The sequence below is a fragment of the Gilliamella sp. HK2 genome (assembly GCF_001690265.1).
Taxonomy (GTDB): Bacteria; Pseudomonadota; Gammaproteobacteria; order Enterobacterales; family Orbaceae; genus Gilliamella; species Gilliamella apicola_C.
This window is the reverse complement of sequence record NZ_LZGV01000080.1, coordinates 1-57,671: the sequence shown is the minus strand read 5'-3', so window position 1 is coordinate 57,671 and position 57,671 is coordinate 1. Positions and strand designations below refer to the sequence as shown.

Here is a 57,671-nt window from a genome sequence, read left to right as displayed (position 1 = left end):
TATTTACACCCTAAAGCAACCATAGGACCTGTACCAAATCCAAAGCTTTCAGCACCTAAAATAGCAGCTTTAACAATATCAGCACCTGTTTTTAAGCCACCGTCAACTTGCAGGCGTATTTTGTGACGTAACCCATTGGCAACTAATGATTGTTGTGTTTCAACCAATCCAAGTTCCCAAGGGGAACCGGCGTATTTTACCGAGGTCAATGGGCTAGCCCCTGTGCCACCGTCATAACCTGAAATAGTAATTAAATCGGCATAGGCTTTAGCAACGCCTGTTGCGATGGTACCAACACCGGGTTCGGATACGAGTTTAACCGAAATCATAGCGTGTGGATTGATCTGTTTTAAATCAAAGATTAGTTGTGCCAAATCTTCAATCGAGTAAATATCGTGATGTGGTGGCGGTGAAATTAATGTCACACCGGGTACAGAAAAGCGTAATTTTGCAATATATGGTGTGACTTTATCACCAGGTAATTGACCGCCTTCCCCCGGTTTTGCGCCTTGTGCTACCTTTATCTGGATAACATCAGCACTCATTAAGTAACTTGGTGTTACGCCAAAACGACCTGATGCAACTTGTTTTATACGTGAAACTTTTATGGTGTTGTAACGTGCAGGATCTTCACCCCCTTCCCCTGAATTGGAAAATCCGCCTAGTGTATTCATCGCTGTGGCAAGGGATTCGTGCGCTTCTGGACTGAGTGCTCCAATGGACATGGCTGCTGAATCAAAGCGTTTAAATAATGATTCTTCGGGTTCGACTTGCTCAAGCGGTATGGTTGCATTTTCAGGTGGATTGAGTTTTAATAAATCGCGCAATGTGGTAATAGGGCGATGATTAACTATATCAGCATAACGTTTGTAATCTTCATAATTACCATTATTGACTGCTTTTTGTAGTGACTGCACAACATCAGGATTATAGGCATGATATTCACCACCGTGGACAAATTTAAGTAACCCACCTTGTTCTAAGGGTTTTCTTCTTAACCATGCGCTTTTTGATAAGTTAAATTGGTCTTGGGAAAAATCATCAAAATTAGCGCCACTAATACGGCATGTGACACCTTGAAAACAAAGTTCAACGACTTCTTCATGTAATCCAACGACTTCAAACAGTTTTGAGCAACGATAAGATGCGACTGTTGAAATGCCCATTTTGGACATAATTTTATATAAACCTTTATTAATCCCATTGCGGTAATTAACTATCGCTTCACGATGAGATTTGTTTATCGTACCATTATCCACCATTTGGGATAAGGTTTCATAGGCTAAATAAGGGTAAATTGCTGTTGCACCAAAACCAAGAAGTACGGCAAAGTGGTGCGGATCACGACAACTTGCCGTTTCAACAATAATATTGGCATCGCAGCGTAAATTCTTTTCAACTAAGCGTTGTTGAACAGCCCCAACTGCCATAGGTGCTGGAATGGGTAGACGGTCGGGAGCAATATTTTTATCTGATAAAATCAGTAATACGGTGCCATTGCGAACTTTTGTTTCAGCATCACCACATAATTGTTCAATAGCATCACGCAAGCTACCATCAATTTCATAAGTGATATCTAATGTTTCTGATTTGTAGTAACGTGATTCTAGCGCTGTTAATTGTTGTAGATCCGAATAGACTAAAACAGGATATTTAAAAGCAACTCGATGCGCTTGGCCTTCTGCTTCGGCAAATACATTCATTTCACGACCAATACTGGTTGAAAGTGACATAACGTGTGCTTCACGCAGGGGATCGATAGGTGGGTTAGTAACCTGCGCAAATTTTTGGCGGAAATAATCATAAATTGATCGAGGCTTATTTGATAATACCGCAAAAGGTGTATCATCGCCCATTGAGCCAGTAGCTTCTTGCCCATTTTCGCCAAGTACTCGGATGCATTGATCGAGTTCTTCAGCACTATAACCAAACTGTTTTTGGTAGGTTGCTAGTAATGTATCATCATAATCGCGCGAACCGATGCTATCATCGGGTAAGCTTTCAAATGGGATTAATTGCTTAACATTTTTTGTCATCCATTCTTTATAAGGATGACGTTTTTGTAAATCATTATCGGTTTCAGCAGATTGTAAAATGCGGCCTTCTTCCGTATCGATAACTAACAATTCACCTGGACCAACACGTCCTTTAGTAACTACTTCGTCGGGCTGATAATCCCAAATACCAATTTCAGAGGCACAGGTGATAAGTTTGTCTGTGGTAATAACATAACGTGCAGGGCGTAATCCATTACGATCTAAGTTACATGCCGCATAACGGCCATCAGACATAACAATGCCAGCAGGCCCATCCCAAGGTTCCATATGCATTGAGTTGAAGTCAAAAAAGGCACGTAGATCTTCATTCATGTCTGGATTGTTTTGCCATGCAGGGGGAACAAGTAGGCGCATAGCTCGCACTATATCCATTCCTCCAACTAAAAATAGTTCTAGCATGTTATCTAATGAACTTGAGTCAGAACCAGTGACATTCACAAATGGGGCTGCATCTTGTAAATCAGGGATAAGTGGCGTTTTAAATTTATATGATCGTGCTTTTGCCCATTGGCGATTGCCCTCAATAGTATTAATTTCGCCATTATGTGCCAGATGTCTAAAAGGTTGAGCTAATGGCCAACGTGGAACGGTATTGGTTGAAAAACGTTGGTGGAATAAACAAATCGCGGTTTCCATACGAATATCGGCCAAATCTAAATAGAATCGAGGCAAATCTTTAGGCATACATAAGCCTTTATAAATATTGACCTGATTTGAGAAACTACAAACATAAAATGTATCGTCTTGTACGCGTTTTTCAATGCGGCGGCGAACCATATACAAACGGCGCTCTAAATCAATCTTTGTCCAACCAGCTGGTGCATTAACAAAAACTTGTTCAATTCTTGGTAGCGATGCAAGTGCGATTTCACCCAGAACACTTTTATCAATCGGCACTTCACGCCAACCTAAAATAGATAAGGTTTCTTCGGCTAATTCTTCTTCGACTATCTCACGGCTAGCTTGCGCCTCGGCTTCATCTTGGCTTAAAAACAACATGCCTACTGCATAATTCGTCGCTAAACGCCAACCGGCATCCTCGGCGACTAGACGAAAAAATCGGTCAGGTTTTTGTAATAAAAGACCACATCCATCACCGGTTTTACCATCCGATAATATCGCGCCACGGTGTTGCATACGAGCAAGCCCGTGAATTGCAGTACGCACCACTTTATGACTTGGTTGCCCCTCAATGTGAGCAATTAACCCAAATCCGCAGTTATCTTTTTCATGATGCTGGTTATATAACATATCATTGCCTCTAATTCATCGTTTTTATAATTTGAGAAGGTATAGGCATTAATCCCATATTAGGTATGAAGTTAATTAAAAAAACGTTTTCGGTCAAATAAATATTACTTATAAGTTAATCTTCTCATAACTTATATTTGAGTTATTAATTAAGCTAATAATGACATATACCACTATGATTTTTTAAGTGTTTATAAATTTAAATTGTTTTTTTTAAAATAGCGTATATAAATTAGCTATAAGTTTTTTTTCTTTTATGTTAAAAACTTTCAGAAAAGTATCTGTTTAAGTATAAAATTTAACTCAAGCTAACGACTATAAGTGATGGCGGTATCTTGCTATAATTTGTTATCTTTTATTTTTAATCTATCAATAATGCAAACTAAAATTACAATTGTTGGGGCGGGCGCTGCTGGGCTTTTTTGTGCTGGCCTATTGGGGCAAAAAGGGTATGATGTTACCGTAATTGATAATGGTAAAAAGCTCGGGCGTAAAATTTTAATGTCTGGTGGTGGTAAATGTAATTTTACTAATTTATCTGTTGAGCCATCCCATTATATTTCTCATAATCCACATTTTTGCAAATCTGCTTTAAAGCGCTTTACCCAGTGGGATTTTATACAATTAGTCAACCAATATGGTATTAGTTATCATGAAAAAGCTCATGGCCAATTATTTTGTGATAATTCAGCGCAAGATATCGTTGATCTGCTAGTAAAAGAGTGCCAAAAGGGGCATGTTAATTTTGTGATGCGAACCCAAGTTGAAGATATTGATAGTAATGGGCAAGGGTTTCAATTATATACTTCTGGTGGCATTATGGATAGTGAAAATCTTATTATTGCTACAGGCGGTTTATCTATGCCCGCACTCGGTATGACATCAATAGGCTATAAAATTGCTGAAAAATTTGCTATTCCTGTTGTACCAGTAAAAGCTGGATTAGTGCCTTTTACGTTGCATAAGCCTTTACTGGATGTGCTTGCAAATTTGTCTGGTATTGCAATTCCAGTTGAAGTTTCTAATCAAAGAATGAGCTTTAAAGAGAATCTATTATTTACGCATCGAGGGCTTTCTGGACCAGCTATTTTACAATTGTCGAGTTATTGGCAAGCTGGTGAATCAATCACTATCAATTTATTACCTGAATTAGTATTTGAATCATCGTTTAAACTATTATTAGAACAAAACCGCAATCAGACTATAAAAAACTGCTTGGCGTCGCTTTTACCCAAAAGGCTCATTGAAGCATTAATACAATTAAATTTAATGGACGATTTAACGGTGAAACAGCTTACCCCTAGACAACAGCAGCAACTTTATTACAACCTAACACACTGGAAAATTACTCCAAATGGAACAGAAGGTTATCGTACTGCCGAAGTCACACTGGGCGGTATAAGCACTGATGCGTTATCCTCCAAAACTATGGCGGTTAAAACACTTCCTAACCTCTATTTTATTGGTGAGGTGGTTGATGTTTCGGGGTGGCTCGGAGGTTATAATTTCCAATGGGCATGGAGTAGTGCATTTGCATGTGCTCAGGCGTTTAATTGATCGTTTTTGATGCTTAAAATTAAGCATCAATTACCCCCATCTGAATATGATACTTTTTGACTTTATATTGTAATGTTGTGCGTGAAATATTTAAGTTTTTTGCCGCCGTTATAATTTTGCCATTAGCTTGATTCAATGCGTCAATAATCAGTTGCCGTTCAAAGTTTTCAACTTGTTCGGTTAAGTTACCTCCATTAGGAGATGTTTGAACAACTGTTTCATTGTGCTTATTTGTATTATCATCTTCAGACTGCGGGTTATTAAGTTCAAATAACTCTTCATCAAGGGTAATATGCTGTAATTCACCAGGTTCGTTTTGAAGTACCATACTTCTGACAATGGCATTTTCAAGCATACGCACATTACCAGGCCAATGTGCTGACATTAATTGTTGTAGTGCTTGTTTACTGATACCACTAATGACTATATTTACATCGTTTTTATGTTTATCAATAAAATAACGAGCTAAAACGGGAATATCTTCTGTTCTGTCTCGCAAAGCAGGAAGTTTAATTAAACCAACGTTTAATCGATAAAATAAATCGCCTCTTATTTTTCCCGTTTTTAGCAACTCTGTCGGTGATTCATTCATGGCGGCAACGATACGAACATCTGAATGTTGTTCTTTACTACCACCTAATGGCCAATAGGTTTTCTCTTGTAGAAATCGCAATAGCTTACTTTGCATATCAAAAGGCATTGCATTAAGTTCATCAAGAAACAGTGTGCCTCCGTTAGCTAGCGCTAAATAACCCTGACGGTTTTCGGCCCCCGTAAACGCACCTTTGACTGTGCCAAATAAAGTGCTTTCAATCAGGGTAGTTGGTAACGCACCACAATTAAGTGAGATGAAAGCTTTGTCACGGCGTTGACTTGTCTGGTGTATTAAGCGAGCAAACAGTTCTTTACCTGTTCCTGTTTCACCTACAATTAGTACAGGAACATCATTGCGTCCTAAAATATTGGTTTGGTCAATCACTTTCTGCATTTTTTCCGAAACAAAAACAATATCGGGTAAAGGCTGTTCTTTATTGTGGTATAACTTACTATGTAATTTAAAAACTTGATCTTGCAAATGTCTAACCGTTGATAAGTTTCGGCCTATCTCAATGGCACCAATGATTTCTTCTTTATTATTATAAAGCGGAACAGTTGTATGCAAATAATCAACCAACTTACCAACATGGTTATAATAAGTTTGGTAGTTATCTTGGTATTCTTTACCAAGTTGCAAAGCTTGCAACATAGTACTATCTTCTTTTTTTAAGTTGGGGTAAACCTCAAGCATGGGGTTACCAATAGCTTGCTCTTTAGGGTAGCCATCGAGTTCTGCACTTTCCTGATTGTAATAAATATAATTGCCATTTTTATCAATAATAGCTATCGGTTGATGGATTAAATCAAAAAAATGTTTAAATATTTCCAATGCTTGTAATAACTCAGGATCAATGGTCATGATATTAGTACCTTTTTATGTTTGGATTATTTACTAAATTTTGCTTCGTTTAATTTAAATGCTTTTCGGCCATCATCAAAAAATGACAAATTTTTGTCATAAAAACATATTTTGTACTAAATGACTAATTTTAATTTTGGGGCTAAACTTATTAACTAATTGATTATATTTGATTCTAATTTTGGCATGCTGATTGCATTACCAGTGAGAAGTCTGTTACATATTTCTATATACTAAATTAACTGGAGGTCATATGTCTGACTCAATTATGTCAAATTATAACAAATTACGTACCAATCTTGTAACAAAAGATCGCCGCTTTAGTGCTCAAAATGGCAAATTATGTTTTGATGGGGTTAATTTAGAAGAATTAGCCAAAAAATATCCAACTCCTTTTTATGTGTTTTCTGAGAAAGAAATTGATCGCAATGTTCAAGAAATAAAAGATGCATTTAAGGCTCATCCAAATACAAAAATCTTCTATGCCTCAAAAACCTGCTCAGTTATGGGGGTGCTTAAGGCGATTAAAGATGCAGGTATTTATGCCGAAGCAAACTCGATGTTTGAAGTGCGTAAATGCTTAGAAATAGGCTTTAGTGGTAGCCAAATTGTGTTCAACGGTGTGGTTAAAAAACCAGTTGATTTGGAATTTGCAATCCAAAACGATCTTTATATTATCAATGTTGATAGTTTATATGAGCTTGATATTATTGATGAAATTTCAAGGCGTTTGAAGAAAGTTGCAAATGTTTGCGTGCGTGTTGAGCCAAATGTGCCGTCAGCAACCCATGCAGAATTGGTTACAGCTTATCATGCCAAATCAGGTATTGATTTAGAACAAGCAGAAGAAACTTGCCGACGCATTCTCGAAATGCCATATGTTCATTTACGTGGTTTGCATATGCATGTTGGGGATCAAGTACCCGAAGTAGAACCTTTTGCAAAAGCAACGAAAGTATTAGTTGATGAATCTCGCCGTTTAGAAGAAGTACTTGGTATTAAATTTGATTTAATCAACGTTGGAGGCGGTATTCCTGTTCCATATAAGTATGACGAAGAAAATGGCAATCCATTGCAAGATAATATGTATGCAGGGATTACTGCTCAAGACTTTGCTGACGCGGTAATTAGTGAAGTACACAAATGGCGTACTGATGTTGTAATCTGTATTGAACCAGGTCGTAAAGTAACTGGTTCTGCCGGCGTGCTTGTCACCGAGGTTGCTTGTGAAAAACGTAAAACTAACTACGATTTAGACGGTAACATTGAAGAGCATGTTGAGTGGAAATTTGTTGATGCTGGTTATAGCGTTTTATCTGATAGTCAACATTTTGATTGGTTCTTCTATGTTTATAATGCGTCAAGAATCAATGAAGAACACGACGAATATATTAAATTAGCTGGTCCTTTATGTGATGGTGGCGACTACTTCCATGTCGGTGTTAAAGGTGAAGAATTTTTAATGCCAAAAGATACGCAAATTGGCGATATTGTTGCTTTCTTGGATGCAGGTGCTTATACCATTGAAAGCCAAACAGTCTATAACAATCGCCCTCGTACATCTGTTGTTATGATAGATAAAGAAGGTAAAGACAGATTGATTCGCCGTGAAGATACTTACGAAGATATGGTTGGATACGACGTGTATTAATCATGAACTATCTGGAGCATTTATTGCTCCAGATATTACAATGTGAGGTTATTATGAGTGATTCTAAAGATTCAAGTTTACTTGGTATTAAAGACATTGTGTTTATGAATGTTATTGCGATACTCAGTTTACGTCAAATTCCAAATGTTGCTCCCTATGGGGCGTCAGCAATGGTGCTTTGGTTACTTGCTGCATTTTGTTTGTTTTTTCCATTAGCGATGGTTTGTGGTGAACTTTCTACTGGTTGGCCAAAAGATGGTGGGATATTTGTTTGGGTAAAAGAAGCATTTGGTAAACGAGTTGGCTGGATAGTAGTTGTTTGTTTCTTGTTTTCTTGTGTGCTTTTCTTCCCATTAATGTTGCAATTTGGCTTTACGGCAATTGGCTATATGTTTAGTGCTGAGTTGGCCCAAAATCAGGTGTTTATTGGGGTGGGATCCATGGTGGTATTTTGGATCTTAACATTAATGAATATTAAAGGCATGAAGTGGACTAAAATCATTAACAGTGTTAGTGCATGGTTAGGTGTGTTTATTCCTGCCGGTATTATTGTGTTATTAGCGATTGTATGGTTAATGACTGGTCACTCTATGGCAACGGATTATAGTCATGTTAGTGATTGGGTTCCGGATTTAAGCAGTTGGGATACTATTGTTTTCTTATCAAGCATGATGTTTGCGTTTGCTGGTTTTGAAGTGGCTCCAATGATTGCTGGCCGTACTCGTAACCCACAACGTGACTTCCCTAAAGCGATGGTTGTTTCAGCTATTGTGATTGTGGGTATTTATATGATTGGTACTTGGGCAATTAATACTTTATTGCCAGCAAAAGATACTGATATTGTTGCAGGTGTAATGCAAGCGATGGAAGTATCGGCAAAAGCGTTACATATGCCTTGGTTATTACCAGTAATGGCAATTTGTTTATTCTTTGGTGCGTTAGGTCAAATTAACTCATGGTTAGTTGGTCCTATCTATATGTTACAAGAAGCATCAAAAGAAGATAATTTGCTTGGTGAACGTATCGGTCGTTTACACCCGGTATATCAAACACCAGCTTTTGCTTTAATTGTTCAAGCGATTATTGTAACAGTACTTTGTTTTTCAACTTTCGTTTCACCAAGTATTGCAGCTGCATATTGGATGTTAACTGCGTTAACAACAATTTGTTACTTTATTCCTTATTTAGTGATGTTTATTGCGTACTATCGTTTGCGTATTGCTCAACCAGATGTGCCACGTAGCTTTAAGATTCCGGGTAAAGTTTTACCAGTTGTTTTACCAGCTTTAGGATTCTTATCTACACTATTTGCGGTGATCTTGGTGTTTATTCCACCAGCACAAATTGATATGGGTGGATATGCTGAGTACATCGCTAAAATTGTTGGTGGTGCAGTGCTTGCCATTGTGTTAGCTGAATGGATCTATCATCGAGCTCAAAAACGTAATCGTTTGCAACAAGTTAAAGATATAGAGGAGTAATATTATGTACAAACCTATATTAGAAATTGATTTACGTAAATTAAGAGACAATGCTCGTGTTGAAAAAGAGCTACTTGCTAAACACGGCATTGAAGTAATGGCGGTTAATAAAGTTTTTGATGGTTGTGTTGAAACTGCTAAAGCCGTGCTTGATGGCGGTATTGATGTGATTGCCGAGTCAAGAACTTACAATTTGAAGAAGCTTAAAGATGCTTTAAATTGTAAAACTTGTTTATTGCGTAGTCCTTGTTTAAGTGAGATTAGTGATGTTGTGAAATATGCTGATATTAGCTTAAACAGCGAAAAACAAGTGATTAAGGCACTTTCTGATGAGGCGGTAAAACAGCAAAAAGTCCATCAAGTATTATTAATGGTTGATATGGGTGATTTGCGAGAAGGTATTTGGTTTGAACATGTGGATGATATTATCGATACTGTCAAACTCATTCTATCGTTACCGGGTGTTGAGCTTTATGGGCTTGGTACTAATTTTAACTGTTATGGTACTGTTTTACCAACGGTTAAAAATGGTGTGGATTTTTTACACATAGCACGTAAAGTAGAGCAATCTTGTCATATTAAGATAAAATATTTATCAGCTGGTAATTGTACTAGTTACCACCTGTTGGATAAAGGTATTTGGCCAGAAGGGCTGAATCATTTGAGAATTGGCGGTTTGCATGAGTTCGGTATTGAATATGTGGATATGAAATACCTTGATGAATTTCATCATTCCAACAAACCTGTCGATAAAGCGTGCAGTAATTTATATAAGTTTTACGCGCAAATTATTGAGCTCAATAGTAAGCCGACAGTTCCTGTTGGTGAGTTAGGTGTAGATGCTTTTTTAAACAGCAAAACCTTTGTTGACCATGGTACACGTAAACGAGCCTTGCTGGCTTTTGGTCGTCAAGATGTGCCGGCAGAAAGCTGTGTACCTATCAATGATAATATTACTGTATTGGGTCAAACCAGTGATCATACTATTGTTGATATTGAAGATGTTTCTGAAACATTACGTGTTGGCGATATGATTGGGTTTGAGCTTGATTATACAGCGCTACTTATGGCTTGCCAAACTAATGGTGTAGAAAAACGGTTTGTTTATTAATGTATCAGCTGCTGGGCAATCAGCAGCTATTATTGATTACTAGGCGGTTTACATGGCAACATCAGAAGCTCAAGAAAGCCCTTATCCTAGCACCTTAAAGAAGAACTTGAAAAATCGTCATTTATTGATGATTTCATTAGGTGGTTCGATTGGTACTGGGTTGTTTATTGGTATTGCAGCACCACTTAGCACGGTTGGACCATTGGGGACGATCATTGCTTATTTTCTTGCCGGTAGCATTATGCTATCAACTATGCTGTGCCTAGGTGAGCTTTCTTGTGCATTCCCACATGCAGGTTCTTTTCAGCATTATGCATTAATGTTTATTCCTCATCCTATTTGGAGTTATACCATTGGCTGGTTATACTGGTTAAGTTGGGTGCTATCTATGGCTGCTGATTTAACGGCTGCCGCTATGATTGCCCATCAAGCCTTTCCTGCTTTTCCTATTTACCTTTTTAGTTTGTTAATTCTTATTGTCATTACCTCGGTACATTTAACCTCAGTTCAAGCATTTGGAGAAAGTGAGTATTGGTTTTCAACGATTAAAGTGTTAGCAATAATTGCTTTTATTTGTGTAGGAATTTATTTACTTCGTCAGCAATATAGTCAAACACATGTGTTACCAACATTTAAAACCGAAAGAGGGTGGTTTCCTAATGGTTTTTTCGCCATATTTATTTGCATGACTATTGTTACTTATTCATTCCAAGGGATCGAATTGATCGGTAATGCCGCCGGCGAAGCACAATCTCCGCAATCTGTGTTGCCCAAAATAATTACTGGTGTTGCTTTTCGTATTATTCTGTTTTATATCTTGGCTATTGCTGTTTTAGCGCTTGTTTATCCATATGGAACGGTTCATTCTGAAATTAGTCCATTTGTATGGGTATTTAACCAAGCAGGGATTAAATTTGCTTCTTATATGATGCTTTTTGTCATTTTTTGTGCAGCAATATCGGCCGCAAATTCAGCTATTTATGCTAGTTCAAGAATGTTATGGTCTATGGCGCAAGATAACTTAGCACCAAAATACTTTTCAGTAGTTAATCAACGAGGTGTGCCCACAAAAGGTATATTATTTATTGCTATTATTGCGTTAGTTTCGCTATTTTCGAAATATATTGCTGCTGAAAAATTATATCTTTATTTAGTCGCAGGAACAGGGCAGGTTGGTTGTTTTGCGTGGATTATCATTGCTTGGTGTCAGTATCGATTCCGTAAAGGGGTCAATTGTGGTAAATACTCAAAAGACATGATCAAGTTTAAATCACCACTGTTTCCTTGGCTTGCTTTTATCTCTATTATTATGAATATTGTTATTATTGTTGGTGTTTGGTTTGGTGAGTCAGGTCATTTTATTTTATTATCTGAAATAATTTTAATTGCAATCATTCTAATTTCTTATTTTTTCTATAAAAAAAGAAATATTACAATAAGCCATAATTGATTATATATTGCAAAGCTATGTAATCACTAGCACAAAATTTATTATTGTTAGTGATTACAGGCTATTGGTGTTTAGTGAAAATTAAGCCATTTTATGTAAGCGACTTATTAGCAGATGAATATTGATTGCGTAAATCCTATTTTTGCATCGTAATATTGTTATTATGCATGCTATTGAGAAATTTAAAATAAATGTTCATTTTAAAAAAGCAGATATACCTGTAAAAACGACCTGTGCAGCAATAGCTGATATGAGTAATCCCGTTAGCTTTGATAATATCGCAATTCCAGTATTTTTTAATACTTTTGCAATGCTTTTAGCGCACAATAACATAATATAAATACCCATTGAGGCAACAAGCAACGAAATTGCACCAATCAAATTCGGAACAACGCCAATTGAGCTAGTGCCCATCACAATGATAGTACCAATAGATGCCGGACCCATACATAGTGGAATGGCTAGTGGAACAACACTGATATCATCATCGCTATTGATTTTGTTTTTTTCTGGCGAATCGTTCATTAGTGATACCGCAGTGATAAACAGTAATGCCCCCGAGCCAATTCGAAATGCATCAAGGGTAAATCCAAAAACGCTAAACATGGTATTGCCAAAAAAGAACAGTACAATACCGATAATAAATACTGCACATGAAGTTTTTAGTGCTATTTTTCTCCTAAGCTGTTCATCATATTGCTTTGTACCACTTAGAAATGCGCTCAAAACGGCAGGTGGTGTCATTAATGCAAACAATTTTACTGTTGTTGAGAGAATCGCAAAAATATAATCAACCATTGCACTACCTTTTACTTTATTTAAAAAATTGCTTTAATTTTGCCAACTAGTTATTGTTGGATTGAAATTATTTTTATCATATATAAAAACGGTCACCACAAAGGTGACCATCTTAATCCGATATTTTTATTGATAATCAACAAAAATTAGTTAAGGCGCTCTTTAATACGAGCTGCTTTACCACGAAGTTCGCGTAAGTAGTAAAGTTTAGCTTGACGCACTTGACCACGACGTTTCACAGTAATTGAATCAACAATTGGTGAGTGAGTTTGGAATACTCGTTCAACACCTTCGCCATTCGAAATTTTACGTACCGTAAATGCTGAGTGTAAACCGCGATTACGAATTCCAATGACAACACCTTCGTAAGCTTGAAGACGTTTTTTATTACCTTCAACAACCCATACTTTTACTTCAACCGTGTCACCAGGGCGAAACGACGGGATGTCTTTCTTCATTTGTTCTTGTTCTAATTGCTGAATAATTGCATTTTTCATAATATTATCTCTTACTAGTTATACTGAAATATTAATTGCCTTGTTTATCACTGTATTCTCGTTGGAATTCAGTGAGTAAACATTGCTCTTCATCAGTCAGAGCTAGATTTGCAAGAAGATCTTTTCTTCTTAACCAAGTTCGTCCTAGTGATTGTTTTAACCGCCAGCGACGAATCGCTTCATGGTGACCAGACATTAACACGTCAGGCACCGCCATTCCATCTAACACCTCAGGTCGAGTATAGTGTGGGCAGTCAAGTAAACCGTTAGCAAAAGAGTCTTCTTCTGCCGATGATTGGTGATTTAGCACGCCAGGTATAAATCTTGCTAATGCATCAATCATAGTCATCGCAGGTAATTCACCACCACTTAACACGTAATCCCCAATTGACCATTCTTCATCAATTTCAGTTTGGATAACACGTTCATCTATACCTTCATATCGCCCACAAATCAAAATTAATTTTTGGCTTTGGGACAATTCGCAAACACCTTGTTGGTTTAATTTGCGCCCTTGTGGGGAAAGATAAATTACTTTTGTATCGTTACCAGCAACAGCCTTTGCCGCATGAATTGCATCCTTAAGTGGTTGCACCATCATTAACATGCCAGGACCACCGCCATAAGGTCTGTCATCAACAGTCTTATGCTTATCATACGCAAAATCGCGCGGGTTCCAATATTCTACTGTTAACAGCCCGTTTTTAACGGCTCGACCAGTTACACCATAACAGGTAATAGCTTGAAACATTTCGGGAAAAAGGCTAATTACGCCAATCCACATAGTCTTACCTTACCAATTAAAAAGCAGGATCCCAATCGACCACAATCATTTTTGTTACTAAATCAACTTGTTTTATAAATTGATCATCAACAAAAGGAATTAAACGTTCTGTTGTACCAAATGCATCTTTTAGATTTGCTTTTACCACCAACACATCATTAGAGCCAGTTTCCATTAAATCAGTAACCTGACCTAAATCGTAACCGTTGACTGTTTTCACTCGACAGCCAATGAGATCTTTCCAATAAAAATCACCATTATTAAGCGCTGGTAATTTTTCTGCATCAACAAACACTTCAATATTAGTTAATGCATTAGCTTGATCACGATCATCAATACCTTTGAGTTTCACAATCATATCATGATTATGTGGTTTGAAGCTTTCTACAATGACTTCTTGCCATTGTCCAGCTCGCTGGATATACCAAGGAGTGTAATCAAAAATGCTATCTGGCAATTCTGTAAACGAAAAAATTCTGAGCCATCCGCGAATGCCGTAGCTTGAACCAAGTTTACCAACAACAATAAGATTCTCAGTATTCATCATTACAGTGACTATTAATTACTAAATTAAGCAGCTTTTTGTGCTTGTTTAATCAGTGCATTCACACGATCAGAAACAGTTGCACCTAAACCAACCCAATGATTTACGCGATCAAGATCTAAACGTAATTCTTCTGCTTTACCTTGTGCAATTGGATTAAAAAAGCCAACGCGCTCAATAAAACGACCATCACGTGGGTTACGGCTATCAGTGACAACTACTTGATAAAAAGGGCGCTTTTTAGAGCCACCACGAGCTAAACGAATAGTTACCATAACATCCTCTTAAATTAAAAAAATAATCTTTTTTCTGTCCAACATGGACAAAATCAAAGCCCCAGAATTATACCCTTTCTAGCAAAAAGTGCAATGACTCTTTATTGACGGTGGGTGGGGGAATATGCAAGACTAAAGCAAAATGAGAAAAGAGTAGATAAAATAATACTAATTACCATTCATTTACATTAAGCCAAAATTAGTAATTATTACAAAAAAGTATACTTTTTTTAGGGGCTATTTACACGCATTTATCATCTGTCGCCACTATTTTTTATGAAATAAAGCGCGTTTTAAAACATCAAAAAAACCAAGTGAACGAACCATCTTCTGCCCGTCAACATAACCACGGATCGCTCTTAGCACTTTTTTAGGCTCTTTAGATGCAAAGGTAAAAGTACCATTTTTCTTCGTTTCAACTGAATAGCGTGGTATCCATTTTCCACCAAATAGCACAGATGCGACGACATAATCAACCTCATTCCAAGGGATTTGGATATATTTACGTGGGTCATGTTGATGATAGAATTCAAAAGCTTTGTCACCAACTATTATATTGCCATATTCGGTAAATCCAGTAAAAGAAGTGGCTTTAATCGTTAAGTCTATTTTAGTATTTAAGGACTGAACCATTTTTGGATATCCATTTTTCGCACACTAATAAGGCCATCCTTTTTACCACTTAAGGTGATAAAAAGGATATTTAATAAAAAATATAATTTTATTCTAACGGTTTATATTTTTCTTGAATATTTTAGCAAATTTATATACTTATAAAAGGCCAATGACATGACCAATAATACCCACTATAAATAAGCCCATAATGATGATAATTGGCGATATTTTTTTACGTAATAACCACATACAAAAGAAAGTCAACAGTAAAGGAACTAATCCCGGTATCAACTGATCTAAGTTATTTTGTAAGGTAGTTACCTTTTCTTGGGTAAGTGATAACCCATTTTGCATTTGCATCAATGCTTTTTGAATACCTTCTGCACCAGCAGGTAATGAATTCCAGTCAATGAATGCACCGTTATCTAATTTTACTTTTGCAACAACTGGTTGGAATTTTATTGATACCCATCTTTGCACCAAAGCAGCTACAACCAACATTCCTAAAATAGAGGCTCCTTTAGTTATTTTGGGTAGTAAACCACCTGATAAATTATCAATAATTTTTGAACCAGTATGGTAACCAAATTCTTGAGTATACCACATAAAACAGCAACGAATAATATTCCAGAGTAAAAAGAATAAAATTGGTCCCATAATATTGCCGCTAAGCGCGAGTGATGCGCCAAGTCCTCCAAGCATCATTCTCAATGTAAACCAGAATACGGGATCTCCCACACCAGCAAGTGGCCCCATCATACCGACTTTTACACCTTGAATGGTAACGTCATCAATAGCCGCTCCATTTGCTCGTTCTTCTTCAAATGCAAGAGTTACTCCAAGTATTGGTGATGCTAAATAAGGGTGTGTATTAAAAAATTCTAAGTGGCGTTTAAGGGCTGCTGATCGCTCTTCTTTAGTCGTATATAATTTTTTAATCGCAGGAATCATTGAATAACCCCAACCGCCATTTTGCATCCGTTCGTAATTCCAAGAACCTTGGAGAAAAGTTGAACGCCAAGCAACGGCTAAACGATCTTTCTTACTTAATTGAATTCTATTTGTCATATTTTTCTCCGGTGCCTAGTAATCATTTAAAATATCATCGAGTGGATCACCTTTACTGCCACCATTTGATGAATTGCCACGTTCCGAAAGACTGAGGTAAATTAGTGCTAATGCCACGCCTAAAGCGCCAATTGCAATTAATGTCAATTGCGATATAGCCGCAATCACAAAACCAATAATAAAAAATGGCCATACTTCACGGTTTGCCATCATATTAATTACCATTGCATAACCCACAGCAACCACCATGCCACCCCCAATAGACATTCCTATTTCTAACCATTTAGGCATTGCAGCTAAAGCGCATTTAACCGTTTCAGCAGGAATAAATAGTAAAGCTGCTGAAGGAATAGCTATACGTAAGCCCTGCAGGCAAATACCGAAAATTTGTAATAATTCAATTTTTCTAATATTGGCATTTTCAGCAGCAGCGTCCATCATATGAACTAACGGAACAGCAATAGTTCGCACGATAATGGTTAAGAATAAACCCGCTACTGCAAGAGGAATAGCAACGGCTATAGCAGTAGATACACCTGCGACACCTTGCCCGCCTAATACTAAAATAATCGATGAAGCAACAGCTGCCAATGCTGCATCAGGTGCTACCGCTGCCCCGATATTGGCCCAACCCAAAGCAATCATCTGTAATGAGCCTCCTAGCACAATACCAGCCTCTAAATTCCCTGTGACAAGACCAATCAAAGAGCAAGCCACTAACGGTTGATGAAATTGAAACTGATCTAAAATGCCTTCCATACCAGCTAAAAAGGCAATAACTATCACTAAAATGATAGCAACAATGGATAATGTCATAATATAACCTCTTAAATAAACTAATTCTTTTGCTGAGCTAATTCTTCTTTCGCTTTTTGCAATAATTCGTCCATATTACTGTTAGAATCATTGGGGACTTTGCGAACATCAAATTTCACGTTTTTAGCTTTTAATTTTTCAAATGTATCAACATCGTCAGCATTCATTGACAATACTTTATTAACCATGACTTTGCCTACCGAATGTGCCATTGAACCGATATTAAGAGTATCAATATCAACACCGCCGTCTATGGTTCGAAGTACATCTTGTGGATTTTCAAATAAAAGTAATGCTTTGGTATTACCAAAACGCGGATCGTGTGCTACTTCGATAATCTTTTTAATTGGCACAACATTTGCCTTAACGCCAGGCGGTGCAGCTTCTTGAATAAGTTTTTTTCTTAATTCATCTTTTGCAACGGAATCAGAGACAACAATAATACGGTTAGGATTGGTTGATTTTGTCCATGCTGTTGCAACTTGCCCATGTAATAGGCGCGAATCAACCCGAGCTAAAACGATTTTCATTTTACCCTCACCAATTACTGTTCCTTTAGGAATCGTATTTGCTGTTTTCGCATTGGTAGCGGTTTGCTCTTGTATTTTGACAGTTGTTCGAACGCCTTCTTTACTTGGTTCAATAATTGCGGTAGCGATTTCTTTGGCTGTTTCCATTGAAAAACGGGAAGAATAGGCTTCAATTAACATTGGTAAGTTTAAACCCGCCACAATAGCCCAATTATCATGTTCTCCACATAAATTGTTAGCTTGATTAAATGGTGTTCCACCCCATAAATCCACTAAAAACAGCACTTCACTTTGATTATCAAATGTTGCTATTGCTTCAAGCATCCTTTCTTTTAAACTTTCAGGACTATCACTTGGATGCAAGGTAACGGCTTTAACATTATCTTGCTCGCCAAATATCATCGATCCTGATTGTAAAATACCTTCTGCAAACTCACCATGAGTTGCTAGGAGAATTCCAACCATAGCTTTTCCTCCAAATTTTATATTAATGACATAATATAAAAGTCTATATAATGAAAATATTGGGTTAGTTTACACCACAAAATAAGTTAAGACATATGTGCTCATCACATTTTGAGAGAAAACTTAAATTTTTTATTGCTCATCAATGCAAGGTTTGGTTGTTTGTAGGGCTTGGCGAATAAAACCATGGGCTTGGGTTAGTTTTTTCTTCGCCTGCTCTGCATTTAACCCAGAAAGAATCATCAAAATAGCGGTTTTACAATGCCTGTTACTTTTAGCCAATGCGGTAATTGCTTCTTCACGGCAGCAATTGGTTGCTTGGGTAACAATAGATATTTGTCGTTCAATAAGTTTGGCATTAGTTGCCTCAACATCAACCATTAAGTTTCCATAAACTTTACCTTGTTTTATCATGCTTGCTGTTGTTAACATGTTGAGTACTAATTTTTGTGCAGTGCCAGCTTTCATTCTTGATGAGCCAGTAATCACTTCAGCACCGACAATTGGGGTAATGGCGATATTAGCTAATTTAATCATTGGGGATTTTGGGTTACAACATAAACTAATCACTGTTGAGCCGATTGATTTAGCATATTGCATACCGCCTATAACATAAGGTGTGCGCCCACTAGCGGCAATGCCGACTAAAATGTCATTTGAATTAAAATTAATTTTTTTAAGATCATTAGTTGCCAACTCAGGGTTATCTTCAGCATTTTCAACTGCCTTAAGAATAGCCGGCTGACCACCAGCTATTAATCCAATGACTTGTTCTGGCGATGTGCCGTATGTCGGTGGGCATTCACTTGCATCTAAAATGCCTAATCGCCCTGAAGTGCCAGCACCGATATAAATTAATCGACCTTGATTTAAAAAAGCTTGACTAATTGCATCAACAGCTAAGCTAATATTGGCGAGTTCTTTTTCAACTGCTAGTGCTACTTGCTTATCTTCATTATTGATAATTTTAAGTATTTCAAGCGTTGAACAGCTATCAATATTTTCACTGTTTGGATTGCGACTTTCGGTTACCATTCCTAAAAGATTAATTTGTTGCATACTTTCTTAACCTTAACCATAACAAAAATATTACGATAGCAAATAAGCTACCAAAGCCAACACCTATAGCAATAACGGACAAATTCAGCGCAACTGCTAATGTATAACCCCCTAACATGACCATCATCGAGGTATACTCAATTAAATTCTGCACAGAAATTACACTGCCAGCTCCCACTAATCCTTTACCTATTTTCTGAATAAAAGCGTTTAATGGTACTAAAAACAGGCCGCCTAGCGCGCCAATGGCAATAAGCAAAATATAAGATGAAATTATATTACTTTGTAATGTAAAAGCGATTACAGCAATTCCCATCATGATACCCGCAGGGATGCAACGTAACGTGTTGTTAATTGATATAAATGTACTTGCTAATCCTGCACCAATAACAATGCCGATAGCAACAATCGCATTGAGATTTGTTGGTGTTGCATTGTCATGAATATTTAAAACAGCAGGAACCCAACTAATCAACAAAAACCGTAAAGTAACACCCGCTCCCCAAAACAGACTAGTGCCTAATAATGTCAATGAAAGAAGTTTATTCGTAAAGATGATTTTAACTGTGTTAGCAAAATCCTTTACCATACTATTGGGTTTCCATGAAGTATTTTGTCGTGCGACAGGTAATTTAGGAATAAAAAAGTTAGCAATAACCGCAAGCCCATATAGTAGTACGCAAATAAGTAAAGATGCGCTTACATTAAGATCGGCAATATGTCCACCAGCTAGTGAACCTAGTAAAATGGCGGCAATGGTTGATGCTTCAATTAACCCATTTGCTTTAATCAAATTATCGCCCGAGGTAAGCTCGCCTAAAATTCCATATTTAGCTGGAGAGTATGCGGCAGCACCAATACCAACTAAAAAATAGCCGACAAAGGGGCTGATGTTTAAGCAAATACAAGCGGTACCGAGTAATTTTATGCTATTTGAAATCATCATGGCCTTGCCTTTTGGCATGCTGTCAGCAAATTGCCCAACAAACGGCGAAAGGATGATAAACGGTACCACAAAACTAATTTGTAATACCGATTGGCTCCATTCTGGGTAGTGCAACTTTTTAATAAAAGCAAGAATAGCAAAAAAAATTGCATTATCAGCAAATGCTGAAAAAAATTGTGCCAGCATGGTAGCAACCATGCCTTTATTTAATAGTGAATGTTGTTTCATGTAACACCCTTTAGCTTATTCTTCAGCCATCTTTCGTAAGGCAATAAAATCAATTTTACCTGTACCTAGTAGGGGTAACTCTTTAACCACACGAATATCACGAGGAATAGCTAATGCTGGTATACCAAGTTCTTGAGCTGCTTGATTAAGTAGCTCTCGATCTAATTTTGTCGAGGTAGTAAATAGAACTATCGCTTCACCTTTGGCAACATCTGCTTTCACTGTCGCACCGTGCATTGCATCAGGGTCAATTTTTTTTGCTAAAGTCTCAACACTTTCTAGTGAAACCATTTCGCCCGCAATTTTGGCAAACCGTTTTAAGCGTCCTTTAATTTTGATAAACCCATCATTATCGATAGCAACAATATCACCAGTATCATACCAACCTTTTTTAGACTCCCCATGTTCATCGACTGCAATTGGCTCTTCAAGTACTCCAGGGTTTTCAACTCGTAAATAGCCTTTCATCACATTAGGGCCTTTAACTTGCAATTTACCGCCATCACTAATGCCTGGAACGTGAATTAATCTTGAGCTCATACCCGGCAATAAGCGCCCGACGGTACCTGTTTTAAATGCCATTGGTACATTCAGCGATACAACTGGTGCGCATTCAGTAACGCCATAGCCCTCTAAAATACGGATTCCATATTTATCTTTCCACTGTTCTCGTACTGCGTCTGATAATTTTTCTGCTCCAGCAACAACATAACGTAAACGCATAAAATCATATGGGTGAGCGTAACGAGCATAGTTTGCTAAGAACGTTGGTGTGCCAAATAAAACGGTACAGTTCTGGTCATAAATAATTTCAGGCACCATACGATAATGTAATGGATTTGGATATAAAAATGTACGGCTACCAGAAAACAACGGTAGAAATAACCCAGCAGTAATACCAAAAGCATGGAATAGAGGTAGTGCAGACATAAAACGATCAGCAGGCGTTGGATCAATAACTGTTCGGATTTGTTCAACATTAGCAAGCAAGCTAGCATGGCTATGAACAACACCTTTAGGATTACCTTCTGATCCAGATGTAAACAATACTAGGGCTTCATCATCACTAGTTTGAGAATGTTTAACTAAGCGTGGGATATAGTGATGAACTAAAACATAAAGTTTGTCTTTAAGGGTTAAAGTTTGGCGTAAATCTTCAAGGAAGCACCATTTAACACCTTTTATTTCATCAAGGAGATAATCAAGTTTTCCTTTGCGAATAAATTTGCGTGAAGTAATGATAGTTTTGATTTCGGCCGCAGTAATTGCACAAATTAACCCTTTGGTGCCAGCGGTATAATTGAGCATTGCTGGAATTCGATTTTTAACCGATAAGCCAAAAATTGTTGCAACAGTAATAGTTGCGTTAGGTAATAAAACGCCAACACGTTCTTTTTTCTGGGTAATTTTAGTAATAATGCAGCTAATACCTATGATTTGTTTTAACAAATTACGATAAGATGCTTCGTGAGTTGTGGGGTCTTGCACCATACGTGATTTAATACCATAACGAACTTGAGCCTCAAGTAGCGCTTCAAATAACGTTAATTTTGGGCGACTTGCCATACGGGCATTCATCATGATTTGATGAAGTTTCTCTCCTGCAATATAACGTTTTTCGCTAGCCTTCGGTGCATCAGGCATAGCAATAGAAGTTGGTTCAAGTACATGAATAGTTATTTTAGGAAATAAACGGCGCTTAAATAGCCCTTTTAAACGGCTGGTTAGTGTAAATTCAGCTCCTTCAATCCAGATGGGCACTATCGTTGCTTGAGAACGGGCTGCAACAAAAGCAGCACCATCATAAATTTTCATTAATGACCCAGTGACAGTAATTCTTCCTTCGGGAAAGATAACTATCGGGCGACCTTTTTCAACTTGGCGTACTAATCGCTTGATTGCCATTGGGCTAAGCGGATCCATTGGCACAAAATCAACGTAACGCTTTGCATAGCGGACTAACCAGTGATTTATATAACCTGCATAAATAGCAAAGACGGGTCTTATTGGTAAAAACACACCAATTAAAATACCATCAAGAAAAGATACATGGTTAGGTGTAATAAGAAGCTTGTTTTGTTTTAAATTGTCAAGATTACCGTGAATTTTGACGTGGAATAAAGTCTTTAAGAAAAATTTTAATATTTTAAATAACATCGTATTTCTCTATTAGCGTGCCAAATTGCACTGTGTAATAATAGTTAAAATACATAAAATATACAAGAGATGTAATTATTCTTATTTTTTATTATATAAATCATTTTGTTAGAAAGTAATTGGAATGATTGACTTGAAAGTTAGATACTAATCATAGAATAAATCTGGGAAAACCAGTAAGGAATAAATATGCTGATTTTAACGGCTAAAGATATTGAAAAATTTTATACCATGAAAGATGCTGTAGCTGCTGATAAACAAGCCTTAAAAATCTACACTGAAGGAAATAGTGATGTACCACTGCGAATCAATTTTGATATGCAAAAAGGTCAATGTTTATTTATGCCGGCTCATATTAAGGATCAAGATATTGTAGGAATTAAGATTGTCTCGGTATTTCCTGATAATTCAAAGCTAGGCAAACCATCAGTACCTGCTCAAGTGTTAATACTAGATCCAAAAACTGGTGAGGTTTGTGCCTTGTTAGACGGTACTTTTGTTACTCAGCTTCGAACAGGTGCTGTTCAAGGTGCGGCAACGGATTTGTTGGCTCGTAAAGATGCTCGTCGTGCAGTATTGATCGGTACAGGAGGCCAAGCGATATCTCAATTAGAAGCAATGTTAACGGTTCGCCCGCTTACAGATGTGGCTATTTTTGATATTGATATACAAAAAGCTAAGCGGTTTACTGGTGAGGTAAAATGTCGTTTTTCTCATTATTCTACTCATTTTTATTTTTCACAGGATTTGGATGAAGACATTAGCCAAGCTGATATTATTACTTCTGTTACTACATCAAAAGTGGTGACATTTAATGGTGATAAAGTAAAGTCTGGTACGCATATAAATGGTGTCGGTGCTTATACTCCACAAATGCATGAAATCCCTCAAAGTATTGTTGAAAAGGCCGATATTCGTGTGCTTGATACTAAAGAGGGGGTATTTGCAGAGGCTGGCGATATTATTGACCCAATTAAACAAAATCTGGTATCAGAAGATGATTTTTTAGAGTTGGGGGATTTAGTCATCGATTCGACACAATGCCGACAAAATGAGGAGCAAATTACGCTATTTAAAACGGTTGGAACGGCTGTGCTAGATGTGTATATTGGTTATGATATCTACCTCAAAGCAAAAGAAAAAGGAATAGGTCTGGATTTATAGTAATTGATTTTTTGGCTGGAATGCGATTTTTTATCAAAAAGTTTTTTAGGTAGATGCGTGTTTAAGTATAAAACTAGCTTTTTAGCTCTTCTTTTTGTGAACGCCCAAGTAATGTCATGGCTGCTTGTTTTGGATCTTTATGCTGATAAAGGACTTGGTAAATTTGTTCAGTAATTGGCATATCTATATGATATTTTTGGGCTAGTAACCAGACTTCTTTTGTGTTTTTGCATCCTTCAACAACTTGGGCAATGGCATTTTGAGCTTCTTCAATAGACTTATTTTGTCCTAATAATATGCCAAAACGACGATTACGAGATTGATTATCTGTACAGGTTAAAACCAGATCCCCAAGTCCAGCCATTCCCATAAAGGTTGCAGGATCTGCGCCTAATGCTGCACCTAATCGCATCATTTCAGCAAGCCCACGCGTAATTAATGCAGTTCTTGCATTAGCACCGAAACCAAGTCCATCTGATAATCCAGCGCCAATGGCAATCACATTTTTTATCGCCCCCCCAAGCTGTACACCAACAAAATCTTTGCTGCTATAAACGCGGAAGCTTTTACTGCAATGGAATAATGTTTGCAATTGATTTAAAAAATGTTCATCTGTTGATGCAACCGTTACCGCAGTTGGTAATCCAGATGCGACCTCTTTAGCAAATGTTGGCCCTGAAATCACGGCTAATGGAACTTTATCGCCCAAAATTTCTTTTGCTACATCTTGTAGTAATCGGCCTGTATCTACTTCCAACCCTTTTGTTGCCCAGACAATTTTAGTATCTTGGCGTAAAAATGGTTTAATTTGAGTCAGAATACTTGCAAAAGCGTGGCTAGGTACCACAATAAGTAAAATTGGAGCGGCTGAAACCGCTATTTTTAAATCACTTTCGATTTGTAACAGATCAGGAAATGGGATATCTGGTAAAAATTGTCTATTTTGTCTTTCATGCTGCAAAATGGTCATTTTATCTGGGTTATGACCCCATAATAAAGTTGAATGCCCATTTCGTGCCAGTAAAATAGCTAAAGAGGTTCCATAAGAGCCTGAGCCAATTACTGTTATTGCAGCAGTTTTTTTCATAATAACTCAATAAACTTATTGTTAATTGTCTGAAACACAATAATTATTGCAATGTTTCAGTTGGTTCAGCTTGTTGTTGAAGATAATTAATGAATAATGCCTCAAAATTTACTGGCTCTAAATTTACTTGAGGAAACGTGCCTTTATTAACTAAGCTTGACACAACTTCTCGAGCATAAGGGAACAAAATATTTGGGCAATAAGCACCAACACAATGTTGAATTTGACCTTCGTCGAATCCAATAAGTGAAAAAATACCAGCTTGAGTCACTTCACAAATATACACCACTTCGTCTTGTTGCTTTACCGTCACAGTAACGCGTAACGCAATTTCGTACACATTTTCACTTAAAACTTGTGACGATGAATTTAATTCTATATTTAAGTCTGGTTGCCACTGTTTTGTAAAAATTTCAGGAACATTATTGGTTTCAAATGAAACATCTTTAGTATAAATACGTTGAATTGCAAACTGTGTTTCGGGTTGTTGCGTATTGTTTTGTTCTGTCATGATAAAACCTTATTTTTAAATTATATTATTTTCTAACGAGTGGTAAATTTTCGCCATTCCATCCGGCAATACCGTCTTTTAATGTAAAGACATTTAAGAAACCTTGTTTGACAAGTATTTCACCTATACCTGTTGATGATAAACCATTTTCATCAACCAAAATAACAATGCTTTCTTTAAATTTTTCAATTATTTTTGCACTCGCATTTTTAATATCTATAGGTAAAATATTGTGAGATTCAGTGATATGCCCTTTTTTAAAGCTATCGGCAGAGCGAATATCAATGATAACAGCATTTTGCTTATTAATCATATGGATTGCTTGAGCATTATTAATAATTTTAACCTTAGATAGTTTACTTTTAATGGTTAGCACAATAATTGCAATAAACAGAACAATCCAACCTAAAGAAAGTAAAAGATGATTTTTTACAAAAGGTAGTATTTCGAGTGTTATAAAGTCCATATTTGTATGATTACCTAGTCATTTCAATATAAGGTGAGATTATAACGATATTATGCACTGAAATACAGCACCAATAAGAAAATCTTGCTATTTTATAAATTATATTTATTTAATTTTAAGGAATTGACTAATGAAATTGAAATGACTTATCTTTTTGGCGTGTGTCTTATTTTCCATTATTCCTCAGGTATTTGCTGATGATTATTATGAATCTAATAAATTTGATACTCAAACTATTGAAGCAGAATCTTTATTAGCTAATTATTATTTAGAAAATGGTAATTATCATCAAGCTTATGCTGAATATGCTAAATTGATGAAAATAGATCTTAGTTTTACAAAAAGATTTTACATACAGAATACTCTTGCTTGGTTAATAATAAATGGATATGGCACTAAGCAAGATGTATTTAAGGCAATTGATCTTTATTATGATTCTTATCGTGATTTTAATCGATTTAATCATGATTTGATGATTAGTGAGGTAAATGCAGTACAATATATGAATCAGCAAGAAAAATTGTGGAATTTAATGTTTGTTGATATTGTTTCAAATAGTCATTATGTTTCAGCAAAGCAAAAGTCAGACTTATTTGCCATTTTATTTCCTAATAATCCACATGCATTAACTCAATTTAATAAACAAATTTCTGAGTTAAAGAGAACAAAACTTCGTAACGTAAAAATCAAACATTCAGAATATTTCCCACACTATTACTATGATCCTGATTTGACTTGTCGTGATTTTTTGCGTGAATTTGATGCAGATGCGCCTGATTTCTTCAAATATAATGATTGTATACAAAATGATGAAGGGCAAGGAAAACCTCTTGAAGTTATTTATAAAATTGAAGGTAAATATGCAAAACAAGCACATCAGTATTTAGCTAACATCATGGGAATAGATGAACTTAAATTAATTTGCTGTTATTTGGGCACGGATGTTTATCCTTCTACATCTTTTGTAAATCCTAAAGATCATATGCTGTATAACGTGGTATTTAGTTCAGAAGAAACGATTAAGTACGACTGGAATAAAATAACTTTTTATTTGAGCGTTGAAGCACTGCGAGAAGATATATAGGATATAAAAATTGATTTTAATTTTTTATACGACCATTTTTGTGCATTATTTTGGTGCTAATTGCATTGTTTTGATGCAACTGTAATATTTATGTTACTATAGCTACTTATAAAGCCACTAAAAATAGAGTTAAAAAATTGGCATTAAATTTGCATTCACTATAGCAACTTGGTAAGAATACCTTAAAAACTGAATAATTATTATTTGTCCTCAATGGAGAAGATACATGTCTACACAAAAAGTTTTATCACTAATTAAACAAAATGATGTTAAATTTGTTGATTTACGTTTTACCGATACTAAAGGTAAAGAACAACACGTTACTATTCCTGTTAGCCAAATTGACGCTGATTTCTTTGAAGATGGTAAAATGTTTGATGGCTCATCAATTGCTGGTTGGAAAGGGATTAATGAATCAGACATGGTATTAATGCCTGATGCTTCAACAGCCGTTATCGATCCTTTTTTCGAAGATGTGACATTAAATCTCCGTTGTGATGTTTTAGAACCAGCGACGCTACAAGGCTATGATCGCGATCCACGTTCAATCGCTAAACGTGCGGAAGATTATCTAAAATCATCAGGTATTGCCGATACTGTTATTTTTGGGCCTGAACCAGAATTTTTCTTATTTGATGATATTCGTTTTGGCTCGCCAATGTCAGGAAGTTTTGTGCATATTGATGATATTGAAGCGGCGTGGAACTCAGGTACTAAATATGATGAAGGTAATAAAGGGCATCGTCCAGGTGTTAAAGGCGGTTATTTTCCACTTCCACCGGTTGATTCATCACAAGATATCCGCTCTGAGATGTGCTTAATTATGGAGCAACTTGGCTTAGTGGTTGAAGCTCACCATCATGAAGTTGCAACAGCAGGTCAAAACGAAATTGCTTGTCGTTTTAACACGTTAACTAAAAAAGCTGATGAAGTACAAATCTATAAATATGTAGTACAAAATGTGGCACACGCTTATGGTAAAACCGCGACATTTATGCCAAAACCGATGTTTGGTGATAATGGATCTGGTATGCACTGTCATCAATCGTTAGCAAAAGATGGAGTCAATTTATTTGCTGGGGATAAGTATGCAGGTCTTTCGGAAATGGCATTATTTTATATTGGCGGTATTATCAAACATGCTAAAGCGATTAATGCATTTACAAATCCCGCAACCAATTCTTATAAACGCCTAGTTCCTGGCTATGAAGCGCCAGTTATGCTTGCTTATTCTGCACGTAACCGTTCCGCATCAATTCGTATTCCTGTTGTTACCAGTCCTAAAGCGCGTCGTATTGAAGTTCGCTTCCCAGATCCAGCAGGTAATCCATACTTATCTTTTGCTGCGCAGTTAATGGCTGGTTTAGATGGCATTATCAATAAAATTCATCCTGGTGATGCAATGGACAAAAATTTATACGATTTACCGCCAGAAGAATCTAAATTAATTCCTCAAGTAGCAGGTTCGCTTGAAGAAGCACTTAATGCATTAGATGCGGATCGTGAATTTTTAACACGAGGGAATGTATTTACTAATGATACTATTGATGCATACATTGATTTAAAACGTCAAGATGTTGATCGTGTACGTATGACTCCTCATCCAGTTGAGTTTGAAATGTATTATAGTTTATAAGGTATTTTAAACGTTAAGCCATCGTACTTACGGTGGCTTCTAATCAGGACGGGAACCCAACGATGATATTTGATAGTGAATCTGACGCTAATCTTGTTCTTGATTCGATGATTACAAGTATTTTATTACTCGATACAAAACTCAATATTCTCTATGCCAATACGGCTGCACAGCAATTATTAGCTCAAAGTTCTAAAAAAATATTAGGAAGCCACCTGACCGATTTAATTGGTTATTTCTCTTTAGATATTGATTTAATGCTAAGTGCATTAGCTCAAAATCAAGGTTTTACAGACAACGAAGTCAATTTAGTGATTAATAATGAATTACATATTTTATCATTGACAGCTCAACTATTAGGTGGCACTCGAATTTTAATTGAAATGGCTCCGTTAAATAACCACAAACGCCTTAGCCAAGAACAATTGCAACAAGCCCAACAGAGTGCTGCTCGTGAATTAGTTCGTGGCCTTGCTCATGAAATCAAAAATCCACTAGGCGGACTTCGAGGTGCTGCTCAATTATTATCACGAGAGCTACCCAAAAATGAATTGCAAGATTATACAAAAGTTATTATTGAACAAGCTGATAGATTAAAAAAGCTTGTAGATAGATTATTAGGCCCACAACAACGATTGCAACAAAAAGAACAAAATATCCATCAAGCAATAGAACGTATTTATGCTTTACTCTGTTTGGAAAAACCGATCAATATTGAAATTCTGCGTGATTATGATCCAAGCTTACCTGATTTAATTCATGATTCGGAACAGATCGAGCAGGTGATTTTGAATATTGTTCGTAATGCTTTACAAGCTATTGGTTCTAAAGTTGGCAAAATTATCATTAGGACACGAACAGCTTTTCAGGTTACCTTACATGGTCAGCGCTATCGGCTTTGTGCTCGTATTGATATTGAAGATAACGGACCAGGAGTTCCTATTCATATCCAAGATACCTTATTTTATCCTATGGTGAGCGGCTATGAAGGTGGGACAGGCATTGGTCTTTCTATTGCGCATAATATTGTTGATCAACATCATGGTAAAATTGAATTTAATAGTTGGCCGGGGCATACAGAATTTTCTATCTATTTGCCAATTAGGCAGTGAGGTAAATTAAAATGAATGTTTGGATTGTCGACGATGATAGTTCTATTCGCTGGGTATTAGAAAAAGCATTAACGAATGCACATTTTAACTGTGTTAGCTTTGCCAGTGGCCAAGAAGTTATTGAGGCATTAGATACACATGAGCAAAAACCTGCTGTATTAATCTCCGACATTAAAATGCCGGGGCTTGATGGTTTAACATTGCTCCATCATGTAAAAGAGCAAATGCCAAATTTACCTGTTATTATTATGACAGCACATTCTGATCTTGATGCTGCAGTTAATGCTTATCAAAAAGGTGCTTATGATTATATCCCAAAACCTTTTGATGTGGACGAAGCGATTCAACTTGTTGAGCGGGCTATTTTACAAACTCAGAGCAACAAAAACAGTAATAATACGCCTGCGAAAGCATCAGCAGGTATTATTGGTGAAGCCCCTTCCATGCAAGAAGTGTTTCGCATTATTGGGCGATTATCTAAATCATCGATTAGTGTGTTAATTAATGGTGAATCAGGAACAGGTAAAGAGTTGGTTGCTAAGGCATTACATACTCATAGTCCCCGTTCTCAATCACCTTTTATTGCGTTAAATATGGCAGCAATCCCTAAAGATTTGATTGAAGCTGAGCTTTTTGGCCATGAAAAAGGGGCATTTACAGGGGCAACTCAAATTAGACATGGGCGTTTTGAGCAAGCTAATGGCGGTACTTTATTTTTAGATGAAATTGGCGATATGCCACTTGATGTTCAAACTAGACTATTAAGGGTGCTTGCAGATGGGCAGTTTTATCGTATTGGTGGTTATTCACCTGTAAAAGTGGACGTTCGAATTATTGCTGCAACCCATCAAAATTTAGAAGCAAGAGTAAGAGAAGGTAAATTTAGAGATGACTTATTCCACCGTTTAAATGTGATTCGCATTTTGCTCCCGCCATTGCGTGATAGAGCGCAAGATATTCCAAAGCTTGCTGATCATTTTTTACATATAACAGCTAAAGAATTAGGTGTAGAAAGTAAAGTATTTAGCCCTGAGGCATTAGCTGTTTTATGTAGGTTTAATTGGCCAGGCAATGTGCGTCAGCTTGAAAATGCTTGTCGTTGGGTGACGGTAATGTCTTCAAATCAAGAGGTTTTAGTTCAAGATTTACCACCAGAGTTATTGCCGTTATCTGCTACCAAAACTATCATTACAAATGAAACAATGGCTTTGTCCGAAAATGACTCTTCTCAGCAAGAAGCAGATTGGAAAGTATTATTAGCACAGTGGGCAAAGCAAGCTTTGATAGAGGGTAAAAATGGTATTTTGACGGAGGCAATAAATGATGTTGAATACATCTTATTAAAAAGTGCACTCAATTTTACCCGTGGTCATAAACAAGATGCCGCTTATCTCTTAGGCTGGGGGCGAAATACATTAACTCGAAAACTTAAAGATTTATCGCGTGATCCCAATAAAGTTTTCTAACTATTAACATGAATTATGCTATCGAATAAATCGATAGCTGTTTAGTCTATTTACCCTTTCGTATTTATTTCATCTGTCTCTAATAATATATTGCTTTGTTAAATATATAAAGTTCATTGAACCCTACCTATTTTTTGGTTACAATCATGATGTAAATGATAATTATTATAATCATCGTTTTATAGTTTTTTATTTAGGCTAATAATTAGGAGTTATAATGTATTCATATATTAAAGTGAAATTTTTAGTTTTACTTACCGCATTACTTGTTTTAGTTGGGTGCGACAATAAAAAAGAATCGCAAACACCAGCAAATACGATTACTATTGAACATGTGCAAGGTAAAACAGATGTTCCTGAAAATCCGAAAAAAGTTGTGGTTTTTAATATTGCAACACTTGATATTATTGATGCTTTGAATATTCCTGTCTCGGCTGTTCCTCAATCTGATGTACATTTACCAGATTTCTTATCTAAATATAGCGATAAAGCCTATACTAATGTTGGAACCTTATTTGAACCAAATTATGAGGTATTAAGCTCAATTCAACCTGATGTTATTATTGCTGGTGGTCGTGCAACTGATGCTTATAAAAAATTGAATGATATTGCTCCAACACTTTCTTTAGATATTGATCCGAAAGACTTTTTAGGTAGTTTAACTCAAAGAACAGAGCAATTAGGCACTATTTTTAATAAACAAAACGAAGCTAAAAAACTTATTAATGATTTTAATCAAAAAATTGAACAGCTAAAACCAAAGACAAGCGCGGCAGGCAGTGCATTAGTGATTATGGTTAATGGTGGTAAAATGTCGGCTTATGGTCCAAAATCTCGTTTTGGTTTTGTGTTCGATATACTTGGTTTTCAACCAGCAACTACGTTCCAAGAAGCTGGTTATCATGGTAATGCCGTGACCTCAGAATTTATCCTAAGTGTTAACCCACAATGGTTGTTTGTGTTAGATAGAGATAATGCAATCGGTAATAAAGAAGCACAATCAGCACAGCAAGTACTAAACAACGACTTAATTCAAAAAACAGCTGCATGGCAAAATAAACAAATTATCTATTTAGATTCAACTTCAATGTATATTGCAGGCGGTATTCAGACTTATAGTCGTTTAATGGATCAAATTAGCGAAGCTTTACAAAAAACATCAACGAATTGATGTGAGATATGATTAAATCGTTTTATTTTATTGCAGGCATTTTCATTTTATTCATAATGACTGCAATAAGTTTATTTATTGGCGCAGGGCATGTGACACTGTTTGAGCTGTGGTCTGATAGCCATATGCGCGAGATTTTTTTTGTCAGCCGTGTGCCAAGAACTGTCGCTTTATTATTAGCGGGAAGCGCGATGAGTGTTGCAGGTTTAATTATGCAACTGTTAACACAAAATCGATTTGTTGAACCGTCGTTGGTTGGTACAACGCAATCAGCTAGCCTTGGTTTATTAGTTATGATGGTTTTAGCGCCTGGCGCAAGTGTTATGGCTAAAATGGTCGTTGCTAGTTTGTTTGCTATGATTGGTACAATGATTTTCATGGCAATTTCTCGAAAAATAATTTTTAAATCAGCTTTAATGGTTCCCCTGATTGGTATCATGTTAGGGGCGGTTATTAGTGCAATTACTACGTTTTTTGCCATGTATTTTGATTTATTACAATCACTTGGTGGTTGGGAATCGGGTGATTTTTCAGGAATTTTGCAAGGTCGTTATGAACTATTGTGGCTAGTTGGTGGATTGACGTTACTCGCATGTTGGAGCGCAGATCAATTTACGGTAGCAGGATTGGGGCGTGATTTTTCGATCAATGTAGGGCTTAATTATCGTCGTGTTATGTTAATTGGGCTTATTGTTATTGCATTAATTGGTGGTATTGTCGTTGTCGTAGTGGGTGTTTTACCATTTTTAGGATTGATTGTGCCAAATATTGTTAGTTTATTATTGGGTGACAATGTTCGTAAAACTATTCCGTGGATCTGCTTGTTTGGTAGTGGTTTAGTTTTAGTGTGTGATATTATTGGGCGTGTTATTCGCTATCCATTTGAGATCCCTGTTAGTGTGATTCTTGGCGTAATTGGCGCTATTATTTTTTTAATATTATTGAGTCGAAAACGCCATGTTAGTTAGCCAAAAACGTCATAAGTTGTGCCAAAAAAGAGTTTTTCTGTTGTTTATTATTGCACTAATTTGCGTAACTTGTTTTATGACCTTTGGTCTTAAAGGTAATATTAACTATATTTTGAAGCATCGTTCATGGATTGTGCTCACTATGATAGTAGTTGCTTTTTCGGCAGCAACATCAACATTACTTTTTCAAACCGTCACCAACAATCGAATATTAACCCCATCTATTATGGGATTTGAATCGCTTTTTGTATTAATTCAAACCATTGTCATCTTTTTTATTGATTCACAAGCTATTCCCTATATTGGTATTATTGGAAAATTTGTATTTGAATCACTTTTATTAATCTTATTTTCTCTATTTTTGTATCGAGGTTTGTTTACTAAACTCAAGCAAAATTTACATTTAGTATTATTAATTGGTATCATTTTAGGCACATTATTCCGTAGTTTTTCTAATCTATTGCAGCGACTAATGACACCAACTGAATTTGCTGTGTTACAAAGTCGTATTTTTGCGACATTTACACGTGCAGAACCAGTATTGATCATCTTTTCATTAGTGATTGCCTCAATTATTGGTGTCGTTTTATGGCGAATGCGATTTAAATTTGATGTGCTTGCGCTGGGACGCGATAATGCAATAAATCTAGGGATTAATTACCATAGAAGTATCACGATTGTTTTATTGCTTGTCTCGGTTTTGGTATCGATATCAACGGCTTTAGTGGGTCCATTTACTTTCTTAGGTCTTTTAATTGCTAATTTAGCTTATAGTGTTAGTGGCTCTAGCCAGCATCGTTTTTTACTTCCTACCGCTTTTTTATTAGGCGTTATTTTTCTAGTTGGTGGACAAATGTTTTTAGAGCGAGTGTTAAATATGGTTGGAGCATTATCTATTGTCATTGAATTTATTGGTGGTTCTTTGTTTATCTTCTTATTATTGAAAAAGGTTCAAAAGTGATAGAAATTGAGAATGTTTGTAAAAATTATCAAACAATACCTGTATTGCAAAATGTTAATGCGACAATTACACAAGGTGGCATTACTGCTATCATTGGTCCAAATGGGGCAGGTAAGTCAACGTTACTATCAATTATAAGTCGACTTTTATTAGCCGATGAAGGGCAAGTTAAAATTCAAAATATGGATGTTGTTAACACACCAAGCGATAAACTAGCTACCTATTTATCAGTATTAAGGCAAGAAAACCGCTTCACCAGTAGATTAACTGTTTTTGAATTAGTTGGATTTGGGCGTTATCCCTATAACAAAGGGCGATTAAATGCCGATGATTATAATCATATACATCGGGCACTTGATTTTTTAAATCTTACTGAATATAAAGATCGCTTTTTAGATGAATTATCTGGTGGACAACGACAACGAGCTTATGTTGCCATGGTGCTGTGCCAAGATACTGAATATGTATTACTCGATGAACCTCTTAATAATCTTGATATGAAACATGCGGTAGCCATGATGAAGCAATTACGCCGAGCAGCAGATGAGCTAGGTAAAACTATTGTGATTGTTATTCACGATATTAACTTTGCGTCGGTGTATTCAGACTATATTTTAGCGATGAAAAACGGCAAATTAATTTATCAAGGAGATCCCAAACAAATCATGAGTTCAAAAATTTTAGAAGATATATTTGATACTCCCGTTAACATAGAAAATATCAAAAACCAGAATATTGCTGTTTATTACTAATTATTAAGCTAATAGCTATAAGCAGAATATAGATATTGGTTAAATTTTTCTTTTTTGGGTAAGAAAACAGTGTTTAATTTAATAATTTTCAAGCAAACTATAGCACTCATTAGGGGGTAACAGTTTATTGTGACCCATATTTTATTGGCTACTATACTTATGCTGAGATAAAGTTATGAAATTAGAAGAAATAGCATTTTTAGCTGGTGTTTCACGAACTACAGCTAGTTATGTGGTGAATGGTAAAGCCAAAACATATCGGGTTAGTGACAAAACAATTGAAAAAGTTATGTCGGTGGTAAAAGAGTATAATTACCAACCTAATGCTGTTGCAGCAGGCCTTAGAGCAGGTAAAACACGAACTATTGGTATTATTATTCCTGACTTAGAAAACAACAGTTATACCCGCATCGCTAATTATTTAGAGCAACTGGTAAGAAAGGAAGGATATCAATTATTATTGTCATGCTCTGAAGATAATCCACTAATCGAAAAAGAATGCGTTAAGCACCTTCAACAACGCCGAGTTGATGCTTTGGTTATTTCTTCCTCTTTTGTTTCTGAGCAAGATTATGCCTTTTATGATGATTGGCAAAACTCTGTAATCCCCCTATTTGCATTAGATAGAACATTATCAACTGCTACATTTAGAAATATTGTAGGTGCTGATAAACAAGATGCTAAAACGTTAGCTAGTACATTTAGTCGATTTGTTACAGGAGCTGTTGCTTATATCGGCGCCTTACCTAATTTATCGGTGAGTCAACTTCGTATGGAAGGTTTTAAAGAGGTTGCTTCAGCTCGTTTTAATCAGGTTGATTTTTTGTGTGCGCATAATTATAGTCGTCATGACGCTGAAGTGGCTTTTAGCTATTGGCTTGAAACCCATGATATTCCAGATGGTATTTTCACAACTTCTTTTTCATTATTACAAGGTGCTATAGATTCAATTTTAAAAAAATTCGGCCACTTACCTGATAACCTAACTATTGCAACTTTTGGTGATAATGAATTGCTTGATTTTTTACCATGTAAAGTTATTTCTCTTTCACAAGACCATAAAGAAGTGTCGGAAGTGACGATAAAATTATTACTAGATAGCTTACATAAAAAAAGCTACGAATCGGGAACAACTGTTATTCCTCGGCGTTTAATTTATCGAGGAAGTTTAAGTAGAATTTGCATTAACGATAAATAAAAATAACTATTTATTATATAATAAGCTTTGAATTTTTAGCCAAAAATAAGATCTAGATCACATATTATTTATTAATAGAAATAATTTATTTGATAATTTGCTCTTTTATATTCATTATTGCTGAAACGATTCAATAAAATTATTAATTATAGGATTCATATTTGCTGAGTCATTTTAGTTGACCCAACATTTTAACCCAGAGGGATTTATTATATGTTTCATTTAGTTAAAGAAAACATCCATTTAAATGAACAAGCAACCAATAAAACTGAAGCGATAAAAAAAGTTGCTGCAGCCTTAACTAATGCAGGATTTGTTGAAGAAGGTTATGTTGATGGAATGCTTGAGCGTGAAACACAAGCCGCAACGTACCTAGGTATTGGCCTTGCGATCCCGCATGGCACAACAAAAACTCGTCATTTGGTAAAAAAAACAGGCGTGCAAGTATTTTGTTTTCCAAATGGTGTTGAATGGGGTGATGATGGTGAAAAAGCCTATCTTGCAATTGGTATTGCTGCAAGTTCTGATGAGCACTTAGAGCTACTTCGTCAATTAACTCATGTACTTGGTGCAGATGGTGTTGAAGAGCGAATTAAAAATATTAAAACAACAGATGAAGCAATAGCTATTTTAACTGGTAAAACAAGCGTAGAAGATAGCCATTTTGCCATTAATTCATCATCACTATTATTAGATATACCTGTAGATAGTTTAGCTACTTTACAAGCGTTAAACGCATCACGATTAAAACAACAACAAGCTGTAAATACGCGTTTTATTACTCATGCCTTAGATAATAAACCAAACTATTTAGGTCATGGCGTTTGGCTCAGTGACAGTGCCGAAGGTAATCTAAAAAACGGCATTGTAATAAGCCGTACGATCAGTGATCTAAACGAAGATGGTCAGCCAGTTAAATTGCTTATTACAATGTCAGCTATTGATGATTCTGTTTCAGCGACAATCAACCAAATTGCGACCTTAGCATTTAATCAACAATTAGAGCAATTGTTAACGGCAAATGCAGAGCAGTTAATGCAGTTACTTGACCCAACTAAAGCATCATCTGCATCTCAAGCTGTAGATGCTGAAAAAGATCCGATACCTGTTTCTACTCCGTCAAGCGAAGGGTTAAGCCGTGAATTTGTTGTTCCAAACGAAAATGGTTTACATACTCGTCCGTCTTCTGTGCTAGTCAAATTAGTCAAAGAATTTAGCAGTAAAGTGACTGTTGCTAATTTAGATGGTAAAGGTGAGCCAGTGAGTGCAACCAGCTTAATGAAAATTGTTGCACTTGGTGCCAAAAAAGGGAGCCGATTACAATTTACCGCTGTGGGAGATGATGCAGAGCAAGCACTTGATGCCATTGGAAAAGCAATTGAAAGCGGTTTGGGTGAGGAGATAAATTAATGATTTGTCGTGTTGCAACCATAACATTAAACCCCGCTTATGATCTTTTAGGGTTTTGCCCAAAAGTTGAACTTGGCGATGTGAACTTAGTGCAAACAAATGCATTACTTGCTGCGGGTAAAGGCATTAATGTTGCGAAAGTGTTATCCGATCTAGATGTAAAATTAACAGTTGGTGGTTTTTTAGGTAAAGATAACCGCGATGGCTTTAATTTATTATTTCAATCATTAAGTGTGGTAGACCAATTTCAAACTGTTGAAGGTCGTACACGTATCAATGTTAAATTGACTGAAGAAAATAGTGAAGTGACAGATTTAAACTTTTCAGGCTTTACTATTACTGAACAAGATTGGCAAAGTTTTGTCAACAACTCTCTTGAATGGCTAAAAGATATTGATTTGGTTGCTATCAGTGGTAGCTTACCAACAGGTGTCCCACTTGATAAATTTACAAATTGGATGGAGCAGATTAAGGCAATTTGCCCCAAAATTGTATTCGATAGTAGCCGAGATGCATTAGTCGCGGGATTAAAAGCCAAACCATGGTTAATAAAACCAAACGACAAAGAGTTAGAAATGTGGGTAGGGCGTAAATTACCCACATTAGAAGATGTCAAAGAAGCAGCGATGGAGCTAGTTAATGACGGCATTGAAAATGTGGTTATCTCACTAGGAAGCAAAGGCGCTTTATGGGTAACTCAAAATGAAGCATGGTTAGCAAAGCCACCTAAATGCCAAGTTGTTAGCACTGTTGGTGCAGGGGATTCAATGGTTGCTGGAATAATGTATGGCTTGATGACTAGCCTATCAATCAAAGATACTTTAGTATTTGCATCAAGCGTTGCCGCTTTATCAGTTGAACAAGCAGGGGTTGGTATATCTGATCGTCAAGCTGTAACCAATATGATAGAAAAAATTGAAATAATTTCTGAATAGGAGTATTCATGAATATATATATTATAGAAGGTAATAATACAGGGCCAGTTAATGGACGTTTAGCTAAAGCTGAATTGGCTTTAGCTGCGCATGTATTAAATTTAAATGTGGTTGATAGTGCAACATCTGCTGATGTGGTGATTGGAGTTGGATCTGGAGCTATCAGTGATATATCTGTTGTTGGCAAAAAAGTTTATGTTGTTAATGATTTAAATCAAATTTTTGCTGATCCAAAACAAATTTTAACCGACGCACCAAGTAAAGCAACGGTTTATCAACAACCAACAGAAGCTGCTCCTACAGCAAATAATAATACAGGCGTAAAACGTATTGTGGCTGTTACCGCTTGCCCAACAGGGGTTGCACATACTTTTATGGCAGCTGAAGCTATTGAAGAAGAAGCAAAAAAACGCGGTTGGTGGTGTAAAGTCGAAACTCGTGGTTCGGTTGGTGTCGGCAATGAATTAACACCAGAAGAGGTTGCTTCTGCTGATGTGGTAATTGCTGCTTGTGATATTGATGTTGATTTAAGTAAGTTTACTGGCAAAAAACTATATCGTACTAAAACTGGTCCAGCACTTAAAAAGACCGCCCAAGAATTTGATAAAGCATTTGAAGAAGCAACAGTTTATCAACCGACAACAAGCGCTTCAACAGCTAAATCAAGCAATGAGAAAAAAGGCGTTTATCAACATCTATTAACTGGCGTATCTTATATGTTACCAATGGTAGTTGCAGGTGGTCTAATTATTGCACTTTCATTTGCCTTTGGTTCATTTGAAATGGTCGATGGCGTGCAAAAGTTAATTGGTGAACCACACTTAGCACAAATTGGAGGGCTTGCTTTCTCACTTATGGTGCCACTGCTTTCGGGGTATATTGCTTATTCCATTGCTGATAGACCCGGGCTTGCTCCAGGGCTTGTCGGTGGATTACTAGCAGTCTCGACCGGTGCAGGATTTTTAGGTGGTATCATTATTGGTTACTTTGCTGGTTACCTTGCACACTCAATTACAAAGTATTTACCATTACCGAACACTTTAGAAGCATTAAAACCAATCTTAATTGTGCCTCTATTTGCAACATTAATTACTGGTCTTGTGATGCTGTATATTGTGGGTACACCAATCTCATGGATAATGAAAATTGTAACGGAATGGTTAAATTCAATGGGTACAGCAAATGCAGTTATTTTAGGGGCAGTTTTAGGTGGTATGATGTGTACTGATATGGGTGGACCAATTAATAAAGTTGCTTATGCATTTGGTACTGGTCTAATTTCCTCTCAAGTTTATGCGCCAATGGCAGCCGTTATGGCAGGCGGTATGGTTCCTCCTTTAGCGATGGGGATAGCAACTCTAATTGCTAGCAAGAAGTTTGCTAAAGCTGAACAAGAAAGTGGTAAGGCGTCTTTGGTATTAGGTTTATGCTTTATATCAGAAGGCGCAATTCCATTTGCTGCGCGCGATCCATTACGTGTTATCCCATGTTGTATCATTGGGGGAGCAATTACAGGTGGTATGGCATTAGCCTTTGGTTCAACATTAATGACACCTCATGGTGGATTATTTGCTTTAGCTATTCCAGGTGTGGTTAAGCCAGTTGGTGGTTATTTGTTATCTATTGTTGTTGGTGCTGTGATTGCTGGCGTGGCATATGCATTTATTAAACAACCAGAGCAAACTGAAACGACAGCTACGGCCTAATATCTAATTATATAAATAAAAGCGCCATCATCTGATGGCGTTTTTTATTGTGAATAAATTATTTTTTAACCCAACGTTGTAAATCTTTGGCAATAAAGTGATCTATTTTTTGTAGTAAAGATTGCGAATTTTCCGAAACAATTAATGTTTGATAAAAACTATCTCGAATAAAACCTTCATCCACAGCATGCTGTAAAAAATTAAGCATGGGTTGCCAGAATCCCATTACATCAAACAATGCAACGGGTTTTTCATGATAACCGATTTGCATTGCTGTCCACACCTCAAAAATTTCTTCTAGTGTGCCTGTTCCACCAGGCATGGCAATAAAGCTATCAGCAAGCTCTGCAAGTCTTGCCTTGCGTTGATGCATATTATCAACTATTTCTAAACGTGTAATACCATGATGAGCAGTTTCAGCTTCGACTAAACGTTTCGGAATAATACCGATGACCTCGCCGCCATGCTCTAATACTGCATTGGCAATCACCCCCATTAAGCCTTTATTGCCACCGCCATAAATTAGACGTCGATTTTGTTCAGCTAAAGTTTTACCTAACCGTTCTGCTTGTGTACGATATTCAAAGTGGCTTCCATCATTAGCACCACAAAAAACACAAATATTTTTTTTCATAAATTTTATTCTACCCGATATGTTATTTTCTTACTATTTTAGCACAGCAATCACTTTATTTGTTTACAAGCTGAGCAGTCGGTTGTGTTTAGTGTTTTAGATATTGACATAATCGCCATAGATCGTTAATATTTCACCCGTTAAGTGTTCCTCCATAGTTCAGTCGGTAGAACGGCGGACTGTTAATCCGTATGTCACAGGTTCAAGTCCTGTTGGAGGAGCCATTCACCGAATTTTTATAGCCTGTTTATAGCAGGTTACCTATCGCATAATTATTTATATCAAATCATACAAATTTATTTCCAATAATATTAAATATATAGATTTTAGAAATTTAATGTTTTATAATCGATTGGTTTTTTTATAACCAGAAATAATTAAAGAAAAGGAAATAAAATGAAGAAAACATTAATTGCACTTACAACATTTGCGTGTTTCTCAAATTTTGCTTACGCTGAGACCAATGGATTTTATTTAGGCGGGCAATTAGGTGCTACTATTTTAAAAGTGAGCGACATTGAAGATACTTTACATTATAGAAGTCGTATAGTAAAAGACGATATTTTCGACTCAATGCATAAAACTAAATTAGCAGGTGCTTTAAATTTAGGTTATAACCTTTATAATTATGATGTACCAGCTCGAGTTGAATTATCTTATACTTTACGTGGTAACGCAGAGAAAACAGAAAATAGATATAGCACATATGAGGATTATCGCCTTCGCACTACGCAAAAAGTAAAAGCACGTATGAATACGTTAATGTTAAACGGTTATTATGATATTGAAATAGACTCACCAATTATTCCATTTGTTGGTGCAGGATTAGGTGTTGCATTCACCAAATTAGAGCATAATCATAAAGAAAAATGGAATGTTTCTGTTGATGGTGTTGATTATGAACGTTCATTATCAAAAACAAAAACTAAATTTGCATGGAATGTTGCTGCAGGGGCTGCTTATAAAGTTAATAATAACCTAGCTCTTGATTTCACCGCTCGTTATGTAGATGCTGGTAAAGTAACCATTAAAGAATATAACGAATACTATCGAACTAATGCAAGTGGTAAATTAAGATCAATTGATCTATTAGCAGGTGTTCGTTATAACTTCTAATCAATTGATTAAACTAAAAAGGGCTGTAGTCCTTTTTAGTTGATTAACAAGTGCTGCATCAAAATTAGTTACAAAAAACCTCATAGTTAGTATAAAGCTCATTTAAAAGATTACGCTACCTATGTCAATGCTTCATGTTCAATAGGCGTCATATTTTATAAATTTGTAAAAATATTTAAGAGTCTATGTCGCTTAACCGTAAAGATGATTTATTACAGAGTATTCATATTGCAAATCCTAATAAGAAATATCAGTATTGATTTTCCACATGCTTGAACTGCTAAGCTTACAATGAGTTGGTTATTTACTGAACTATTTGATTAGGTTTTAGTAGTTTGAAAACAATCTTTAACTCTATTTTTCAATTTGTAAACAGCAGATAAGTTTACTTGTCGATATATTTTCTACTTTTCGTCGGGCAATACGTTTTTTACCTTTAGATCAAACTTTAACTCGTAATATGCTTGATATACTCGCTTATAATGCCATTGATATCCTTGCTTTCTGATATACGATTAAAGTCAGTAAAAAAGTGTCAACATAAGCTTATTTTAAAATAATTATAATTTAGTGCTTGGTCATTTTAATGACTGAAGCTTGTATTATAGAGAATTTTATACTTATTGCTGTGCTATTTTAGTCGATAGTTATATTTTTAATAGCCATCTTCGCCGATGAATTATTAACAGTATTTACTATAAATAAACCACAGAAAAATATAAATCAATACAATAAATACATTCTCAAAGTAATAAATGCAAAAAATGTCAATAAAGCTATATGTTTAGGGAAAAATCTGATAATATTTACAAGGATAAGCGATAAGGGAATAAAAATGATTTATGAACTCGCACCAGCCGAATTGCATGATGAATTTAAAGCTTTTCATCATAATCTAGAAAAAATAGCATCACAACATGTAGAAGTTTGCCCATTTTGTAAAAATACTAAATTTTATAAAGTTCGGTCAAAACCAACTAAAACATACCGCTGTAAAGCTTGTCATAAATATTTTACTGCTTCAACCAACACCCCTTTCCGTCGTTTAGTGCCATTTAATGAATTAGAAGTTATTTTTATTAACCGTATAAAAAATATCAGTTATAACAATATTGCTAAACAGCTTGATATTTCACTGGCAAAGGTTATTCGTCGGGAATGTGCAATTATTAATTATCTTCAAAACAATTATCCATCATTACATAATTGGTATACTCATAAAAAACAAACAACATTAATTCCAACTTTAGAACAACAATATAAAATAATTAAAGACAAAGTAACGAATTTATTGGGTGAACAAAATCAAACCTGCATATATTGTGGATCTAACGAAACAACTAAAGTTGGAAATCGAGCTTGCTATCGTTGCCGATGTTGTCGACATAGTTTTAATATTTTAAGAGATACCAGCTTAAACCGTATTCCGAAACCTGAATTATGGTTACAATTTATTGATTTGATTGTTTCTGGAGCAAATAATTTGCAAATAGCAAAAACACTTAACTTACACAACGATACCGTGCGTAAATGGCGATCTAATTGGTGCAAAATGATGAAGTATTGGCACTGTGATGCGCTTGCCATTTGGTGTAAATATAAAGAAGAAGGTAATAATTAACAATTAATTTGATAATTTGACGTTTTATCATAAATTTCTCAAACAATAACATAAATGGATATCAGTTCTATGAAAAAAAATAATTTATTTTTATATATGTGCTTAATTAGCAGTGCACTCTTAATCAATGGTTGTGATGGTAAAAAAACACCTGACGATACCCGATTATCACAATTACCAACTGCGGTTATTAATAGTTATCTTTTTCATACTGAGCCAGAACTTTTACCATTTAGTAAAAAAATTAAACAACAACAAATCCAAGGTTCATCAAATAAAACGATTAACTATAATGAACAAGGCTTTGTCACTAATTATGATTTAGAAGGATTACATGGTGAAATAAACTATGATACGGCTAAATATAGCTATGGCATGAACGACACCAGAAATGTTTATGACATTGTTTTTGATTCATCAAAAAATATTCTTGGTATGAAGAATAATGATAATGATATCGTTGCAAGCACAGAATTTGATGAGCAAGGTCGTTTGGTTGAGACAACCTTATCACATTTTGCCGAAAATAACGTGATATTTAGCAGTAGAATTATTTATGATAATGATCATGTAGAGCTTGTATTATATAATGCTTATGTTCCTGTCGATGCAAACACGAAATTCCCAGTATTATCACAAGAAAAAGATGTCATATATAATGATAACGAGCAAATAGAAAAGACCATTACTAAAACATTTAAGTTATCATCAAATGGTGACATCATCATTAATGAGAATAATGAGCAAGAGGTTGAACTAACAGAAACTTGTACTTACTCGGAATATAATCAAAACAACGATTGGACTAAAGCTGTTTGTATTACAGCAGGTAGCGAATCAAAAACCGTTAATCTAACCAGAACAATTCAATATGATTAGTCACAGCCATATTCGTCATATTGGCGGCAAAGTATAATTGTATCTTCTATTAACCGCCTAGCAATGGTGCCATACTCAGGAATTTTAGGTAATTGCGTGTAATGGTACCAGTTTGCTTCAATAAGTTCATTTTTGTCTACCACTATTTCACCACTATCATAATCAGCCAAATAAGCCATCATTAATGAATTTGGAAATGGCCAAGGTTGCGATCCAACATAACGAATATTCTTAATTTTTATTTTTGACTCTTCAAATACTTCCCGTTCAACGGCGGTTTCCATTGTTTCGCCAATCTCGGTAAAACCCGCCAATACGGTGTACAAGTTATCTTGATTATGTCTAACGTGCTTGGCTAATAAAATTTTATTTTTATGGCGAATTGCTACGATAATAGATGGTGAAATTTGTGGGTAGTAACGTTCTTTGCAGTGATCACACATACAGCACCATTCGGTATTACTGATATACATCTCATATCCACAATATCCACAATATTTATGGGAGCGATAAAACTCAGAAAGCTGCACAGCTCGTCCAGCCATATTAAACAAGGATTGATCTGCGATATCAAGTAATGGACGGATTGAACTCATCGCATTTTTTATTTCACTACAAATGAGCCAAGCAGTTTGTCCATTCAATTCACCTATTGGTTGAGCTCGTTTATTCGTAAAACCAAGTTCATCAGCACGCCCTACAGGAACTTCACCATCAGGCAACCATAATCGCCCATTAGTACTTACAAACCAATAACCTATTTCACTGCCAGTTAAATTAAATTGTTGTTGTATATTCATATTATAAATGCCAAAAGTAAAAACGAAAAAAGGAGGGGTTTCCTCCTCCTTTTTTAACAATATTATTTTTTTGTTTTCTCGTGAAGTCCTTTTTTCTCAAGTTCCCAGTAGATAAGGCGTTGCTGGACAATTGTGAATAAGTTACTGACGATATAATATAAAACTAAGCCTGATGGGAACCATAAAAAGAACACAGTAAAGATTAATGGCATATAAGTCATTAATTTTTGTTGTAATGGATCGGTAGCCGGAGTTGGTGACATTTTTTGAATTAAGAACATGGAGCCACCCATTAATAAAGGCAAAATATAATAAGGATCTTGCGCAGATAAGTCATAAATCCAAAGCGCAAATGGTGTATGGCGTAATTCAACTGCGCTACTTAACATATAGAATAATGACAAGAAAATCGGCATTTGAATAATTATTTGTAAACAACCGCCTAATGGATTGACTTTCTCTTGTTTGTAGAGAGCCATTGTTTCAACGCTCAATTTTTGTTTATTATCACCATAACGCTCTTTCAAAGCTTCTATACGAGGCTGTAATAATTTCATTTTTGCCATTGAACGATACTGTGCTCGAGTTAATGGGAATAAAAGACCTCGAACAATAAAAGTAATAACAATAATCGAGAAGCCCCAGTTACCAACAAAACTTTGTATAAACTTCAATAAATAAAAAAGCGGTTGTGACAAGAACCATAACCAACCGTAATCAACAATTAAATCAAGATGATTTGCAGTTTCTTTAAGCTGGTTTTGAATTTCAGGTCCTAACCATAATTTGGCACTAATGGTTTGTGTACTACCTGCAGGAATAATGGTTGGCTCACCTTTGAAACCAATTGTTGCTTGTGAATTATTCGCAGTTGCACGAGAGTAAAATAGATTATTTGTATCCTGTGCTGGCACCCATGCTGAAGCGAAATAGTGTTGCAGCATCGCAATCCAACCTGTTTGTGTCTCGACCGATAAAGCTTTATCTTTGATATCGTCAAAACTGTATTTACTGTAGTTGCTACTAGAACTAGAGTAAGCTGCACCACGGAATGCACTTTGCCCTAACCCGCTACCACCTTCAGTTGGAATATCATCAGGTAATTTGATAGTTTGTTTTAGTTGCCCATACATAGAAACATCAATCGGCTGGCTACTTTGATTGTTGATGTTATATTGAACATCAATAGCATAATTATTACGATGTAATATGTAATATTTAGTATAACTTACCCCATTGACCTGATAAGTTAATGGAACACGCAACTCATCTTGACCATCAGCTAAAACATATTCTGATTTTTCAGTTTTATATACTGGGCGTTTTGAACCTTGTTTAGCATTATCTGGGCCATCTTTACCAGTTAAACCACTTTCAGCAATATAGATGAAATCAGGACGTGATGCTAATAACTGAAAAGGCGTACCAGAATGCAGTGTTTGCTCATATTTTAATAATTGTGCAGCTTGTACATCACCACCATAAGTATTAATAGTGAGTGACAACACATCTGATTTTACAGTAATTATTTTACCCTGTGCCAAGCTATCTGTTGAATTATCATCACCTATTTGTTGTGTTAATTGGTTTGTGATCGGCGGCTTAGGTGCGTGATCTTCCTCCCACGCTTTCCAAATAAAAAAAGATACAAAAAGTAAAGCAATGACTAAAATATTACGTTGAGATCCCATTAGTGTTTTTCTCTATTGGTTTTAGTTTTTGGAGGAACAAAATCTTCTCCTCCGTCATGTAAAGGATGACATTTTAATACACGTTTAGCTGTTAGCCAACCACCTTTTATGAATCCAAAGCGTCTTAGTGCAATTATTGCATATTGTGAACATGTCGGCGTAAAGCGGCATTTTGGACCAAATAAAGGACTAATAAAACGTTGATAAATACGCACAAAAAAAACAAAAGTATTAACTATCATGTGGTTACATGCATAAACGTGCAGCTTAATAATTGATATGAATTTATTTAAATATCGATCTTGGCTATGATTCGTTGACATAATTTATTGAGTGTTTCAACGATTTGTTGATTATCTAAATCTATAACAGGCTGTTTAGCCATCAAAATAAAATCAATATTAGGAAGTTGATGTTGATGATGTCGAAAATACTCTTTAGTCAATCGTTTAATACGATTACGCTCATGCGCTCTTTTTACCTGTTTTTTCGCTATAGCAAACCCTAACCGTATATGGTTACAGTTATTTTTACGGGCCACTAAAGTTAAAAACGGCGACCTAGCCCGCACGGACTCTTGGAAGACATGATTAAAATCAAAGGGAGTTAGCAATCGTAACTCCCGAGGAAAAGTGAACTTAATCACCCAACTTTAAATCAGCTAGCAACAGTTAAACGAACACGGCCTTTAGCACGACGGCGAGCAAGAACTTGACGACCGTTTTTAGTTGCCATACGAGCACGGAAACCGTGAGTTCTATTGCGTTTTAATACTGATGGTTGAAATGTGCGTTTCATGACGATTTATATCCAAATCTAATTTATCAACAGGTTGCAGAGTCTAAACTCCACAGCATTAATTAAAGAAGTCGGAATTATAGAGACTATTTTATTTTTCGTCAATGAGATTTTCACCGATTTATTTGAATAAGAACCATTAACAGTTCATTATGGCACAATTGAATAAAATTAAACAAATTCTTATAACATAATAGGTTAAAAAAACAAAAATAAATCAACTAATCCATAAAAGCAAGTACACGCTTACTTTTTTCGCCACCGACTTCGCGTGCTAATTTAGGTACCAAATAACCCGATATCTTTTCGGCTAACTGTTTCATTATGATTTTTGCAACATCATCTTCGACTAAAAAATGGGCGGCGCCTTGCACTTTATCTAACAAATGGATGTAATAAGGCAAAATACCAATATCGAAAAGCCGATTACTTAACTGTGCTAAAACCTTGGCGTTGTCATTAACATTTTTCAATAACACGCTCTGATTCAGTGTTGTCACATCACTTTGTTTTAAAAGTCTAATTGCATTAGCAACATCATTATCAATCTCATTGGGATGATTAATGTGAGTAACTACTACAATTTGCAACCTGCTTTCAAAAAATAATTTGCAAAGCTCAGATGTTACTCGTGAAGGAATAACAACGGCTAAACGGGTATGGATACGCAAACGTTTAATATGTGGGATTTGTTCTAAGGCATTAATCAAAAATGCTATTTCATGATCTTTAGCCATTAAAGGATCACCACCTGATAAAATAATTTCATCAAGTTCTGGATGGTTAGCAATATATTCAAGTGCAAAAGCCAGGTTTTTTTTATTGCCTTGGTTATCGTGATAAGGGAAATGTCGCCTAAAACAGTAACGGCAGTTAATTGCACAGGCTGTTTTCGTTATTAACAATGCTCGGTTATGATACTTATGTAATAGCCCAGGGATAACATTATCTTGCTCTTGTAATGGGTCATTGCTATAACCCTTTACTTTTAATAATTCGTTATCATCGCAAAGCACCTGCAATAAAAGAGGGTCGTTATTGTCGCCTCTTTTCATCCGGTTGATGAAAGCCATAGGTACACGAAGTGGAAACTGCTTTTTTGCCAATTGCATAGAGCTTGAAATGGTTTTTGGGTCTAGATCCAAATAAGCATATAAAACATTGATATCTGTCACAACATTGGCAAGCTCTATAATCCATTTATCTTTATTATTTGGTAGTTCAATTTTTTGCTGTATAATGTGGCTCATTTTTTGTAATTCAGAATTTTAGTTGGAGCTTTTATGGCATCTTATAGTACTAATGAGTTTAAAGCGGGTCTTAAAATAATGCAAGATGGCGAGCCATGTGTCATTGTTGAAAATGAATTTTACAAACCCGGTAAAGGTCAATCAATTAACCGCGTAAAAATTAAAAAATTACTTTCAGGAAAAACTGTCGATAAAACTTTCAAATCTGGCGAATCAGTTGAAGCCGCTGATGTTGTGGATATGAATTTAACTTATCTTTATACCGATGGCGAGTTTTGGCATTTCATGAATAATGAAACATTTGAACAACTTTCAGCTGATGCTAAAGCAGTTGGCGATAATGCCAAATGGCTAGTTGATCAAGCTGAATGTATTTTAACTTTATGGAATGGTCAGCCAATTGCAGTAACGCCACCGAACTTTGTTGAGCTTGAAGTGATTGAAACCGATCCAGGTCTAAAAGGTGACACAGCAGGAACGGGTGGAAAACCAGCAACGCTATCAACTGGTGCTGTCGTACGTGTGCCACTATTTGTACAAATTGGCGAAATTCTAAAAGTTGATACACGCTCAGGTGAATATGTTTCACGCGTAAAATAAAGTACCTTATGATTAATTTTAATTTATCATAAACAAGAGAGGTTTCTTGACCTCTCTCTTACTTACCCAAATCCTGTTGCTTACTTTTGGGAGAAGCCCAACTTTCTACTCGAAAGTTATCATTAATAGTGAATTTTATCCACAAAACTTAAAAAGTGCTAAATTAAATAATCCCGAAAACAATGTATCTAGCACTTAAAAATCATTCAGAAAACCCATTGATTTTATTGAGTTTTTTTGCTGAATCTAGTATGCGATAAGGGATCTATATTTTGCAGCTTTTATCTTTGGATGATGGCATAGCGGTAAGTATTAATTTTCAAAATATTACTCAATTTTAATAAATTCTAAAGTTTTGTTACGAAGTCGAAATAATCAAATATTTCCCATTAAACCATATTGTTATTAATTTTTATCGTATATTGCCAATAAAAATTAAGCAACATATTGATGTCGTTTTCAATAACCAGAATTGTAGCGTGGTTTTGTTTGTTGCCGTTAGTCGAGTTAGCAAGCTATCAGTGAAAATATTTAGGCAGTGATATAGCCTCATATTAGAGGCTATTATCATATTTATTAGGCTATATTTCAATTTAAGCGAATTATAAATAAACCATATGAGTACCTTTTTCTGGTTGAAAGGTAGCTTTACCAAATTCATCTAAGAAGTAGGCGATATGATCGGCTTTATCCCCCACTAAACGTCCTTTGACTTTGTTCCATGTCATCAGAGCTATCATCGAATCAGGTTCACAGCAAATTAACATGGGTTGTTCAAACTCTTCATTCCAATAAAACTCACCACCATATAATTTATGGGCGGTGAGTAATAAATAACAGCCATATTCTTGTGAGATCATGTTTAATTGCTCTTCTGAAATGCTGAAGTTCTTTTCAGCCAGTTCACTAATAATCATTTCAACAACGGTGATGCTTTTTTCTGAGTAATCAAGCTGATTAATGCTCCATGTTGGGCTATTCAATATGGCGTTTTGCGCCCATGCTTCAATTTCTTGATATAATTCATTTTTTTGTTCAGTCATTTTTATTCACTTCGCTATTGAGTTTAATCTGTTCTAATTGCTTAACACTTTGCCATGCGGCTTCCATTTGTTCAAGTGTTGCATCAATTAAAGTTATATTTTTTTGTTTGAGTATTGATTCGACTTGTTGAAATCGTCGAGTAAATTTTTTATTGGCTTGCTTTAAGCACTGTTCCGATTTAATTTTTAAATGCCTTGCTAAGTTGACGGTAGCAAATAATAAATCGCCAAGCTCTTCTTCTATTTTTTGTGGATCTTGTCTTGGGAGTTCTAACTCTTGCTCTACTTCGTTAATTTCTTCTTTTACTTTATCAAGTACCGCAATGATATCATTCCAATCAAATCCAACCGAGGCGCACAGTTTTTGAATTTTTTCTGCTTGCATTAGGGCTGGGATTGCCTTAGGAATATCATCTAGTAACGAATATTGCGCTTTTTGATCGCGCTCTTTTTGTTTAAGTTGTTCCCAATTCGGTTTTTGTGTTTGGTTGTCTGTAAAAATATGAGGATGGCGATAAACTAATTTATCTGCTACAGATTGGCAAACATCATCAAAATTAAACAGCTCTTGCTCATTGGCCAAATCGGCATAAAAGACAATGTGAAACAGTAGATCACCCAGTTCTTTTTTTAGTTCATCTGTATCTTGTTTATCAATGGCATCAAGTACTTCGTATGTTTCTTCTAGTGTATAAGATTTTAATGAAGCAAAAGTTTGAACTCGATCCCATTGGCAACCATTAATTGGGTCGCGGAGTTGTTTGGTGATTGCTTGTAAGCGCTGTAATTCCTTCACAATATTTCTCATAAAATGAATCATTGGTTGTACCATTGTAAATGGTTTGATAGTAAAACGGTTGTTCTTTTAAATATTAATTTCAATATATTTTGATGCTGTTGATAATAATTTCATCAAAAATCACCATAAAAACAGCTAAAATAAGGCTATTTACGGAACTTCTAGCCGATAAATGTGAATTAAGTATATAATACCCCCTTATTAAATTAACTCTATTAAATAATATGCATAATTTACGTGAACTTACTTTAAGAGGTACCATTCTTGGTGCTTTTATAACTGTCATTTTTACTGCATCAAATGTTTATCTTGGCTTAAAAGTCGGATTGACATTCTCGTCAGCCATTCCTGCTGCGGTGATTTCAATGGCAATATTAAAACTGTTTTCGGGCTCTACCATTTTAGAAAATAATATGATACAAACTCAGGCATCGGCAGCAGGTACATTATCTTCAATTATTTTCGTGCTTCCTGGCTTGTTAATGATTGGATATTGGCATAGCTTTCCATTTTGGCTAACCTTTGCGGTATGCTCAGCAGGTGGAATGCTTGGTGTTTTATTTTCCATTCCATTGCGACATGTCATGGTAGTAAAAAGTAATTTGCCTTATCCTGAAGGGATAGCCGCCGCTGAAATTTTAAAAGCAGGTTCTGAAACTAATAATAATGAGGCGAACGAGGGGTTAAAAGATATTTTATTTGGTGGTGTTATTGCCTCTATTGTTAGCCTATTTACTAATGGTTTTCGTGTGTTATCCGAAAATACAGCCTATTGGTTTTCAGCTGGCAAATCTATTTTTCAACTCCCGATGGGATTCTCATTAGCTTTGCTTAGTGCGGGTTATTTAATCGGTATTATGTCTGGAATTGCTATTTTAATTGGTACCATGATTGGCTGGGTTTTTGGTATTCCAATTTTAAGTGCAATAAGTGATTATGATACTACTCAGCCTTTATCCAAAATCGCTATGGGGTTTTGGGCTAGTGATATTCGCTTTATTGGTGCTGGCGTAATCGCTATTGCAGCAGTTTGGACTCTACTAACACTAATCAAACCGATGATTGAAGGGTTAAAAATTTCATTTAAAACTATGCGTTCTGATGTGTCAGTAAACGACATCGCACCAACCGAACGAGATTTATCACCAAAAGCGATTTTATTAATTATGGGTAGCATGTTGGTCATTTTATTAGTGACTTTCTATTCATTTATTGCCGATAGTGGACTATCTGCTGGTATTGCATGGACATTAGTTTTTAGCGCTGTATTATTTGCTTTTATTATGGGCTTTTTAGTTGCCGCGGCTTGTGGTTATATGGCGGGACTTGTTGGCTCATCGGCTAGCCCAATATCGGGTATTGCCATTGTTGCCGTGATTGTCATTTCATTAATCTTATTAGGTCTTGGCGAAGTCAATGGCATGCTGGATTCTATTGAAGGCTCCAATTTTGCCACGGCTCTCGCACTGTTTACTACCAGTACTGTTTTGGCTGTGGCTTGCATTTCTAACGATAATTTACAAGACCTAAAAACAGGTCATTTGGTTAATGCTACACCATGGAAGCAACAAGTCGCATTATTACTTGGCTGTGTTGTTGGTGCTATTGTTATTGCGCCTATTTTAGAAATTTTATACAACGCTTACGGTTTTACTGGTGCCTTACCTCGCACAGATATGGACACAACTCAAGTTTTAGCCGCACCACAAGCAACGTTGATGACAACAATAGCTAAAGGTATTTTTGCACATAAACTTGATTGGACTATGATCTTAATTGGACTTGCTGTGGGGGCTATTATTATCGCAATTGATGTAATCCTTGCCAAGAATAAGTCTAATTTCCGCATACCTGCACTGGCTGTTGGTCTAGGTATTTATTTACCACCAAATATCACAACACCGATTATTATCGGTACTTTATTATCTTGGATAATTAAACGTAATGCTTATAAAAAGGCCAAAGCGCAAAATTTAGATCCAGAACAACAATTCAAAAAAGTGGATCGTAAAGCAGCATTAATTGCTTCAGGATTAATTGTTGGTGAAAGTTTAGTTGGTGTTTTATTAGCGGTTGTAATTGTGATTAGTATTACCAATGGTGGCAATGATGCACCACTGGCAATACCAGTTAATTTAGGCATATTACCTGAACTTTTAGGTCTCTTTGTTTTTGTTAGTATATGTGCACTCTTTATTCGTCGTGCTTTATCGGCTATAAAAAAATAGTCATTTAAGTAACTAATTTAAGCCCTTTGTTTTTACAAAGGGCTTTTTTATCAACTTTTATTGTTTTATGTTATTTCTTATTTTTAATAATTAAAACAATATTTTTATTAACACATTTTTAATAATAGACAAGATATCATGATTGTATTTGATTCAATCCAAGTGCGTCGAGGCATTAATTTGCTTTTAGATAATGCTTCGGCAACCATTAATCCTCAACAAAAAGTGGGATTAGTGGGTAAAAATGGTTGCGGTAAATCCACTCTTTTTTCACTGATAAAAGGCGAAATTCAAGCTGATGCAGGTAAATTAAGTATACCACCTCAATGGCAACTTGCTTGGGTCAATCAAGACACGCCTGCATTGGATATTCCTGCTATTGAATATGCCATTGATGGAGATCGGGAATACCGTCAATTAGAAAAACAGTTAGATATTGCTAATAAGCAAAATAATGGTGAACAAATTGCGGTTATTCATGAAAAGTTTGATACTATCGATGCATGGACTATTCGTGCTCGAGCAGCAACGCTGCTTCATGGCTTAGGGTTCTCTAATGAGCAATTAATGTCCCCAGTTAAATCATATTCAGGTGGTTGGCGGATGCGGTTAAATTTGGCACAAGCCTTGATGTGCCGTTCTGATTTATTGTTGCTTGACGAACCGACTAATCACCTTGATTTAGACGCTGTTATTTGGCTTGAAAAGTGGTTAAGTAATTATTCAGGCACGTTGATTTTAATCTCTCATGATCGTGATTTTTTAGATCCGTTAGTTAATAAAATTATTCATATTGAACAAAGAAATTTATTTGAATATACCGGCAACTATTCTTCATTTGAAACTCAACGCTCAACGAAGTTGGCACAACAACAATCGCTTTATGAAAGGCAACAACAAAAAGTTGCACATTTACAGAACTATATCGATCGCTTTAGAGCAAAGGCAACTAAAGCGAAGCAGGCCCAAAGTCGTATAAAAATGTTAGAAAGAATGGAGCTCATTGCGCCAGCGCATATTGATAACCCATTTCATTTTCATTTTAAGCCAGCTGAATTTCTTCCTAGCCCTTTGTTAATGATGGAAAAAGTTGTGGCGGGTTATGATGATAAAATTATACTAGAAAAGATTAAACTTAATTTAGTTCCTGGATCTCGGATTGGATTATTAGGGCGCAATGGTGCTGGAAAATCAACATTAATAAAACTATTAGCAGGTGAGCTTTCTCCTAAAGAAGGACATATTAATCTTGCTAAAGGTATTCAACTTGGCTATTTCGCTCAGCATCAGTTAGAATATTTACGCCCCGATGAGTCGCCACTCTGGCATTTAACACAGCTTGCTGAGCCAAGAAATACCGAACAAGAACTGCGTAATTATCTAGGTGGGTATGATTTTCAAGGCGATAAAGTCAGCGAACCAGTCAAAACGTTTTCGGGGGGCGAAAAAGCACGCCTTGTTTTGGCTTTAATTGTATGGCAAAAACCTAACTTGCTACTATTAGATGAGCCAACCAACCATTTAGATTTAGATATGCGACAAGCATTGACAGAAGCACTGATTGATTTTGATGGAGCTTTGGTTGTCGTTTCACATGATCGTCATTTGTTACGTTCCACGACTGATGAATTTTATTTGGTTCATGATCATAAAGTTGAACCATTTGAGGGAGATCTCGATGATTATCAAAAATGGCTGACGGAAGAGCAAAAAAATGATCGCCAAACTAATGAAGAAAGTGATTTAGTCAAAAAAGAAAATAATAACGTTTCAGCTCAGGATCGTAAAGAGCAAAAGCGCAAACAAGCTGAATTACGCGCTCAAATGCAACCAATAAAAAAACAGTTACAAAAAGAAGAGCAAGTACAGGAAAATTTAGCAAAACAACTACAAATGATAGAGCAACAACTGTCTGATCCAATGATGTATGAAGCCAATAAAAAATCGGATTTAACAAGTTTACTTTTGCAACAAAGCCAACTGAAAAGCGAGTTAGAGCAAAGCGAGTTAAAGTGGTTGGACTTGCAACAGCAACTCGAAGAATTTCAAATAGAATAGATTATCTCGCTTGTAATACAATATTGTAATAAATAAGTTTAATTTTATTGGCTAGAATAAAAAAAATCACAGATTTAACTCTGTGATTTTTTATTTTATCAAATAATTTATTCTAATAAAATTGATTAGCTTTTTTCAACTTGACTAAAATCAAGCTCAACAGGCGTTGAACGACCGAAGATGGAAACCGATACTTTTAAGCGGCTTTTTTCATAATCAACTTCTTCAACAACACCATTAAAGTCAGCAAATGGACCTTCGTTAACACGAACAAGCTCACCTGGTTCAAATAAAGTTTTAGGACGTGGCTTATCACCAATTTGTTGTAATCGATTCATGATAGCATCAACTTCACGCTGACTAATTGGGGCAGGTCTATCAGAAGTGCCACCAATAAAGCCCATTGTTCTTGGCACACTTCTTACTAAATGCCAAGTCGCATCATTCATCGCCATTTCAACTAATACATAACCAGGAAAGAATTTACGTTCACTCTTACGGCGCTGACCGCTTTTCATTTCAACAACTTCTTCGGTTGGTACTAATACTTCCCCGAAAGAATCTTCCATATCATGTAATTTAATATATTCACGTAATGATTGTGCTACACGCGCTTCATAACCAGAATACGCTTGTATAACATACCAACGTTTTTGTTGTGTTTCGCTCATATTAACGCCCTATTGATGTTAAATAAAAGATGGCTGAACCGAATAAAGAATCCATTCCCCAAAGCGCTAAACCAACAATAACTGTGATAGCAGCAATCAGCATGGTTGTTTGTGTCGTTTCTTTACGAGTCGGCCATACAACTTTTCTTAACTCTTTTCGTGATTCTTGTAAAAACAACAAAAATGATTTACCTTTAGCTGTTGTGATCGCAATGAATAAAGTTAATAGCGAAAGCACAACAACCGCTATAATCCGAACGATCGTATTAGGTTGATATATATCATTAGGTTCAGCAAAATAAAAATTTCCCCAAACAACAAACGCAATCAATACTAAAACTAAACACCATTTCAATTTGTCTAGAGCAGTATTTGTATTTTGACCCTCGTTACTTACTAGCATATAAAACCCATGATTATGTTATATTATAATAATATCTACTTTCCAAAATGCTCTTTTAAATAAAAACATTTTGCTAAACAGACTAGATAAGAAAGGGCATCAAATGACACCCTCATCTCATAATTGTAAGCCTTTAAATTATTTAATAACTTTAGCAACCACACCAGCACCAACAGTACGACCACCTTCACGAATCGCAAAACGTAAACCTTCAGCCATAGCGATAGGGTGAATTAATGATACTGTCATTTTGATGTTGTCACCAGGCATTACCATTTCTACGCCTTCTGGTAATTCAATAGTACCCGTTACGTCAGTTGTACGGAAGTAGAACTGTGGACGGTAACCTTTGAAGAATGGAGTATGACGACCACCTTCATCTTTACTTAAGATATACACTTCTGATTCAAAATCAGTATGTGGAGTGATTGAACCTGGTTTTGCAAGTACTTGACCACGTTCGATTTCTTCACGTTTTGTACCACGTAGTAATACACCAACGTTTTCACCTGCACGACCTTCGTCAAGTAATTTACGGAACATTTCAACACCAGTACAAGTGGTTTTAGTTGTTGGTTTGATACCAACGATTTCAACTTCTTCACCCACTTTGATGATACCGCGTTCAACACGACCAGTTACTACTGTACCACGACC

Annotated in this window: 53 protein-coding genes and 1 tRNA gene (1 of these 54 running past the window's edge); 25 read left to right on the top strand and 29 right to left on the bottom strand. The window is 35.9% G+C overall.

The window, feature by feature from the left end:
* Positions 1 to 3,308: the 5' portion of a glutamate synthase large subunit gene (gene gltB, locus A9G45_RS08070; protein WP_065566328.1), read on the bottom strand. 1,150 nt of this gene lie to the left of the window's left edge; only the first 3,308 of its 4,458 coding nucleotides appear in the window; it begins with the start codon at positions 3,306 to 3,308; its stop codon lies off the left edge, out of view.
* A gap of 375 nt (positions 3,309 to 3,683) precedes the next feature.
* On the opposite strand from gltB, the gene A9G45_RS08065 reads away from it, so the two are divergent.
* Complete coding sequence (locus A9G45_RS08065) at positions 3,684 to 4,865, top strand: NAD(P)/FAD-dependent oxidoreductase (protein ID WP_065566374.1); 1,182 nt, start codon at positions 3,684 to 3,686, stop codon at positions 4,863 to 4,865.
* 19 nt (positions 4,866 to 4,884) lie between these two features.
* Here A9G45_RS08065 and A9G45_RS08060 read toward each other — a convergent pair whose 3' ends face one another.
* Positions 4,885 to 6,324: a sigma 54-interacting transcriptional regulator gene (locus tag A9G45_RS08060; RefSeq protein WP_141673642.1), complete on the bottom strand. Its 1,440-nt coding sequence runs from the start codon at positions 6,322 to 6,324 to the stop codon at positions 4,885 to 4,887.
* Between the two features lie 250 nt (positions 6,325 to 6,574).
* Between A9G45_RS08060 and lysA the strand changes: the two genes are divergently transcribed.
* Genes lysA through A9G45_RS08040 form a run of 4 tightly spaced genes read left to right on the top strand, consistent with a single transcriptional unit; the run spans position 6,575 to position 12,014 of the window.
* The gene (gene lysA / locus A9G45_RS08055; RefSeq protein ID WP_065566330.1) at positions 6,575 to 7,972 is read left to right on the top strand and encodes a diaminopimelate decarboxylase; all 1,398 of its coding nucleotides are present in this window, start codon (positions 6,575 to 6,577) and stop codon (positions 7,970 to 7,972) included.
* 53 nt (positions 7,973 to 8,025) lie between these two features.
* Positions 8,026 to 9,453: an APC family permease gene (locus A9G45_RS08050; RefSeq protein ID WP_065566331.1), complete on the top strand. Its 1,428-nt coding sequence runs from the start codon at positions 8,026 to 8,028 to the stop codon at positions 9,451 to 9,453.
* A gap of 4 nt (positions 9,454 to 9,457) precedes the next feature.
* A complete protein-coding gene (locus A9G45_RS08045; protein ID WP_065566332.1) occupies positions 9,458 to 10,564 on the top strand; it encodes an alanine/ornithine racemase family PLP-dependent enzyme in 1,107 nt (368 codons plus the stop codon).
* 52 nt (positions 10,565 to 10,616) lie between these two features.
* Positions 10,617 to 12,014 carry an amino acid permease gene (locus A9G45_RS08040; RefSeq protein WP_065566333.1) on the top strand — a complete coding sequence of 466 codons (1,398 nt, stop codon included), beginning with the start codon at positions 10,617 to 10,619 and terminating at the stop codon, positions 12,012 to 12,014.
* A 195-nt stretch (positions 12,015 to 12,209) separates the two neighbouring features.
* Here A9G45_RS08040 and A9G45_RS08035 read toward each other — a convergent pair whose 3' ends face one another.
* The 12 genes from A9G45_RS08035 to aas form a co-directional block, all read right to left on the bottom strand.
* Positions 12,210 to 12,812, bottom strand: a complete 603-nt coding sequence (locus tag A9G45_RS08035) for a MarC family protein (protein WP_065566334.1) — start codon at positions 12,810 to 12,812, stop codon at positions 12,210 to 12,212.
* A gap of 146 nt (positions 12,813 to 12,958) precedes the next feature.
* Positions 12,959 to 13,309 (bottom strand): 50S ribosomal protein L19, encoded by a 351-nt coding sequence (gene rplS / locus A9G45_RS08030; protein ID WP_034913735.1) that lies wholly within the window; start codon positions 13,307 to 13,309, stop codon positions 12,959 to 12,961.
* 31 nt (positions 13,310 to 13,340) lie between these two features.
* Positions 13,341 to 14,093, bottom strand: coding sequence for a tRNA (guanosine(37)-N1)-methyltransferase TrmD (gene trmD, locus A9G45_RS08025; protein WP_065566335.1), 753 nt, complete (start codon positions 14,091 to 14,093; stop codon positions 13,341 to 13,343).
* Between the two features lie 16 nt (positions 14,094 to 14,109).
* Positions 14,110 to 14,640, bottom strand: coding sequence for a ribosome maturation factor RimM (gene rimM / locus A9G45_RS08020; RefSeq protein ID WP_065566336.1), 531 nt, complete (start codon positions 14,638 to 14,640; stop codon positions 14,110 to 14,112).
* Between the two features lie 23 nt (positions 14,641 to 14,663).
* Entirely contained in the window at positions 14,664 to 14,912 is a 249-nt protein-coding gene (rpsP, locus tag A9G45_RS08015; RefSeq protein WP_034900786.1) for a 30S ribosomal protein S16, read from the bottom strand.
* A 267-nt stretch (positions 14,913 to 15,179) separates the two neighbouring features.
* On the bottom strand, positions 15,180 to 15,545 hold the full coding sequence (locus A9G45_RS08010; RefSeq protein ID WP_065566337.1) for a DUF956 family protein: 366 nt from the start codon (positions 15,543 to 15,545) through the stop codon (positions 15,180 to 15,182).
* A 138-nt stretch (positions 15,546 to 15,683) separates the two neighbouring features.
* Positions 15,684 to 16,595, bottom strand: a complete 912-nt coding sequence (locus A9G45_RS08005; protein WP_065572388.1) for a PTS system mannose/fructose/sorbose family transporter subunit IID — start codon at positions 16,593 to 16,595, stop codon at positions 15,684 to 15,686.
* A gap of 15 nt (positions 16,596 to 16,610) precedes the next feature.
* Positions 16,611 to 17,411 carry a PTS mannose/fructose/sorbose transporter subunit IIC gene (locus A9G45_RS08000; protein ID WP_065566339.1) on the bottom strand — a complete coding sequence of 267 codons (801 nt, stop codon included), beginning with the start codon at positions 17,409 to 17,411 and terminating at the stop codon, positions 16,611 to 16,613.
* Between the two features lie 20 nt (positions 17,412 to 17,431).
* Positions 17,432 to 18,406, bottom strand: coding sequence for a mannose/fructose/sorbose PTS transporter subunit IIA (locus A9G45_RS07995; protein WP_065566340.1), 975 nt, complete (start codon positions 18,404 to 18,406; stop codon positions 17,432 to 17,434).
* 132 nt (positions 18,407 to 18,538) lie between these two features.
* A complete protein-coding gene (gene murQ, locus A9G45_RS07990) occupies positions 18,539 to 19,465 on the bottom strand; it encodes an N-acetylmuramic acid 6-phosphate etherase (protein ID WP_065566341.1) in 927 nt (308 codons plus the stop codon).
* Positions 19,452 to 20,639: a lysophospholipid transporter LplT gene (lplT, locus tag A9G45_RS07985; RefSeq protein ID WP_065566342.1), complete on the bottom strand. Its 1,188-nt coding sequence runs from the start codon at positions 20,637 to 20,639 to the stop codon at positions 19,452 to 19,454. Before lplT ends, murQ begins: the two co-directional genes overlap by 14 nt.
* A gap of 15 nt (positions 20,640 to 20,654) precedes the next feature.
* Positions 20,655 to 22,796 carry a bifunctional acyl-ACP--phospholipid O-acyltransferase/long-chain-fatty-acid--ACP ligase gene (aas, locus tag A9G45_RS07980; protein WP_065566343.1) on the bottom strand — a complete coding sequence of 714 codons (2,142 nt, stop codon included), beginning with the start codon at positions 22,794 to 22,796 and terminating at the stop codon, positions 20,655 to 20,657.
* A 189-nt stretch (positions 22,797 to 22,985) separates the two neighbouring features.
* Between aas and A9G45_RS07975 the strand changes: the two genes are divergently transcribed.
* Positions 22,986 to 23,960 carry an ornithine cyclodeaminase family protein gene (locus tag A9G45_RS07975; protein WP_065566344.1) on the top strand — a complete coding sequence of 325 codons (975 nt, stop codon included), beginning with the start codon at positions 22,986 to 22,988 and terminating at the stop codon, positions 23,958 to 23,960.
* Between the two features lie 73 nt (positions 23,961 to 24,033).
* On the opposite strand, the gene gpsA is transcribed toward A9G45_RS07975, so the two are convergent.
* From gpsA to A9G45_RS07960, 3 genes are read right to left on the bottom strand one after another with little or no spacing between them, the layout of a single operon-like run.
* Positions 24,034 to 25,050 carry an NAD(P)H-dependent glycerol-3-phosphate dehydrogenase gene (gpsA, locus tag A9G45_RS07970; protein WP_176700658.1) on the bottom strand — a complete coding sequence of 339 codons (1,017 nt, stop codon included), beginning with the start codon at positions 25,048 to 25,050 and terminating at the stop codon, positions 24,034 to 24,036.
* A 40-nt stretch (positions 25,051 to 25,090) separates the two neighbouring features.
* Positions 25,091 to 25,558: a protein-export chaperone SecB gene (gene secB, locus A9G45_RS07965; protein WP_065566346.1), complete on the bottom strand. Its 468-nt coding sequence runs from the start codon at positions 25,556 to 25,558 to the stop codon at positions 25,091 to 25,093.
* Positions 25,559 to 25,583: 25 nt separating this feature from the next.
* A complete protein-coding gene (locus A9G45_RS07960) occupies positions 25,584 to 26,024 on the bottom strand; it encodes a rhodanese-like domain-containing protein (RefSeq protein ID WP_065566347.1) in 441 nt (146 codons plus the stop codon).
* 154 nt (positions 26,025 to 26,178) lie between these two features.
* Here A9G45_RS07960 and A9G45_RS07955 point away from each other — a divergent pair, with 154 nt between their 5' ends.
* The 12 genes from A9G45_RS07955 to fruA all read left to right on the top strand — a co-directional run bounded on the left by A9G45_RS07955 (position 26,179) and on the right by fruA (position 40,423).
* Positions 26,179 to 27,108: a DUF4952 domain-containing protein gene (locus A9G45_RS07955; RefSeq protein WP_065566348.1), complete on the top strand. Its 930-nt coding sequence runs from the start codon at positions 26,179 to 26,181 to the stop codon at positions 27,106 to 27,108.
* Between the two features lie 226 nt (positions 27,109 to 27,334).
* Positions 27,335 to 28,744: a glutamate--ammonia ligase gene (gene glnA / locus A9G45_RS07950; protein WP_065566349.1), complete on the top strand. Its 1,410-nt coding sequence runs from the start codon at positions 27,335 to 27,337 to the stop codon at positions 28,742 to 28,744.
* Between the two features lie 62 nt (positions 28,745 to 28,806).
* Positions 28,807 to 29,856, top strand: a complete 1,050-nt coding sequence (gene glnL, locus A9G45_RS07945) for a nitrogen regulation protein NR(II) (protein WP_065566350.1) — start codon at positions 28,807 to 28,809, stop codon at positions 29,854 to 29,856.
* Positions 29,857 to 29,867: 11 nt separating this feature from the next.
* The gene (gene glnG, locus A9G45_RS07940; RefSeq protein ID WP_065566351.1) at positions 29,868 to 31,322 is read left to right on the top strand and encodes a nitrogen regulation protein NR(I); all 1,455 of its coding nucleotides are present in this window, start codon (positions 29,868 to 29,870) and stop codon (positions 31,320 to 31,322) included.
* Between the two features lie 217 nt (positions 31,323 to 31,539).
* On the top strand, positions 31,540 to 32,493 hold the full coding sequence (locus A9G45_RS07935) for a siderophore ABC transporter substrate-binding protein (RefSeq protein ID WP_141673641.1): 954 nt from the start codon (positions 31,540 to 31,542) through the stop codon (positions 32,491 to 32,493).
* Between the two features lie 11 nt (positions 32,494 to 32,504).
* The gene (locus A9G45_RS07930) at positions 32,505 to 33,461 is read left to right on the top strand and encodes an ABC transporter permease (RefSeq protein WP_065566376.1); all 957 of its coding nucleotides are present in this window, start codon (positions 32,505 to 32,507) and stop codon (positions 33,459 to 33,461) included.
* A complete protein-coding gene (locus A9G45_RS07925) occupies positions 33,451 to 34,422 on the top strand; it encodes an iron chelate uptake ABC transporter family permease subunit (RefSeq protein ID WP_065566352.1) in 972 nt (323 codons plus the stop codon). Before A9G45_RS07930 ends, A9G45_RS07925 begins: the two co-directional genes overlap by 11 nt.
* Positions 34,419 to 35,174, top strand: coding sequence for an iron ABC transporter ATP-binding protein (locus A9G45_RS07920; RefSeq protein WP_065566353.1), 756 nt, complete (start codon positions 34,419 to 34,421; stop codon positions 35,172 to 35,174). Before A9G45_RS07925 ends, A9G45_RS07920 begins: the two co-directional genes overlap by 4 nt.
* A 175-nt stretch (positions 35,175 to 35,349) precedes the next feature.
* Positions 35,350 to 36,372: a catabolite repressor/activator gene (gene cra, locus A9G45_RS07915; RefSeq protein ID WP_065566354.1), complete on the top strand. Its 1,023-nt coding sequence runs from the start codon at positions 35,350 to 35,352 to the stop codon at positions 36,370 to 36,372.
* Positions 36,373 to 36,585: 213 nt separating this feature from the next.
* Entirely contained in the window at positions 36,586 to 37,782 is a 1,197-nt protein-coding gene (gene fruB, locus A9G45_RS07910; RefSeq protein WP_065566355.1) for a fused PTS fructose transporter subunit IIA/HPr protein, read from the top strand.
* On the top strand, positions 37,782 to 38,717 hold the full coding sequence (fruK, locus tag A9G45_RS07905) for a 1-phosphofructokinase (protein WP_065566356.1): 936 nt from the start codon (positions 37,782 to 37,784) through the stop codon (positions 38,715 to 38,717). Before fruB ends, fruK begins: the two co-directional genes overlap by 1 nt.
* 8 nt (positions 38,718 to 38,725) lie before the next feature.
* Positions 38,726 to 40,423 carry a PTS fructose transporter subunit IIBC gene (gene fruA, locus A9G45_RS07900; protein WP_065566357.1) on the top strand — a complete coding sequence of 566 codons (1,698 nt, stop codon included), beginning with the start codon at positions 38,726 to 38,728 and terminating at the stop codon, positions 40,421 to 40,423.
* A 58-nt stretch (positions 40,424 to 40,481) separates the two neighbouring features.
* Here fruA and A9G45_RS07895 read toward each other — a convergent pair whose 3' ends face one another.
* Positions 40,482 to 41,057, bottom strand: coding sequence for a TIGR00730 family Rossman fold protein (locus tag A9G45_RS07895; protein ID WP_065566358.1), 576 nt, complete (start codon positions 41,055 to 41,057; stop codon positions 40,482 to 40,484).
* A gap of 148 nt (positions 41,058 to 41,205) precedes the next feature.
* Between A9G45_RS07895 and A9G45_RS07890 the strand changes: the two genes are divergently transcribed.
* The 4 genes from A9G45_RS07890 (at position 41,206) to A9G45_RS07875 (ending at position 44,673) form a co-directional block, all read left to right on the top strand.
* Positions 41,206 to 41,281, top strand: a tRNA-Asn gene (locus A9G45_RS07890).
* 172 nt (positions 41,282 to 41,453) lie between these two features.
* Entirely contained in the window at positions 41,454 to 42,173 is a 720-nt protein-coding gene (locus A9G45_RS07885) for an outer membrane protein (protein WP_065566359.1), read from the top strand.
* 835 nt (positions 42,174 to 43,008) lie between these two features.
* Positions 43,009 to 43,794: a transposase gene (locus A9G45_RS07880; RefSeq protein WP_065566360.1), complete on the top strand. Its 786-nt coding sequence runs from the start codon at positions 43,009 to 43,011 to the stop codon at positions 43,792 to 43,794.
* 69 nt (positions 43,795 to 43,863) lie between these two features.
* The gene (locus A9G45_RS07875) at positions 43,864 to 44,673 is read left to right on the top strand and encodes a hypothetical protein (protein ID WP_065566361.1); all 810 of its coding nucleotides are present in this window, start codon (positions 43,864 to 43,866) and stop codon (positions 44,671 to 44,673) included.
* Here A9G45_RS07875 and nudC read toward each other — a convergent pair.
* From nudC to epmB, 6 genes are all read right to left on the bottom strand, one after another.
* Positions 44,670 to 45,473 carry an NAD(+) diphosphatase gene (gene nudC / locus A9G45_RS07870; RefSeq protein ID WP_065566362.1) on the bottom strand — a complete coding sequence of 268 codons (804 nt, stop codon included), beginning with the start codon at positions 45,471 to 45,473 and terminating at the stop codon, positions 44,670 to 44,672. The genes A9G45_RS07875 and nudC overlap by 4 nt on opposite strands.
* A 62-nt stretch (positions 45,474 to 45,535) precedes the next feature.
* Positions 45,536 to 47,164, bottom strand: a complete 1,629-nt coding sequence (gene yidC / locus A9G45_RS07865; RefSeq protein ID WP_065566363.1) for a membrane protein insertase YidC — start codon at positions 47,162 to 47,164, stop codon at positions 45,536 to 45,538.
* Positions 47,164 to 47,406 carry a membrane protein insertion efficiency factor YidD gene (gene yidD / locus A9G45_RS07860; protein WP_065566364.1) on the bottom strand — a complete coding sequence of 81 codons (243 nt, stop codon included), beginning with the start codon at positions 47,404 to 47,406 and terminating at the stop codon, positions 47,164 to 47,166. The genes yidC and yidD overlap by 1 nt, the downstream gene beginning before the upstream one ends.
* Positions 47,407 to 47,453: 47 nt before the next feature.
* The gene (gene rnpA, locus A9G45_RS07855) at positions 47,454 to 47,810 is read right to left on the bottom strand and encodes a ribonuclease P protein component (protein WP_081297866.1); all 357 of its coding nucleotides are present in this window, start codon (positions 47,808 to 47,810) and stop codon (positions 47,454 to 47,456) included.
* An 11-nt stretch (positions 47,811 to 47,821) separates the two neighbouring features.
* Positions 47,822 to 47,962, bottom strand: coding sequence for a 50S ribosomal protein L34 (gene rpmH / locus A9G45_RS07850; protein ID WP_025314679.1), 141 nt, complete (start codon positions 47,960 to 47,962; stop codon positions 47,822 to 47,824).
* Positions 47,963 to 48,183: 221 nt separating this feature from the next.
* Complete coding sequence (epmB, locus tag A9G45_RS07845; RefSeq protein ID WP_065566366.1) at positions 48,184 to 49,212, bottom strand: EF-P beta-lysylation protein EpmB; 1,029 nt, start codon at positions 49,210 to 49,212, stop codon at positions 48,184 to 48,186.
* Positions 49,213 to 49,245: 33 nt separating this feature from the next.
* On the opposite strand from epmB, the gene efp reads away from it, so the two are divergent.
* A complete protein-coding gene (gene efp, locus A9G45_RS07840) occupies positions 49,246 to 49,812 on the top strand; it encodes an elongation factor P (protein WP_065566367.1) in 567 nt (188 codons plus the stop codon).
* A 602-nt stretch (positions 49,813 to 50,414) separates the two neighbouring features.
* On the opposite strand, the gene A9G45_RS07835 is transcribed toward efp, so the two are convergent.
* Together A9G45_RS07835 and mazG are read right to left on the bottom strand one after the other, a co-directional pair.
* Positions 50,415 to 50,855 carry a hypothetical protein gene (locus A9G45_RS07835; RefSeq protein WP_065566368.1) on the bottom strand — a complete coding sequence of 147 codons (441 nt, stop codon included), beginning with the start codon at positions 50,853 to 50,855 and terminating at the stop codon, positions 50,415 to 50,417.
* Positions 50,848 to 51,663 (bottom strand): nucleoside triphosphate pyrophosphohydrolase, encoded by an 816-nt coding sequence (gene mazG, locus A9G45_RS07830; protein ID WP_065566377.1) that lies wholly within the window; start codon positions 51,661 to 51,663, stop codon positions 50,848 to 50,850. Before mazG ends, A9G45_RS07835 begins: the two co-directional genes overlap by 8 nt.
* Before the next feature lie 215 nt (positions 51,664 to 51,878).
* Here mazG and A9G45_RS07825 point away from each other — a divergent pair, with 215 nt between their 5' ends.
* Positions 51,879 to 53,882, top strand: a complete 2,004-nt coding sequence (locus A9G45_RS07825; RefSeq protein WP_065566369.1) for an OPT family oligopeptide transporter — start codon at positions 51,879 to 51,881, stop codon at positions 53,880 to 53,882.
* A gap of 138 nt (positions 53,883 to 54,020) precedes the next feature.
* Positions 54,021 to 55,940, top strand: coding sequence for an ABC transporter ATP-binding protein (locus tag A9G45_RS07820; RefSeq protein ID WP_065566370.1), 1,920 nt, complete (start codon positions 54,021 to 54,023; stop codon positions 55,938 to 55,940).
* Positions 55,941 to 56,065: 125 nt separating this feature from the next.
* On the opposite strand, the gene nusG is transcribed toward A9G45_RS07820, so the two are convergent.
* The 3 genes from nusG to A9G45_RS07805 all read right to left on the bottom strand — a co-directional run.
* Positions 56,066 to 56,611: a transcription termination/antitermination protein NusG gene (gene nusG, locus A9G45_RS07815; RefSeq protein WP_065566371.1), complete on the bottom strand. Its 546-nt coding sequence runs from the start codon at positions 56,609 to 56,611 to the stop codon at positions 56,066 to 56,068.
* A gap of 1 nt (position 56,612) precedes the next feature.
* Positions 56,613 to 57,014, bottom strand: coding sequence for a preprotein translocase subunit SecE (gene secE, locus A9G45_RS07810; protein ID WP_065566372.1), 402 nt, complete (start codon positions 57,012 to 57,014; stop codon positions 56,613 to 56,615).
* A gap of 138 nt (positions 57,015 to 57,152) precedes the next feature.
* Positions 57,153 to 57,671, bottom strand: a 519-nt coding sequence (locus tag A9G45_RS07805) for an EF-Tu/IF-2/RF-3 family GTPase (RefSeq protein ID WP_255307131.1), incomplete at its 5' end; no start/stop codon positions are given.

Excerpts from the sequence above, each read along its gene's own strand:
- A9G45_RS08065 (WP_065566374.1), top strand. The coding sequence starts at position 3,684 with ATGCAAACTAAAATTACAATTGTTGGGGCGGGCGCTGCTGGGCTTTTT.
- lysA (WP_065566330.1), top strand. The coding sequence starts at position 6,575 with ATGTCTGACTCAATTATGTCAAATTATAACAAATTACGTACCAATCTT.
- A9G45_RS08050 (WP_065566331.1), top strand. The coding sequence starts at position 8,026 with ATGAGTGATTCTAAAGATTCAAGTTTACTTGGTATTAAAGACATTGTG.
- A9G45_RS08045 (WP_065566332.1), top strand. The coding sequence starts at position 9,458 with ATGTACAAACCTATATTAGAAATTGATTTACGTAAATTAAGAGACAAT.
- A9G45_RS08040 (WP_065566333.1), top strand. The coding sequence starts at position 10,617 with ATGGCAACATCAGAAGCTCAAGAAAGCCCTTATCCTAGCACCTTAAAG.
- A9G45_RS08035 (WP_065566334.1), bottom strand. The coding sequence starts at position 12,812 with ATGGTTGATTATATTTTTGCGATTCTCTCAACAACAGTAAAATTGTTT.
- rplS (WP_034913735.1), bottom strand. The coding sequence starts at position 13,309 with ATGAAAAATGCAATTATTCAGCAATTAGAACAAGAACAAATGAAGAAA.
- trmD (WP_065566335.1), bottom strand. The coding sequence starts at position 14,093 with ATGTGGATTGGCGTAATTAGCCTTTTTCCCGAAATGTTTCAAGCTATT.
- rimM (WP_065566336.1), bottom strand. The coding sequence starts at position 14,640 with ATGATGAATACTGAGAATCTTATTGTTGTTGGTAAACTTGGTTCAAGC.
- rpsP (WP_034900786.1), bottom strand. The coding sequence starts at position 14,912 with ATGGTAACTATTCGTTTAGCTCGTGGTGGCTCTAAAAAGCGCCCTTTT.
- A9G45_RS08010 (WP_065566337.1), bottom strand. The coding sequence starts at position 15,545 with ATGGTTCAGTCCTTAAATACTAAAATAGACTTAACGATTAAAGCCACT.
- A9G45_RS08005 (WP_065572388.1), bottom strand. The coding sequence starts at position 16,595 with ATGACAAATAGAATTCAATTAAGTAAGAAAGATCGTTTAGCCGTTGCT.
- A9G45_RS08000 (WP_065566339.1), bottom strand. The coding sequence starts at position 17,411 with ATGACATTATCCATTGTTGCTATCATTTTAGTGATAGTTATTGCCTTT.
- A9G45_RS07995 (WP_065566340.1), bottom strand. The coding sequence starts at position 18,406 with ATGGTTGGAATTCTCCTAGCAACTCATGGTGAGTTTGCAGAAGGTATT.
- murQ (WP_065566341.1), bottom strand. The coding sequence starts at position 19,465 with ATGCAACAAATTAATCTTTTAGGAATGGTAACCGAAAGTCGCAATCCA.
- lplT (WP_065566342.1), bottom strand. The coding sequence starts at position 20,639 with ATGAAACAACATTCACTATTAAATAAAGGCATGGTTGCTACCATGCTG.
- aas (WP_065566343.1), bottom strand. The coding sequence starts at position 22,796 with ATGTTATTTAAAATATTAAAATTTTTCTTAAAGACTTTATTCCACGTC.
- A9G45_RS07975 (WP_065566344.1), top strand. The coding sequence starts at position 22,986 with ATGCTGATTTTAACGGCTAAAGATATTGAAAAATTTTATACCATGAAA.
- secB (WP_065566346.1), bottom strand. The coding sequence starts at position 25,558 with ATGACAGAACAAAACAATACGCAACAACCCGAAACACAGTTTGCAATT.
- A9G45_RS07960 (WP_065566347.1), bottom strand. The coding sequence starts at position 26,024 with ATGGACTTTATAACACTCGAAATACTACCTTTTGTAAAAAATCATCTT.
- glnA (WP_065566349.1), top strand. The coding sequence starts at position 27,335 with ATGTCTACACAAAAAGTTTTATCACTAATTAAACAAAATGATGTTAAA.
- glnL (WP_065566350.1), top strand. The coding sequence starts at position 28,807 with ATGATATTTGATAGTGAATCTGACGCTAATCTTGTTCTTGATTCGATG.
- glnG (WP_065566351.1), top strand. The coding sequence starts at position 29,868 with ATGAATGTTTGGATTGTCGACGATGATAGTTCTATTCGCTGGGTATTA.
- A9G45_RS07935 (WP_141673641.1), top strand. The coding sequence starts at position 31,540 with ATGTATTCATATATTAAAGTGAAATTTTTAGTTTTACTTACCGCATTA.
- A9G45_RS07925 (WP_065566352.1), top strand. The coding sequence starts at position 33,451 with ATGTTAGTTAGCCAAAAACGTCATAAGTTGTGCCAAAAAAGAGTTTTT.
- cra (WP_065566354.1), top strand. The coding sequence starts at position 35,350 with ATGAAATTAGAAGAAATAGCATTTTTAGCTGGTGTTTCACGAACTACA.
- fruB (WP_065566355.1), top strand. The coding sequence starts at position 36,586 with ATGTTTCATTTAGTTAAAGAAAACATCCATTTAAATGAACAAGCAACC.
- fruK (WP_065566356.1), top strand. The coding sequence starts at position 37,782 with ATGATTTGTCGTGTTGCAACCATAACATTAAACCCCGCTTATGATCTT.
- fruA (WP_065566357.1), top strand. The coding sequence starts at position 38,726 with ATGAATATATATATTATAGAAGGTAATAATACAGGGCCAGTTAATGGA.
- A9G45_RS07895 (WP_065566358.1), bottom strand. The coding sequence starts at position 41,057 with ATGAAAAAAAATATTTGTGTTTTTTGTGGTGCTAATGATGGAAGCCAC.
- A9G45_RS07885 (WP_065566359.1), top strand. The coding sequence starts at position 41,454 with ATGAAGAAAACATTAATTGCACTTACAACATTTGCGTGTTTCTCAAAT.
- A9G45_RS07880 (WP_065566360.1), top strand. The coding sequence starts at position 43,009 with ATGATTTATGAACTCGCACCAGCCGAATTGCATGATGAATTTAAAGCT.
- A9G45_RS07875 (WP_065566361.1), top strand. The coding sequence starts at position 43,864 with ATGAAAAAAAATAATTTATTTTTATATATGTGCTTAATTAGCAGTGCA.
- nudC (WP_065566362.1), bottom strand. The coding sequence starts at position 45,473 with ATGAATATACAACAACAATTTAATTTAACTGGCAGTGAAATAGGTTAT.
- yidC (WP_065566363.1), bottom strand. The coding sequence starts at position 47,164 with ATGGGATCTCAACGTAATATTTTAGTCATTGCTTTACTTTTTGTATCT.
- yidD (WP_065566364.1), bottom strand. The coding sequence starts at position 47,406 with ATGATAGTTAATACTTTTGTTTTTTTTGTGCGTATTTATCAACGTTTT.
- rpmH (WP_025314679.1), bottom strand. The coding sequence starts at position 47,962 with ATGAAACGCACATTTCAACCATCAGTATTAAAACGCAATAGAACTCAC.
- epmB (WP_065566366.1), bottom strand. The coding sequence starts at position 49,212 with ATGAGCCACATTATACAGCAAAAAATTGAACTACCAAATAATAAAGAT.
- efp (WP_065566367.1), top strand. The coding sequence starts at position 49,246 with ATGGCATCTTATAGTACTAATGAGTTTAAAGCGGGTCTTAAAATAATG.
- A9G45_RS07835 (WP_065566368.1), bottom strand. The coding sequence starts at position 50,855 with ATGACTGAACAAAAAAATGAATTATATCAAGAAATTGAAGCATGGGCG.
- mazG (WP_065566377.1), bottom strand. The coding sequence starts at position 51,663 with ATGAGAAATATTGTGAAGGAATTACAGCGCTTACAAGCAATCACCAAA.
- A9G45_RS07825 (WP_065566369.1), top strand. The coding sequence starts at position 51,879 with ATGCATAATTTACGTGAACTTACTTTAAGAGGTACCATTCTTGGTGCT.
- A9G45_RS07820 (WP_065566370.1), top strand. The coding sequence starts at position 54,021 with ATGATTGTATTTGATTCAATCCAAGTGCGTCGAGGCATTAATTTGCTT.
- nusG (WP_065566371.1), bottom strand. The coding sequence starts at position 56,611 with ATGAGCGAAACACAACAAAAACGTTGGTATGTTATACAAGCGTATTCT.
- secE (WP_065566372.1), bottom strand. The coding sequence starts at position 57,014 with ATGCTAGTAAGTAACGAGGGTCAAAATACAAATACTGCTCTAGACAAA.